Source organism: Mycobacterium sp. IDUB_21, from assembly GCF_055419425.1.
The window spans coordinates 489,430-546,467 of the sequence record NZ_JBVAXQ010000001.1 but is presented as its reverse complement, the minus strand read 5'-3'; the positions used below and the strand labels follow the sequence as shown (position 1 = coordinate 546,467).

Sequence of the window (57,038 nt, the reverse complement as noted above, 5' to 3'; positions counted from 1 at the left end):
AGTGAACACTTCCCCACCGACAACCGTCAAGCCGGGCCGTCCGGCGGCGCATCAAGAGCCCCGCAAGTCACATCTGCACCGCGCCTGAAGGCGCCGGGAAGGGCCCCGGCTGTCGCTCAAAGGTGGTCAACAGCGACATCGACTTGTGCCTGTGGCACCTGAGGCGGATGTGTCCACAGCGCGCTAAGCGACGGGTGTGTCTACTCCCACTCGATGGTGCCGGGCGGTTTGCTGGTGACGTCCAGCACGACGCGGTTGACCTCGGGCACCTCGTTGGTGATCCGGGTGGAGATGCGCTCCAGCACCTCGTAGGGCACCCGGGTCCAGTCGGCGGTCATGGCGTCCTCACTGGAGACCGGCCGCAGCACGATCGGATGCCCGTAAGTGCGGCCGTCGCCCTGCACCCCGACCGAGCGGATGTCGGCCAACAGCACCACCGGACACTGCCAGATCTGGTGGTCCAGGCTGGCGGCGGTCAACTCCTCGCGGGCTATCGCATCGGCCAGGCGCAGCGTGTCCAGCCGCTCCGAAGTGACCTCGCCGACGATCCGGATTCCCAATCCCGGGCCCGGGAAGGGTTGGCGCGCAACGATCTCCTCCGGCAGCCCCAATTCACGCCCGACCGCGCGCACCTCGTCTTTGAACAGTAGCCGCAGCGGCTCGACGAGGGTGAACTTCAGATCATCGGGCAGTCCGCCGACGTTGTGGTGGCTCTTGATGTTCGCGGTCCCGGCACCGCCGCCGGATTCCACCACGTCCGGATACAGCGTGCCCTGCACTAGAAAATCGATCTGCTCATCACCGACCAGATCACGCACCGCACCCTCGAAGGCGCGAATGAACTGCCGCCCGATGATCTTTCGCTTGCCCTCGGGATCGGACACCCCCGCCAGCGCGTCGAGGAACACATCGGCGGCGTCCACCGTGACCAGCTTCGCGCCGGTGGCGGCGACGAAGTCGGTCTGAACCTGCTCGCGCTCCCCGGCACGCAACAGCCCGTGGTCGACGAACACACACGTCAGCCGATCCCCGATGGCACGCTGCACCAGCGCCGCGGCCACCGCGGAATCCACCCCGCCGGACAGTCCGCAGATGGCGTGCCCGTCACCGATCTGCTCGCGCACCTGGCCGATCAGCGCGTCGGCGATGTTGGCCGGCGTCCAGACCGCGTCGATGCCGGCGAACTCGTGCAGGAACCGGCTGAGCACCCGCTGCCCGTACGGGGTGTGGAGCACCTCCGGGTGGTACTGCACCCCGGCCAGCCGGCGGGCCCGGTTCTCGAACGCGGCCACCGGGGCACCCGCGGTGGCGGCCACCACCGCGAACCCGTCCGGCGCGTCGGTCACCGCGTCGCCGTGGCTCATCCACACCGGCTGGGAAGTCGGAAGCCCCGAATGGAGTTCACCGCCAGTAACTTTCAGCTCGGTGCGGCCGTACTCACTGGTTCCGGTGCGCGCGACGGTGCCGCCGAGTGCGGCCGCCATGGCCTGGAAGCCGTAGCAGATGCCGAATACCGGAACGCCGAGGTCGAACAGCGCCGGATCGAGCCGGGGGGCGCCCTCGGCGTAGACGCTGGCCGGCCCGCCGGACAGCACGATCGCCCGCGGGTTGCGCGCGGCGATCTCCTGCACGGTGGCGGTGTGCGGGACGACCTCGGAGAACACCCGCGCCTCCCGGACCCGGCGGGCGATCAATTGGGCGTACTGCGCGCCGAAGTCGATGACCAACACGGGACGAGACGATGGTGATGACACGGCACAGAGCTTAGTGGCGGCAAAACGCGGCCGATCCGACGGTGGTCATGGTGAAGTGGACACCAGCTGAGAGCCGGAAGGGGGCCGTCCATGGTGCTGGGCCTACCCGAAACGGTGCGCGCCTGCCTGTTCGACCTCGACGGCGTGCTCACCGACACCGCCAGCGTGCATACCCGGGCCTGGCAGGCCATGTTCGACGCCTATCTGGCCCAGCGGGCAGCGCAGACCGGCGAGGCGTTCGTGCCGTTCGACCCGGTGGATGACTACCTGCGCTTCGTCGACGGCCGGAAACGCGACGACGGGGTGCGCACCTTTCTGGCCAGCCGCGACATCGTGCTGCCCGACGGCGCCGACGACGACCCGCCCGACGCCCAAACCGTGTACGGCCTGGGCAACCGCAAGAACGCGGCGTTCCACGCGACGCTGCAGACCGACGGGGTGGACGTGTTCGAGGGGTCGCGGCGCTATCTGGCGGCGGTCACCGCGGCGGGCCTGGCCACCGCGGTGGTGTCGGCCAGCGCCAACGCCGGCGAGGTGCTGGCGATCACCGGCCTGGAGAAGTTCATCGGCCAGCGCGTCGACGGCGTGACCCTGCGCACCGAACACATCGCGGGCAAGCCCGCCCCGGACTCGTTCCTGCGGGCGGCGCAGCTGCTCGGTGTCGCCCCCGCCGCGGCCGCGGTGTTCGAGGACGCGCTGTCGGGGGTGGCGGCCGGGCGGGCCGGCGGGTTCGGTTTTGTGGTGGGCGTCGATCGGGTAGGTCAGGCCGAAGACCTGCTGGCCCACGGCGCCGACGTCGTCGTCACCGATCTGGAGGAACTTTTGTGAAGGCAGGCCGATGATCCCCGCGGACTATTTTCCGATCGAACCGTGGCAGCTCCGCGAGACCCGACTCGACCTGGATCTGCTCGGGCAGAGCGAAGCCCTGTTCGCGCTGTCCAACGGGCACATCGGCTTGCGCGGCAACCTCGACGAGGGCGAGCCGTACAGCCTGCCCGGCACCTACCTGAACTCGTTCTACGAGGTCCGGCCGCTGCCCTACGCCGAAGCCGGGTACGGCTATCCGCAGGCCGGGCAGACCATCGTCAACGTGACCAACGGCAAGATCATCCGGCTGATGGTCGACGACGAGCCGTTCGACGTCCGCTACGGCGAGCTGATCGACCACGAGCGCATCCTCGACCTGCGGGCGGGCACCCTGACCCGCCGCGTGCACTGGCACTCCCCGGCCGGCAAACAGGTCAAGGTGCACTCGACCCGACTGGTGTCGCTGGCCCAGCGCAACGTCGCCGCCATCGAATACATCGTCGAAGCGGTCGACGAATTCGTCCGGGTGACAGTGCAATCCGAACTGGTCGCCAACGAGGATCATCCGCCGACCTCCGGCGACCCGCGGGTCGCGGCGATCTTGGAGAACCCGTTGGAGGCGGTCGAGCAGGAGTACAACGAACGGGGCGCGGTGCTGGTGCACCGGACCCGGGCCAGCGACCTGATGATGGCCGCCGGTATGAACCACGAGATCGAAGTGCCCGGACGGGTTCAGGTCAGCACCATGGCGATACCCGACGTGGCGGGGACCACCGTGGTGTGCGGGCTGCGTCCGGGGCAGAAGCTGCGGATCGTCAAGTACCTGGCCTATGGCTGGTCCAGTGAGCGGTCCCGGCCCGCGTTGCGCGACCAGGCGATCGCGGGACTGACCGGTGCCCGCTACAGCGGCTGGCAGGGGCTGTGCGACGCCCAGCGGGCCTACCTCGACGAGTTCTGGGACGGCGCGGACGTCGAGGTCGACGGCGACCCGGACTGCCAGCAGGCGATCCGGTTCGCGCTGTTCCACCTCCTGCAGGCCAGCGCGCGCGCTGAACGCCGGGCGATCCCGAGCAAAGGGCTCACCGGCAACGGCTACGACGGCCATACCTTCTGGGACAGTGAGAGTTTCGTTCTCCCGGTGCTCACCTACACCGCACCGGACGCGGCGGCCGACGCGCTGCGCTGGCGGTCGACGACACTGGATCTGGCCCGCAACCGGGCCACCGAACTGGGACTGGCCGGGGCGGCGTTCCCGTGGCGGACGATCCGGGGCCAGGAATGCTCGGGATACTGGCCGGCGGGCACGGCCGCCTGGCACATCAACGCCGACATCGCCGCGGCTTTCGAGCAGTACCGCGTCGTCACCGGCGACGGCTCCCTGGAGGCCGAGTGCGGGCTTGCGGTGCTGATCGAGACCGCCCGGCTCTGGCGGTCGCTGGGTCACCACGACCGGCACGGCGTGTGGCACCTGTCCGGGGTGACCGGCCCCGACGAGTACACCGCGATCGTGCGGGACAACGTGTTCACCAATCTGATGGCCGCCCACAATCTGCGCACCGCCGCCGACGCCTGCGCCCGCCAGCCCGATGCCGCCCACGAGTTCGGGGTCACCACCGAGGAGATGGCCGGCTGGCGGGATGCCGCCGACGCGGCCCACATCCCCTACGACGAGGAACTCGGCGTGCATCCGCAGTGCGACGGCTTCACCTCCGCCGCGGAGTGGGACTTCGACACCCGGAACACTTACCCGTTGCTGCTCAACGAACCCTATGTGCGGCTGTACCCGGCCCAGGTGGTCAAGCAGGCCGATGTCCTGCTGGCCATGCATTGGCGCAGCCACGCGTTCACCCCCGAGCAGAAGGCCCGCAACGTCGACTACTACGAGCGGCGCACGGTGCGAGACTCCTCGCTGTCGGCCTGCACCCAGGCGGTGATGTGCGCCGAGGTCGGACACCTGGAGCTGGCCCATGACTACACCTACGAAACGGCGTTCGTCGATCTGCGCGATCTGCACGACAACACCCGCGAGGGCCTGCACCTGGCGGCAATGGGCGGGACCTGGCTCTCGCTGGTGGCCGGGTTCGGCGGCCTGCGTGACGACGCGGGCGTGCTGGCCCTGAATCCCGCACTGCCGGAGGGGATCTCACGTCTTCAATTCGGGTTGCGCTGGAGGGGTTTCCGGGTGACGGTCAGCGCCACCGACAACGAGGTCAGCTACACCCTGCGCGACGGCCCCGACGGCCGGCTGACGATCCACCATGCCGGTGAGGAACTCGAACTGAAAACCCAATCCCCCACCACGGTGCCGGCCCGCCGGCGCGAACAGCTGTTGCCGCCACCGACGCAGCCGCCCGGCCGCGCGCCGAGCCATCGTCATCAGGTCGCGCGGTAGAGCCTCAGGCCCAGCGCAGCGCACCGAAGGCGCTGTCGGGTACTGCCGGGTTCTTCGGTGCGATCGGCTCCAGCCGCCGGTAGGGCTCGTTCTGGGCCGGCCGCTGGTCGGCCTCGCCCTTGTTCGGCCACAGTGACGCGGCCCGCTCGGCCTGGGCGGTGATCGACAGCGACGGGTTGACGCCGAGGTTGGCCGAGACCGCCGCGCCGTCCATCACCGCCAACGTCGGGTAGCCGTACACCCGCTGGTAGGCGTCGATGACACCGTGCTCGGGGCTGTCCCCGATCGCCGCCCCGCCCAAAAAGTGCGCGGTGAGCGGGATGTTGAACAGCTCCCCCCAGGTGCCGCCGGCCACCCCGTCGATCTTGGCGGCGATGCGACGGGTGACCTCGTTGCCGACCGGGATCCAGCTCGGGTTGGGTTCGCCGTGCCCCTGCTTGCTGGAGTACCGGCGGATGCCCAGTTTGCCGCGTTTTGTGAAGGTGGTGATCGAGTTGTCCAGGTGCTGCATGACCAGCGCGATCACGGTGCGCTCGCTCCACTGCTTGGGGTTCAGCAGCCGCAGGATGTGTGCGGGGTCTTCGCGGGCCTGGTCCAACAACTGCCGCCAGCGCGGGACATCGGTTCCTGCCGGGCCCGCCCCGTCGGTCATCAGCGTCTGCAGCAAGCCCATCGCGTTGGAGCCCTTGCCGTAGCGGACCGGTTCGACGTGGGTGTCGGCGGTGGGGTGGATCGAGGAGGTGATCGCCACGCCGTGGGTCAGGTCCAGGTCCGGTTTGACGCGCAACCTGGCCGCCCCGACGATCGATTCGGAGTTGGTGCGGGTCAGCACGCCCAGTTGCGAGGACAACTTGCTCAATTTTCCGCTGTCCCGCATCTTGAACAGCAGCCGCTGGGTGTTGTAGGTGCCGGCGGCCAGAATCAGATACCGGGCGGTGAAGGTCTTACGGTGCCGGCGCGCCCGCAGGCCGGTGCGCACCGTACGCACCTGCCACAGCCCGTCGCCGCCCTGCTCGAAGGCGGTCACGGTGGTCATCGGGTGCACCCGGGCGCCGGCCGACTCCGCCAGATACAGGTAGTTCTTCACCAGGGTGTTCTTGGCACCCCAGCGGCAGCCCGTCATGCACTCGCCGCACTCCAGGCAGCCGGTGCGCTGCGGGCCGGCGCCGCCGAAGTACGGGTCGGCCACCGTCTTGCCGGGGGTTTTTTCGCCGTTCTCGCCGAAGAACACCCCGACCGGGGTGGGCACGAAGGTGTCGCCGACCCCCATGTCGTCGGCGACCTGCTTGACGATGCGGTCGGCGTCGGTGAACGTCGGGTTCTTGACCACCCCGAGCATCCGCTGCGCCTGGTCGTAGTGCGGCATGAGTTCGGCACGCCAGTCGGTGATGTGTGCCCACTGCTTGTCGGCGAAGAACGGCTCCGGCGGCACGTAGAGGGTGTTGGCGTAGTTCAGCGAGCCGCCACCCACCCCTGCGCCGGCCAGCACCATCACGTTGTTGAGCAGGTGGATGCGCTGGATGCCGTAGCAACCGAGCTTGGGCGCCCACAGGAACTCGCGCAGATGCCAGGAGTTCTTGGCGAAGTCCGCGTCGGCATACCGGCGACCCGCCTCCAAAACACCTACCCGATAGCCCTTCTCGGTCAGTCGCAGCGCGCTGACGCTGCCACCGAAACCCGAGCCGATGATGAGAACGTCATAGTCAGGTTGGTAGTCCGGCTCCATAGCCAGCAAGTATGACCGTACTCACCGGTAACTGCTAGATAGGCCGCCCTTACCTGGCGTCAGGACCCGACGGTCAGCCCGACCTTCTGGAATTCCTTGAGGTCGCAGTAGCCCGCCTTGGCCATCGACCGGCGCAGCCCGCCGACCAGGTTCAGTGAGCCGAACGGGTCATCGGAGGGACCGTCGAGCACCTGCGCCAAACCGGGGCGCTCCCCATAGGCGACCTGCATCAGGGCACCGCGCGGCAAGGACGGGTGAGCGGCCGCCGACGGCCAGTACCAGCCGCCGCCCAGCGCCTCGGCCGCCGCCGCCAGCGGCGTGCCCAGCACCACCGCGTCGGCACCGCAGGCGATCGCCTTGGCCAGATCTCCGGAGGTGTGGATGTCGCCGTCGGCCAGCACATGCACGTAGCGCCCGCCGGTCTCGTCGAGGTATTCGCGGCGGGCGGCGGCGGCGTCGGCGATCGCGGTGGCCATCGGCACCGAGATGCCCAGCACCTCATCGGAGGTGGTCACCCCCGCGGTGGAGCCGTAGCCGACGATCACCCCGGCCGCGCCGGTGCGCATCAGGTGCAGCGCGGTGCGGTGGTCGATCACCCCACCGGCCACCACCGGGATGTCGAGCTCGGAGATGAATGTCTTCAAATTGAGTGGCTCCCCGGCCCCATCCCGATCCAAGGCCACCCGCTCGGCGGAGATGATGGTGCCCTGAATGACCAGCAGGTCCACCCCGGCCGCCACCAGGGCCGGCGTCAGCGCCGCGGCGTTCTGCGGGCTCACCCGCACCGCGGTGGTCACCCCGGCCTCGCTGATGCGTGCGACCGCGGCGCCGAGCAGGTCGGGGTCCAGCGGCGCGGCGTGCAGTTGCTGCAGCAGCCGGATCGCCGCCTCCGGCTCCGGCTCCTTGGCGGCAACCTCGACGACCTGGAGCACCTTGGCATCGATGTCGGCGTGCCGGCCGATCAGCCCCTCACCGTTGAGCACCCCCAGACCACCGAGCCGGCCCAGCTCGATCGCGAACTCCGGGGACACCAGGGCGTCGGTGGGGTGCGCCAACACCGGGATCTCGAACCGGTAGGCGTCGAGCTGCCAGGCCGTCGACACGTCCTGGGAGGAGCGGGTGCGCCGCGACGGCACGATGTTGATGTCGTCGAGCTCATAGGTGCGACGGGCGGTGCGGCCCATGCCGATCTCAACCATGTCACGCATGCGGGGTCAACCTTTTCTCTCCGCGAAACCGACGTTATGCAGCACAAGTGCGAGAAGCGACCTGCAGAACGTCGGTTTCGGCGCTTAACGGACGCTAACGGACGTAGTAGTTCGGCGCTTCGACGGTCATGGCGATGTCGTGCGGGTGGCTTTCCTTCAGGCCGGCGGCGGTGATCCGGACGAACTGCGCCTGCTGCAACTGCTCGATGGTCGACGAACCGGTGTAGCCCATCGCCGCCCGCAGCCCGCCGGTGAGCTGGTGGATGACGGTGCCCAGCGGGCCCCGGAACGGCACCCGGCCCTCGATGCCCTCGGGCACCAGCTTGTCCTCGGAGAGCACGTCGTCCTGGAAGTAGCGGTCCTTGGAGTAGGACTTACCGCCGCCCCGGCCCTGCATGGCGCCGAGCGAGCCCATGCCGCGGTAGCTCTTGAACTGCTTGCCGTTGACGAAGATCAGCTCACCGGGCGACTCGGCGGTGCCGGCCAACAGCGAGCCGAGCATGGCCGTCGAGGCGCCGGCGGCCAGCGCCTTGGCGATGTCACCGGAGTACTGCAGCCCGCCGTCGGCGATCACCGGCACCCCGGCCGGCGCACACACCGCCACGGCTTCCATGATGGCGGTGATCTGCGGTGCGCCCACCCCGGCAACCACCCGGGTGGTGCAGATGGAGCCGGGCCCGACCCCGACCTTCACCGCGTCGGCGCCGGCCTCGACCAGCGCGGCGGCCCCGCTGCGGGTGGCCACGTTGCCGCCGACCACGTCGACCCGCTCCCCCACTTCGGCCTTGAGCTTGCCGACCATGTCCAGCACACCCCGGTTGTGGGCGTGCGCGGTGTCCACGATCAGCACGTCGACCCCGGCGTCGGCCAGCGTCATCGCCCGCACCCACGCGTCGTTGCCGACGCCGACCGCCGCCCCGACCAGCAACCGGCCGTCGCTGTCCTTGGTGGCCAGCGGGTGCTGCTCGGTCTTGACGAAGTCCTTGACGGTGATCAGTCCGGTCAGCTTGCCGTGGCCGTCGACGATCGGCAGCTTTTCAATCTTGTGCCGGCGCAGCAGTCCCAGCGCGGCATCGGCGGAGACGCCCTCCTGCGCGGTGATCAGCGGCGTCTTGGTCATCACCTCGGCGACCGGCTTGTTGTAGTCGGCTTCGAAGCGCATGTCCCGGTTGGTGATGATCCCGACGAGCGAGCCCTTGGCGTCCACCACCGGCAGCCCGGAGATCCGGAACCGCGCGCACAGGGCGTCCACCTCGGCCAGGGTGTTCTCCGGCGTGCAGGTGACCGGGTCGGTGACCATGCCGGCCTCGGAGCGCTTCACGGTCTCGACCTGGCCGGCCTGCTCGGTGACCGGCAGGTTGCGGTGCAGCACGCCCATCCCGCCGGCGCGGGCCATCGCGATCGCCATCCGGGCCTCGGTGACGGTGTCCATGGCGGAGCTGACCAGCGGCACCTTGAGCCGGATCTTGCGGGTCAGCCGACTGGAGGTGTCGGCGGCGGCCGGCACCACGTCGGAGGCCGCAGGAAGCAGCAGGACGTCGTCGAAGGTCAGCCCCAGCATGGCGATCTTGCCGGGATCGTCGCCACCGGTGGGCGCAGGATCCTGCAGCGGGGCGCCCAGGGACACGTCGGTTATCGGGGCGCTGGCGTCACCAACGGACATCGGGAGCCTCCACTACACAGCCGGGGTGAGAAGCCCATCCTAAACGCGCGGCGCGGCGGCCTCCGTTCCCCACCACCCTTGACGGTTGCGCGGGCCGCCGAATCGGCCGCTGGCGTTCTGTCGTGGCGTTTGCGTACCCTGATGGGCGTGCGTGACCACCTGCCACCCGGTTTACCGCCCGACCCGTTCGCCGACGATCCCCACGATCCGTCGGCTGCGCTGGATGCCGTCGAACCGGGCCAGCCGCTGGACCCGCAGGAGCGGACTGCGGTCGAAGCCGACCTCGCCGACCTGGCGGTCTACGAAGCGTTGTTGGCGCACAGGGGAATCCGCGGCCTGGTGGTGTGCTGCGACGATTGCCAGCAGGACCACTACCACGACTGGGACATGCTGCGCGCCAACCTGCTGCAGCTGCTCATCGACGGCACCGTCCGCCCGCACGAGCCGGCCTACGACCCGGAACCCGACACCTATGTGACCTGGGATTATTGCCGCGGTTACGCCGATGCGTCGCTCAACGGGGCGACCTCGGAGGCCGACGGCTACCGCTGAGCACGGATCAGCCGCCCTGCCACCTGCCGCCACGATGACGCACCAGCTCAGCGGCCTCGTCGCGTAGGCCGAGCAACTCTTCGACCGTCCCCTGCGCACCTGCTTCGTCCCTCAAGTCGATCAACATGCACGCCAGCGCCCAGCGCAGCGGAACCAGGCCCAGCCGGCCGGTGTCCTGCAGGGCGGCGTCGGCGACAGCGCGCGCCCTATCGAGGCTTCCGGCGCAGCACAGCGCGCCGGCCAGCACCACTTGGCTCTTCACCCGGTGGCGAGCCATGCCGTCCCGCGCCTCCGCGGCCAGCTCCAGGGCCTGCTCGGCGTGCCGCACCGCGGTGGCGCCGTCCCCGGTGACCATGGCCAATTCGGCCGTCACCCAGTTTCGGCGCACCGCCAGGCGGGCCGGCGCAACGGGCTCAGGCAGTCGCCCCACCCGGACCAGCAGTGCCGCGGAGGCCACGAAGCGCCCGACTCCCAGGGCGTCGGCGGCCAGCCCGACCAGGGCATCTGCGGTGGCCTCCGGGTCGTCACCCGCGAGCGCCAGCGCCCGGCCGTCGAGGCCGCGGGCGAGCGCGTGGCCACCGAGTTGGCGCAGGAACGAAGCCCGCGTGCTGTGGGCCAGAGAGGCCAACGGGCCGGTAGGTGTCTCGCGCAGCAACACCGCCAGGTCGGCGTCTGCGCCGGCGTAATGCCCCTGCCCGCCGGCAGCGACAGCACGCAGCCACCGCTGCCGTGGCGTGGTCGCGGCAGGCAGCGGCCAGCGGCCGGGTGCCGCGCCGAACGCGGCAGCCTCCAGCGCCGCATCTGGGTCCTCGGTCATCGTTGCGCGACGTTACGCGGCCGGGTCACCGTCCTGCCGTCCGCCCGGACAAGCACCACTCTCAGGGAATGTCCACCGTCTTAGGCCAGCCTTTCTTAACCGTTACGTAGGCGTTAGTTCAGATGCTTTGGTTACGGTCCCCACGGCGCCGGATGCAGCCGGCGCTGTTTTACGCGCGTACCGCCCAACACCTCAACGGCCGCCACCGACCCGGCCGACCAGCGTTTTGAGAGGGGTTCCCATGCCACAGCTTGAGCAGCTGCCCGGCCGCAATGCGGACGTGTGGGATTGGCAACTCCGAGGGGCGTGCCGGGGGCTGGACTCGTCGGTGTTCTTCCCGCCCGACGGAGAACGCGGCCGCGCCCGGGCGCAGCGGGAGCAGAACGCCAAACAGTGGTGCCGCAACTGCCCGGTGATGGAGCAATGTCGTCAGCATGCGCTCGCCGTCGGTGAGCCCTACGGCATCTGGGGCGGCATGTCGGAATCCGAGCGGCACGCCGCGATCCGCTGCAACCTGCGGCCCAGCGGCTGACCTCGCCAGACCACCCCGACGGGTCGGCGGCGTCACATCCGCGGCCCGCGGGGGGACAGGACGGCCCCCGATCACTCGGGGGCTGTTCGCTGCGCTGAGATCGCGCTGTTATCCGACATCGCCGACCGGGCCGCCGTTACGCTTCCCAACGGTGCAAAAACGTCGCGAGTGAGGGGAACAACGTGCGCAAACAGCTTCTGTTCGGAACCATCGCGGCGGGACTGGCCATGGGCTTGATCGGCGCGCCAACGGCCAGCGCCGATGAAGAGGGGTTCCTCAACGAACTGCGGGCCAATGGATTCCCGGGTTTGACGGTCGGGGACGCCCAGATGCCCGACGGTGTGGTCGTGGCCAACGGGTGGATGGCGTGCAACAGGCTGCATCTGGGCGAGAAGCCCGAACAGACGCTGGCGCAGTTGAACCCCAACGATGCCGGCAAGGGCCGCATGCTGCTGAATGCCGCACAGCACCAGCTGTGCCCCGACACCCTCTGAGGACGCCGGAGCGTCCCGCCGGGCCGCACCGGCCAGATTGATTTGACGCGTCGGCAACCCTAAAAAACCCCTGTCCGAATATCGGAATGTGGTAAGCCAATGCAATGCGTAACAGGGGGTACCACCACGCAATCGCCCGCATTGCCGTCACCGGCATGGTCGTTGCCACCGGCGGTGTGGCCGCCGGCCAAACCGTCCATGCCGCGGCGACGCTGCTGTCGTCTACCGGTCCGCTGGCGGGCAGCGTAACGGCGCTCATCCTCGGCGGCACCACCGAACCGACGCCGTCACCGGAGTTCGCGCGTTCCGCCGAGAACCTGTATCTGAACCCACTGGGTTTCAATGACGGCTCAACCGACTCGACGGTCTGTTACATGGACGGCACCGACCCGTGCAGCGCCCCGCTGCAGGTGCTGACGACGCCCGAACTGATCCAGCAGGGCCCGAGCAGTCTCACGGCCGCATCGGCCATCGTGCTGGCCGTCCAGAACCAATTCGACGCCAACCCCGGCGCGTTCGACGCCGATCACCCGCTGACCATCTTCGGGTACTCCCAGAGCGCCGCCGCCGAGTCGATCGCCATGACCCGACTCGACGAATTGGGCATCCCGCACGATGCGCTGCACTTCGTGTTCATCGGCGATCCGTCCATGCCGGTTACCGGTGTGTGGTCCAACATCGAATCGGCCATGGATGCGACGCTCGGTACAGATCTGACCGTCTTTCTGCTCAAGACCTTCGGCATGACCGAGGTGCTCGGCAACGTCACCCCCGACGACCTGTACGCGGCGACGATCTACAGCCTGCCGGGCGATCCGGTGCCCAACTTCTCCGACGTCTTCGAAGAAAAGGGTCTGTTCGGCGCGCTGCTGGATATCCTCTGGCCGCACGTGTGGTACCTGGGGTTGACACCGGATCAGGTCGCCGACGCGACCACCACGGTGGACGGCGCCCTGACCTACATCAACATCGACGACAGCGACATCAACGGCTTCGGCGCCTGGATCGACGCGGTTTTCGCCGGGGGTGCGGCCAACAGCGGGATCTTTGAGAGCCTGTGGGATTCACTGCAACTGCTTTTCAACGACTTCTTCTGACCACGCTCACCCCGGCCGCGGCCTCCAATACCTTGACGATGCAGGTGAAATCGGAGTCGGCGCCCTGCTCACGCAACGTCGCCTCCCACATGCCGGCCACCGCGTCGGCCACCTGCACCGGCAGGCCCAGTGCCTTCGCCTCATCGAGGTAGAGACGTACATCCTTGACCATCAGGCCGGTCGCGAACCCGTAGTCGAAGGTGCGCGGCAGCACCGCTTTGGGGAACTTGTCGCGGCTGGCATGGGTTCCACCCGAACCGGCGTTGAGCACCTCGAGCATCACCTGCGGGTCAAGGCCGGCCTTGACCCCCATCACCATGACTTCGGCGGTCGCAGCCAGCGTCGTGGCCGCCATCAGGTTGTTGACCAGTTTCATCGTCTGGGCGGCGCCGGGCTTCTCATCGACGAAGAACGGTCGGCCGAGCTCGTCCAACAGCGCCTTGGCGGTGTCGAACGCAGCGCGCGGCCCCGACACCATGATGGCCAGGCTGCCCTGCTGGGCCCCGCCCACACCGCCGCTCACCGGTGCGTCCAGCGCCGCGATCCCGCCGGCGGCCAGCGTGTCATGATTGCGCTGCGCCACATCGCTTCCCACCGTCGACAAGTCGACGAACAGCGTGACCTTGGTGCCGTCGGCCACACTCTCGGCCACCGCCGAGGATGCCTGCAACGACGGCAGACTGGCCAACACGATCTCCGCCCGGTCCGCCACTTCCCGCGGTGACGATGCAGCGTGCGCGCCGAACGTCGTTGCGCGATCGATCACTTCGCTGCGGGTGTCGAAGACCACCAGTTCGCGGCCCGCGGCTGCCAGCCGGTTTGCCATGGGAAATCCCATGTTGCCCAAGCCGATGAAACCGATCATTGCGCGTTCTCGTATTCGGTGAACGCCTCGCGGGCGATCCGGAAGCTGTCCACCGCCGCGGGAACGCCGGCGTAGACCGCCACCTGCATGAAGACCTCCCGGATCTCCTCGCGGGTGAGGCCATTGCTGAGCGCCCCCTTGACGTGGGTGCGCAGTTCGTTGGGCCGGTTGAGCACCGCGATCATCGCCAGGTTGAGCATGCTGCGGGTCTTGCGCGACAAGCCGTCGCGCCCCCACACCGCACCCCAGCAGTATTCGGTGACCAACTCCTGGAACGGCTTTGCGAAGTCGTCGCCATCGCCGGCCGCAGCCACATACGCTTCGCCGAGCACGGCCGTGCGGATCTCGCGGCCCCTGTCATAGGTCTGTTGGTCCATACCGAGAACCCTAGACTCACAGATGAGAATGTGATATTCACATGTGATGCACAGCGGGGGGGACGCCACGATTCCGGTCGCGCGTCACGGGAGCGCACGTAACGCAGTCGCCGGGCTTGCCGCCGTCGGCATGATCGTCGCAGCGTCCGGCGCGGCTATCAGTCAACCCGTCGGCTCCCTGCTGTCCGAGGCCGCCCTGCTGGCTACTTCCGGTCCGCTGGCGGGCAGCGAGATGGCGCTCATCCTCGGCGGAACCGGTCAGCCGACGCCGTCACCGGAATACGCGCGGTCCGCCGAGAACCTCTACCTGAACCCGCTGGGTTTCAATGGCGGGTCAACCGACTCGACGGTCTGTTACATGGACGGCACCGATCCGTGCAGCGCCCCACTGCAGGTGCTGACGACACCCGAACTACTCCAGCAGGGCCCGAGCAGCCTCACCGGTGCATCCCTGATCACGCTCGCCGTCCAGAACGCATTCAACGCGAACCCCGGCGCGTTCGACGCCGACCACCCGCTGACCATCTTCGGGTACTCGCAAAGCGCCACGGCCGCGTCGATCGCCATGACCCGGCTCGACGAACTGGGCATCCCGCACGACTCGTTGCACTTCGTGTTCATCGGCGACCCCTCCGCCCCGGACGGCATCTGGCAATACCTGGAATCCGCGATGGACGCGACACTCGGCCCCAGCCTGACGAACTGGCTGCTCGACCTGCTCGGCATGAACGAAGTCCTCGGCAACCTGACGCCCAATGACCTGTACGAGGCCACCATCTACGGTCTGCCCGACGATCCGGTTTCCAACTTCGCAGACGCCTACGCCGACAACGGCTTATGGGGCGCGCTGCTGGGTATCTTCGGACCGCACGTGGAGTACCTCGGGTTGACCCCGGATCAGATCGCCGACGCCACCACGACGGTCGACGGCGCCCTGACCTACATCGAGATCGACAACAGCGGCATCAACGCCTTCGACGCCTGGCTCAGTGCGTTAGTCGAGCACGGAGTGGCCAACAGTGATCCGTTCCAGGCCGTGTTCGACTCGATGAATCTGCTGTTCAGCAACTTCTTCTAAAGCCCAGCCCGTTCCAGCCGGCGCGAACTACCTTGCTATCCAGCAGAATTCCGAGCACGCCACCGCCCTCAGCCGTGCGGGGCCTCGGAGATCTTGCTGTCCGGCTTTCCCAGCGTCTTGCAGTAGGTCGACACTGACAGGCGAGTCGCAGAGATCTCCAGACTGCTGGGGTCTGCACCGCTCTTGTCCTTGAGCATCTTGCTGATCTCGTCGTCCTGCTTCTTCTCATCCTGGTCGACGAAGTCTTTGCACCTCGTGTCACCGCCGGTATTGATCACCTTCGATGCCGAGCACCCGCTGGACAGCAGCACGCCGACGGCCATCGCCGCAACCGCAACATATTTCATCATCATTCCCGCCCTTACGCTTCGCGGCCGAAAAGGCGCAGCACCCAGAGCAGGATGATCGCACCCAGGGTTGCAGTGAACAAGGTGAACCACCATCCGCCGCTCGCCGTGTCGACGACGAAGCTGAGCAGGAAACCACCGATCAGAGCGCCGACAACGCCCACCACGATGTCGGTGAGCAGGCCGTACTTGGACTTCATGGCGATGCCCGCCAGCCAGCCTGCGATGGCGCCGATAATGATGTAACCGATCCACCCGACACTGGTCAACGTGGTAGAGCGGGCCAGGAATTCGGTGGCCGCCACTGGGTTCATGATGATCTCCTTTAGAGAGCCTTCAACGCGTCGCCGTCCTCGACGACGTGGTGGATCAATACCCGTTCTCCGCGGTTACAAACGCGGTTACAAACGGACACGCCGCGTCGAGGCAGTGTTGTGAGCCCGTTGCGTCAGCTCGCACCCGCCGCGATCACCTCATTCACCTCTGTGGCCCGGTCGGCCATCTCGGCGTGCGCCTTGTCCAGCGACTCAGCCTGATCCTCGTCGGCCTTCATCAAGGCCTCGATGTCGAAGCCCGCCATGTCGAGCACACCCATGTCCCGGAAGGCGTTCTGCACCTTCTCGCCCCACAACCCGATATCCTTGACGATCGGCACGATGCGGCTGAACAGATGTGAGCGGAACTGGGTCATCAGCGGCGACGTGTCGACCCACTCCGCGCACGCTTTCACGTCCATGCCGAGGGTTTCGAAGACCTCCTCGCCACGGAATCGGTCGCGCATCAGGTAGCAGGCGTCCACGACGAACTCTTCGCGCTCGCCCCGCTCGGTCTCGGTGAGCGCGGAGTAGTAGTCCTTCAGGGAGATTCGGCCGAAGGCGACGTGCCTGGCCTCGTCCTGCATGACGTAGGCCAGCACCTGCTTGGCCAGCGAACCCGGCGCCGACATGTCACGCAGCACCCCGAAAGCGGCGAGGGCGAGCCCCTCGATGAGGACCTGCATGCCGAGATAGGGCATGTCCCAACGGGAGTCGCTCAGGGTGTCGTCCAGCAGTGCGGTCAGGTGTTTATTGATCGGGTAGACCATGTCGACCTTCTCCTGCAGGAACCGCGAGAACGCCTCGACGTGGCGGGCCTCGTCCATGGTCTGGGTGGCCGCGTAGAACTTCGCGTCCAGGTCCGGAACGACCTCGACGATCTTTGCCGCGCATACCATCGCGCCCTGCTCCCCATGCAGGAACTGCGAGAGCTGCCAGGCCTGGGAATGCTGACGCATCTCGGCGCGACGTGCGTCGTCCGCGGCCTCCCACATCGGGCTGCCGAACAGCGGATGGAACTCGTCGGGCAGCCCGATCGGGTTCAGCGGGTCGACGTCTTGCGCCCAGTCGATACGCGACTGGGCATCCCACTGCTTGTCCTTCCCTTTTTGGTACAGGGAAAGAAGCCGGGCTCGCCCGTCGTCGTACTCCCAGGTGAAGCGCGCGTCGCCGGCGCTGGGGACCTCCCACGCATACGGTGCGGGCACCTCGGTGTACTTGTCCCTTGTAGTCATGAGCTGCCGCCTTCCTGCCTGGTGTGACCAGTGGTCGCATGACCTGTCTCACACTGCGCCGCGCGCGAACGCGCGTCAAGCATGGCGGGCGGAACCGGCGGCTACCCGTCAGATTGCTTCCGGGCGCGGTCGGCTGTCTCGATCGCCTGGACGACCGTGGCGGCAGCCTCGCCCAACTGCTGGAGTCGCACCGGACCCAAGGGCCCAACGACCAGGTCCCGCACCAGCTGCGCGTGACCGGGAGCTGCGTCACGGAGCTTCCGTTCGCCGGCGGCGGTGAGCAGGACGGTACTGGCCCTTCGATCGTTCTCGCAGGGCCGCTTGATGACCCACCCTCGCTTCTGCAATCGGGAAATCAGGTGCGACAACCGCGATAACGAGGAGCTCGACTGGTAGGCGAGATCGCTCATCCGCAATGTTCGGTCAGCGGTTTCCGACAGGGCCGCGAGGACGTGGTATTCGTACGACGACAGCCCGGCGTTTCGTTGCAGATCGCTGTCGAGCGCGGCGGGCAGCATCATGAACAGTCCCACGACGTGGCGCCAAGCCCGTTGTTGATCGTCGTCGAGCCACGGCTCGGGCCGTGCGGCGGGGTTCGTGTTCACAGTCCTCAGCGTAAGCCGATTTAGTTGACGCTTCAAGTTCCTTGTCCTAAAGTCATTGATTGAACCTTCAACTATTTAGAGGAGAGCACCCATGAAGTTCGGAATGATCGGGGCCGGGACACTTTCTCGCGCCATCGCAGGTCAGGCGATCAAGGCCGGCCACGACGTCGTCTTCAGCAACAGTCGCGGTCCCGAGACCCTCGGTGAGCTCGTGGACGCCTTCGGCCCGCAAGCCTCGGCCGGCACCGTGGCCGAAGCCGGTGCCGCGGATTTCGTCGTACTGGCCGTCACCTGGAACCAGGTCCGCGCAGCGGTGCGCGATCTTCCCCACCGCGGGGGACGAATCCTCATCGACGCCACCAACCAGTGGGCAGCGCCGCCGCCCGATTTCGTCGTCGACCACCTCGAAGTCGGGGGCAGCGAACTCGTCGCCTCACTGGTCCCCGGAGCACACGTCATCAAGGCGTTCGACAACATGTACGCCCCCAAGATCGCTGCCGACCCGGTCACCGACACCGGCCGCCGAATCCTGTTCTACGCCGGCGATGACCAAGGCAGCAAAGAGCTGTTCCGCTCCGTCGTCGACGGTTTCGGGTTCGCGCCCGTCGACCTCGGCCCCCTTCGAATGGGCCACTTGATGCAGGTAGACGGTCCCCTGACCGGGCTGCACGCCATCCGGGAGCCCGTCGCTCACCCGGTGCCGAAAAAGACGGACAACGTCGCCGTCTCCGAAGTACCGGCCGGGGTCTGGACCATCGACCCGGCTCATTCGTCGATCAACTTCTCCGTGCGCCATCTGATGGTCAGCCGGGTACACGGCACCCTGGGCACCTTCAGCGGCGAGATCACCGTCTCTGATGACGGCATACCGTCGGTGTCCGCGCAGATCGCCGTCGATTCGGTCAGCACCGGCAACGATGACCGTGACGCCCACCTGAAGTCGGCAACGTTCTTCGACGTCGAGCAGTACCCGACCGCCACCTTCACTTCCACCGGCGTGTCACCCGACGGCGCGGGCGGCTATGTCCTCAAAGGCGATTTCACGCTCAAAGGCGTCACCAAACCGATCAGCCTCGCCCTGGCGTTCAACGGGATGTCCCCGGGTATGGGCCCCGGGCCGGTAGCGGGCTTCTCGGCATCGGTCACGCTGAACCGCAAGGACTTCGGGATCGACATCAACATGCCATTGGAAACAGGCGGGGTCGTGTTGGGTGACAAGGTCACCGTCACGCTGGACATCGAAGCGCTGAAGAAGGCTTAGCCACAACCGAACTGGCGAAACGAAGCACCCCCGGCCCTTCGAGATCGGGCCGGGGGTGGCTTCGTTGGAACTAGCTAGTGCGCGTGCCCGTGGTGTCCGTGCCCGGCGTGGTCATCGGCGTCGACGGGCTTTTCGACCACCGCGGTCTCGGTGGTCAGCACCATCCGCGCCACCGAGGCCGCGTTGAGCACCGCCGAACGGGTCACCTTGACCGGGTCGACGATTCCAGCGGCGGCCAGGTCCCCGTAGGTCAGCGTGGCGGCGTTGAAGCCCTGCCCGGCCGGCAGCTCGGCGACCTTGCTGGTCACCACCGCACCGTCCACGCCGGCGTTGGTGGCGATCCAGTACAGCGGTGCGCTCAGCGCGGCGGCGAACACCTCCACACCCAGCTTCTCGTCGCCGGTCAGCGAGGACTTCAACTCCGAAAGCGCGGCGCGGGCCTGCAGCAGTGCAGTGCCGCCACCGCTGACGATGCCCTCCTCGACCGCGGCCTTGGCCGCCGACACCGCGTCCTCGACCCGGTGCTTGCGTTCCTTGAGCGCGGTCTCGGTTGCCGCGCCGACCTTGATCACCGCCACACCGCCGGCCAGCTTGGCGAGGCGCTCCTCGAGCTTTTCGCGGTCCCAGTCGGAGTCGGTCGCCTCGATCTCGGCGCGCAGCTGCTTGACGCGACCGGCGACCAGGTCGTCCCCGCCACCTCCGTCAATGATGACGGTGTCGTCCTTGGACACCACGACTCGGCGTGCGGTGCCGAGCACGTCCAGGCCGGCCTCACGCAGCGTCAAGCCGACGTCCGGGTTGACCACCTGGGCGCCGGTGACGATCGCGAGGTCCTCCAGGAACGCCTTGCGCCGGTCGCCGAAGTACGGCGCCTTGACCGCGACGGCCTTGAGGGTCTTGCGGATGGCGTTGACCACCAGCGTCGACAGCGGCTCGCCCTCGACGTCCTCGGCGATGATCACCAGCGGCTTACCCGCTTCGACGACCTTCTCCAGCAGCGGCAGCAGGTCCGGCAGCGAGCTGATCTTGTCCTGGTGCACCAGGATCAGCGCGTCCTCCAGGACGGCCTCCTGCGAGTCGAAATCGGTGACGAAGTAGGCCGACAGGAAACCCTTGTCGAAGCCGACACCGTCGGTGATCTCCAGCTCGGTGGAAAGGGTCGAAGACTCCTCCACGCTGACCACGCCGTCACTGCCGACCTTGGTCATCGCCTCGCCGACCAGCTCACCGATCTGCTCGTCGCGCGAGGACACACTGGCGACCTGCGCGATCGACTCCTTGCCCGTGACCGGGGTCGCAGCGGCCAGCAGCGCCGCCGACGTCGCGTCGGCTGCCTTGGCGATACCGGCGCCCATGGCGATCGGGTTGGCGCCGGCCGCAACGTTGCGCAGCCCACCGGAGATGATGGCCTGGGCCAGCACGGTGGCGGTGGTGGTGCCGTCGCCGGCCACATCGTTGGTCTTGGTAGCCACCGACTTCACCAGCTGGGCGCCGAGGTTCTCGAACGGGTCTTCCAGGTCGACCTCACGGGCGACGGTGACGCCGTCCATGGTCACCGTCGGGCCGCCGAACGACTTGGCCAGCACCACGGTGCGGCCGCGCGGACCCAGGGTGACGCGGACCGCGTTGGCGAGTTTGTCGACGCCGGCTTCCAGTGCCCGGCGAGCGGCCTCGTTGAATTCAATCTGCTTGCTCATAGCTCTTCTTTCCCTTCACGCGTGCCGCCCCGGACATCACCCGTATTACGGGGATCTCCGGGGCGGGCACGGTGTCTGCTTGTGGCTACTTGCCGACTTACTTACCTACGATGGCCAGCACGTCGCGCGCGGACAGGATCAGGTACTCCTCGCCGTTGTACTTGATCTCGGTGCCGCCGTACTTGCTGTAGATGACGACATCGCCTTCGGAGACGTCCAGCGGAATCCGCTTGTCGCCGTCCTCGTCCCACCGGCCGGGGCCGACAGCGATGACGGTGCCTTCCTGCGGCTTCTCCTTGGCGGTGTCGGGAATGACCAGACCGGAAGCGGTCGTGGTCTCGGCCTCGTTGGCCTGAACGAGGATCTTGTCCTCGAGTGGCTTGATGTTCACGCTCGCCACGATTGGAGCCCTCCACATTTGTCTGGATGCGACCCGGCACAGCCGGGCCCATCGGGGATCTACTTACTTAAGGTGTTCGGCATTCGTGCGAGCCCTCGCGTCGTCGTCGCGGGTGCCGAGCAAGGAATCGTCCGACTGCCACCTAGCACTCTATACACGAGAGTGCTAGCACTCAAGGGGGGGTTGCTGCGACTCGAAACTTCGGCGCGACCACCCCCACCGGTCGCGACGAGCAGATCCCGATGGCCACCTTCACCCAGGCCTGGGCGACCGACCTGCTGATCGTCACCCGCTGAAGCGGCATTCCCCCGCCCGCGAGCGTGGTGACGACGGATTCAGCCGACCCGGCCCTGCACCACCGGCAAACCCGGGTTGGTGGCCACGTCCAGCGGCGACGGCGCCGCTCCGGCGGCGATCAGATGCGCCGCGAACGACGCGATCATTGCCGCGTTGTCGGTGCACAACCGCAGCGGCGGGATGCGCAGGGTCAAACCTGCTGCCGCACAGCGTTGTTCGGCCAGCTCACGCAGCCGGGAGTTGGCGGCCACCCCACCGGCAATCAGCAGCGTGCCGACGCCGAGGTCGGTGGCCGCACGCACCGCCTTGGCGGTCAGCACGTCGGCGACAGATTCCTGAAACCCGGCCGCCACGTCAGCGGGGACGAAGTCGGGGTTGGCCTCCACATAACGGGCCACCGCGGTCTTCAGCCCCGAGAAGCTGAACACGTACGGGGCGTCGCGCGGACCGGTCATCCCGCGCGGGAACACCACCGCGCTGCGGTCGCCGGTGCGGGCCAGCTCGTCGAGCGCCCGCCCGCCGGGGTAGCCCAGCCCGAGTAGCCGGGCCACCTTGTCGTAGGCCTCCCCCGCGGCGTCGTCGACGGTGCTGCCCAACTCGACGATCGGCTCCCCCAGTGCGGTCACATGCAGCAGGTGGGTGTGGCCGCCGGAGACCAGCAGGCCCACGCACTCCGGCAGCGGGCCATGGGCGTAGACGTCGGCGGCCAGGTGCCCACCCAGGTGGTTGACCGCGTAGAACGGCACCCCCCAGGCCGCCGCATAGGCCTTGGCCGCGGCCACCCCCACCAGCAGCGCCCCCGCCAGGCCCGGCCCGATGGTGGCCGCCACTACGTCGGGACGTCGCACCCCGGCCGTCGCCAGCGCCCGCCGCATGGTGGGCCCCAACGCCTCCAGGTGTGCCCGCGACGCGATCTCGGGCACCACCCCGCCGAAGCGGGTGTGCTCCTCCACGCTGGAGGCCACCTCGTCGGCCAGCAGGGTCAGCGTGCCGTCGGCGTCCAGCCGGGTGATACCGACACCTGTTTCGTCGCAGGAGGATTCAATCGCAAGTACTACTGTCAAGATTGGGCCTCCCGCTTCATCGTGTAGGCATCGGCGCCGTTGCGGTAGTAGCGCTTACGCAATCGGGTCTCGACGAAGCCGACGTCGCGGTAGAGCGCGATCGCCGCGGCGTTATCGGTGCGGACCTCCAGGTGCACGACGCCGCCGTCGGCGTAGTCCAGCAGGTCGGCCAGCAGCCGGCGGCCGATGCCGCGCCCCTGGTGGGCCGGGTCCACCCCGATGGTGTGCACCTCGAACTCGAACGGCGGGGTGCGCCCGAGCCGCGCGATCCCGCCGTAGCCGACCACGGTGTCGCCGACCCGGGCCGCGACATAGCGGTTGTCGCGCGCGCCGATCGCGCGATGGAACGCCGCGGCCGGCCACGGGTCGTCGCCGCCGAACAGCTGCGCCTCCAGTTCGGCGCAGCGCTCCGCATCGGTCTCCACCAGCGCGCCGATGGACACCGGCGGCCTTACTGAACCCGACGGTTTTGCATCGGGGCGGCGCAGGTACAGCGGCACCAGCGGCGCCGGCTCGACACCCCAATCCCGCACCGCTGCAACCAGCCCCGCGGGAGTCGGATAGGACACGCCGATCGTGGGGAGGTCGAACAACGCGGCGTGCGCGGGTGACCCGGCCACCGCGACGGCGTCGCCGGGGTGGACGTCTGCCGGGGCACTGACGGCCGGGCCGGCCACCCGGACACCGTCGCGGTAGCGCGCCCAGTAGACCTCGCGGCGCCGGGCGTCGGTGACCACCAGGGTCGCTCCGGGGGCGCACACCCCGATGGCATCCAGGCTGCACACCCCGTGCACGCCGATGCCCAGCGCATGCCCGTAGGCGGCGGCACTGGCCATCCCGACCCGCAGCCCGGTGAACGGACCCGGCCCACAACCCACCACCACCGCGGCCAGGTCGGTCATGCTCAGCCCGGCGTCGGCCAGTGCGGCAAGCACATTGGGGGTGAGCCGCTCGGCGTGCGCACGGGCATCCAGCGTGACCCGCTCAGCCAGCACCGTGCGCCGGTCCGCGGCCACCACGCCAGCGGTGACCGCAGGCGTGGCGGTGTCGATGGTCAGAATGGCCCCCGTCACGGCGTGTGCCACCGCCAGGTTGCGGTGCGCTTCTCGGACTCGGCGCCGCGGTCCAGCCGAATATCCAAGTGCCGCTCCGAAAGCCGCTCGGCTAGTCCCTCGCCCCACTCCACCACCACGACGGCGTCGTCGAGTTCGGTGTCCAGATCCAGTGAGTCCAACTCGGCCAGCAAGTCCAGGCCCGACTCGTCGAGCAGCCGGTACAGGTCGACGTGGACCATCGCCGGGGTGCCCGGCCGGCGGGGACGATGTTCCCGGGCCAGCACGAACGTCGGCGAGGTTACCGGGCCCTCGACCTCGAGTGCCGCGGCGATCCCCTTGGCCAGCACAGTCTTTCCGGCACCGAGCGGCCCGGAGAGCACTACCACGTCGCCGGCTCGCAGTTGGGCGCCGAGGCGTGCTCCCAACTCAATGGTGTCTTCGGCTGTCGCCAGGCTCTGCGTCTCAGCCACTGCGCCCGGCCTTCCGGCGCAGCCGACGAGTGAGCACGACGCGGCGCGGAGTGGCCCGCTCCACCAACCGAACCAGCGCGTCGTCGATGACGTCGGGCTCCTCCAGTTGCACCAGATGCCCGGCCCCGGGCACGATCACCAGCTCGCAGTCCCACAGGGTGGCCGCCATCGCCCGGGAATAGCCGTCCGGGGTGAGCAGGTCGCGGTCGCCGCAGGCCACCAGGGTCGGGATCTTGGCCAGCGTCGTCAGAGCGGCGCTCTCGTCGTGAACCTCCAGCGCATGCAGAAAACCCACCATGGTGGCGACCGGGGTGGTGTGCATCATCTCCTCGGAGAAGGCCACCACGCTCGGGCTGATCTGGTCGGTGCCGTAAGAGGCGGCGCGCAGGATCGGTGAGATCACCCGGCGGGCCGCACCGCGGCCGCGGTGCACGAGTCCCGGGATGTAACGCACTGTGAACTGGACCGCCTCCAGAGCCGGGTTGCGCAGGATCTCCCCCAGCGGCGATCGGGAAACCCCTTTGGCCGCCGTGGAAATCAGTGCCACGCCGACGATCCGGCTGCCGTAGCGCCGGGGAAACTGCCGGGCGTGCGACAGCACGGTCATGCCGCCCATCGAGTGCCCTACCAGCACCACCGGTCCGCGCGGCACCGCCGCGGCCAGCACCGCCTCCAGGTCCTGGCCGAGCCGCGGCACGGTGTAGGTCTCCGGCGAGCCGCCGGTGGAGTCGCCGTGGCCACGCTGGTCATAGAAGACCATCCGGACCTGCCGGCCCCATTCGGCGGTGAGCCGCGCCCGCTGAAAGTGGAATGACTCCATCCGCAAACAGAATCCATGTGCGAACACCACGGTCAGCGGCGCGTTGCGGGGGCCGGTGTCGCGCACCGCCAGTTCGACGCCGTCGTCGGTGACCACTACCGAACTGTGGTCGTGCGTCAGAATTTCGAAATCCTCGGCCGCGTAAGGGTCTTCGGAGGTGGTGCGCCGCGTCACCGAACGCGCGACCGTGGACCCGGCGATAGTGCCGACGGCGGCCAGCCCGGCCGCCCCGGCCAGCCAGCCCCCGGCCCGCAGGTTGGTGCGCCACCGCTTACCGGCCATCTGCGCCGGCCCCCCGATACGTCCTGGCGACCCTCCCGCGCGGACTGTTCACCACCTCGTAGTGGATCGTGCCGAGCGCGTCGGCCCAGTCCTGGGCGATTGGCTCGCCGCCCGCGCCGGAGCCGAACAGGATGACTTCGTCGCCCTCGGTGACGTCGACCGGCCCGGGGCCGAGGTCGACGACGAACTGGTCCATGCACACCCGCCCGACGCTGCGCCGGCGCCGGCCGTTGATCAGCACCTCGAACCGTCCGCTCAGCGGGCGGAACACTCCGTCGGCGTAGCCCATCGGCACCAGCGCCACGGTGGTGTCGGCGTCGGCGATCCAGGTGTGCCCGTAGGAGATACCCTCACCTGCTGCGATCGAACGCACGAAGACCACAATGGATTTCAGCGTCATGGCGGGGACCAGCCCCATGTCGCCGCGCTCGGGGATCGGGCTCAGTCCGTACACGGCGATTCCGGGCCGCACCATGTCGAAGGCCAGATCTGGCCGGGTCATCACCGCGGCCGAATTGGCCAAGTGCGCCACCTCGAACTTCAGGCCCTCATCGCTGGCCAGGGTCAACATGTCGGAGAACCGTTGCGCCTGGAGGTTATTGGCCGGGCTGGCCGCGTTGTCGGCGCAGGCCAGGTGCGACATCAGGCCGCGCACCCGGATCGCGTCGTCGGCGACGGCGCGGCGCAGCGCGGCCAGCAGCGCCGGGTAGCCGGCGGCGCCGACGCCGTTGCGGTTCATCCCGGTGTCGGCCTTGACCGTCACCGTCGCGGTCTGGCCGGTGCGCCCCACGGCCTCGAGCAACTCGTTCAGCTGCCGCACCGAGGAGACCGCGATCTGCACGTCGGCGGCCAGCGCGGGTGCGAAGTCGGTGTCGGGCCCGTGCAGCCACGCCAGCACCGGGGCGGTGATGCCGGCCGCCCGCAACGCCAGCGCCTCGTCGACGGTGGCGACCCCGAGTTCGGCCGCACCGGCGGCCAACGCCGCGCGGGCCACCTGGGCCGCACCGTGGCCGTAGCCGTCGGCCTTGACCACGGCCATCACCTGCGCGGCGCCGGCCCGTTCGGACAGCACCCGCACGTTGTGGGCGATGGCGTCCAGGTCCACCAGCGCTTCGCCGAGCAGGCCGGCCGTTCGGGATGTGGCAGTCATGTCACCGCCAATTGTCCCAGAACCGGCCGGATGCCCCCGTCCCCCCGCCGAGTGAGCGGTTTGGTCGCCGAATCGGCCGTTTTTCGAACCGGAACGCACAGTCGGCGTCGTCCTGTGCATGAGCGTCGACACCGACGCGGTGACGAGTGCCACCCTCGGGCATGCGACCACCGCAAGGGCCGTTCGTGGCATCCGAGGAGCTGGCCCGCGGCACAGTCACCCGCGCCCAGCTGCGCCGCGACTACGTCGGCCTCTATCCGGGGGTTTGGGTACCGCGAAAGATGGAGCTGACAGCGAAGCAGCGGGCCCGCGCCGCATGGCTCTGGTCACGCGGACACGGTGTGCTCGCCGGCCTTTCGGCGGCCGCGATACTCGGCGCGAAGTGGATCGACCCGAACACGCCCGCCGAGCTCATCCACACCAATCGACGGGCGTCTCCGCTGCTAACGGTGCACACCGACACGCTGTTGCCCGGCGAGGCGCGGACGAGTCGCGACCTCCCCGTAACGACGGCCGCCCGAACCGCCTTCGACCTGGGAAGACGCCGGGGCCTCACCGACGGTGTGCAGCGTATCGATGCGCTCATGAACGCTACCGACCTCAAGGTGGTGGATGTCGCGGCGGTGGCGTCCGAGCACCGCGGCGCGCGGGGGCTGCGGCAGCTGGAACGGACATTGCAACTCGTCGACGGCGGGGCGGAGTCGCCCTATGAGTCGCTCACCCGACTGCTCCTTGTGCAGGCCGGTTTCCCGCGACCACAGACCCAGATCCCGATATACGACGACTACCGCAACATCGTCGCCCGCATCGACATGGGTTGGGAGGAGTACCGCGTCGGCGCTGATTTCGAGGGCGCCCACCATTGGCTTGACCCAAAGCAACGGGAACGTGACGCCGAGCGCTACAACATCATCGCCGAGGCGGGCTGGATCGACACCCGGTTGACGTCTCGCACGCTGCACCTGCGCCCGAGAGCGTTCCTGGAGCGCGTCGGAGCGGCGCTGATCGGCCGTGGCTGCCCGAAAACCTGGTGAGCGGCGCATCGAGTGTGCAGTTTGGTAGCGAAAACGACCGATTCCAGTGCCAAACCGCTCACTCGGCGATGACAAATCAGTGGGAGAAATGCTGCTGATCGTCGTAATGCCCCTCGGGCTTGACCCGGTCGAGGGCGGTCACCGATTTCATGATGTCGTCGAAGAGCGCCCGGGCGAGATCCGCCGAGAGCCCCTCGCGGACCACGACGCGCAGCACCGCGACGTCCTCGGCGCCCTCCGGCATGGTGTAGGCCGGCACCTGCCAGCCGAATGTGCGCAGCTCATGGGAGACGTCGAACTCGGTGTAGCCGCGGTCACCGGCCAGCCGGCAGCTGATCACCGGGATCGCCGAACCGTCCGAGATCACCTCGAAATGCTGAGAAGCGGCCAGCTGGTGGGAGAGCCAGCGGGCGGTGTCGGACAGGGTCCGCATCACCTCGGTGTAGCCGCTGCGGCCGAGGCGCAGGAAGTTGTAGTACTGGCCGACGACCTGGTTGCCCGGCCGGGAGAAGTTCAGCGTGAACGTGGGCATGTCCCCGCCCAGGTAGTTGACCCGGAACACCAGCTCCTCGGGCAGGTAGTCGGCGCCACGCCACACCACGAAGCCGATGCCCGGGTAGGTCAGCCCGTACTTGTGGCCGCTGACGTTGATCGACACCACCCGCGGCAGCCGGAAGTCCCACTTGAGGCCCGGGTGCAGGAACGGCACCACGAACCCGCCGCTGGCCGCGTCCACATGCACCGGCACGTCCGGCCCACCGCCGGCGGCGAGGGCCTCGAGAGCCGCGCAGATCTGCTCGACGGGTTCCAGCTCGCCGGTGTAGGTGGTCCCCAGGATCGCCACCACCCCGATGGTGTTCTCGTCGACGGCGTCGACGACCTGCTCGGGGGTGATCACGTAGCGGCCTTCGGCCATCGGCAGGTAGCGGGGTTCGACATCGAAGTAGCGGCAGAACTTCTCCCACACCACCTGGACGTTGGAGCCCATCACCAGGTTCGGGGTGCGCCCCTTCCAGGCATCCCCGAGCTGCTGTCGCCAGCGCCACTTCATCGCCAATCCGCCCAACATCACCGCCTCACTGGAGCCGACGGTCGACACCCCGATGGCGCTGGCGGGGTCGTCGTCGCGCAGGTTCTCGGCGTGAAACAAGTCGGCGACCATCGACACGCAGCGCTGCTCGATGGCCGCGGTGGCCGGGTATTCGTCCTTGTCGATCATGTTCTTGTCGAACGACTCCGCCATCAGCGCCGACGCCTCGGGGTCCATCCAGGTGGTGACGAAGGTGGCCAGGTTCAGCCGGGAACTGCCGTCGAGCATCAGCTCGTCGTGGATGAAGCGATAGGCGGCCTGCGGGTCCATCGGGTCGTCGGGCATCCGCAACGCCGGAACCGGCGAGGTGAACATCCGGCCGGTGTAGGCCGGGGCGATGGTGTGCGCGGGGACAGACGGGTGGGAATGGGTCACAACGACTCCTCTGCTTATAGCGCGGCGATAGCGGTGCGGATGTGGGCCAGGATGCGCGACGCCGACGTCGGGGTGTCGCCGGGTCCGGGGTCGGCGGCCGAGGCCGCGGCGGCGCGGGTGTGCACGAACGCGGCAGCAGCGGCGGCTTGGGCGGCGGGCAGCCCCGATGCCAGCAGCGCGCCGATCATCCCGGACAGCACGTCGCCGGAACCGGCGGTGGCCGCCCAGGATCCGCCCGCCGGGTTGAGGTAGACCGGGCCGGCTGGGTCGGCTGGGTCGGCGATGACGGTGACGTTGCCCTTCAACAGCACGGTGGCTCCGAACCGCTCGGCGAGGGCGCGGGCCGCACCGACCCGGTCGGGCCCGGGCGGGTGGCCGGCCAGCCGGGCGAACTCACCGGCATGCGGGGTCAGGACGGTCGGGGCGGCCCGATCCGCGACCAGGGCGGGGTGGGCGGCCAGAATGGTCAGCGCGTCGGCGTCGACGATCACCGGCAGGTCGGTGCCGAGCGCGAACCACAGTGCGGCGGCGCCCGATTCGTCGGTGCCCAGGCCCGGCCCGACAACCCAGGCCTGTACCCGCCCGGCGGCCGCCGGGCTGGGAGCCGCTACCACTTCGGGCCAGTGCGAGACCACCTGGGCTGCAGCACTTCCGGCGTAGCGCACCATGCCCGAGGTGGCGGCGACCGCCGCGCCTGCACACAGGATCGCGGCGCCCGGGTAGGTCGCCGAGCCGGCCAGGATTCCGGTGACGCCCTGGGTGTACTTGTCATCGCGCGGGCCGGGCGCCGGCCAGCACGCCTCAACGTCGGCCGCCTGCAACTCATGAGTGTCGGTGGCCGGCAGATCCAGGCCGATGTCGACCAGCTCGACGCGCCCGCAGTCCCCCAGTGCGTGCACCGGTTTGAGGCCGCCGAAGGTGACGGTGAGCGCGGCGTTCACCGCGGGGCCGTCCGCTGCGCCGGTCTGCGGGTCCAGGCCGCTGGGGATGTCGACGGCCACCACCGGGATGCGCGCCGTCTCGACCGCGGCGAAGACCTCGGCGGCGTTGGGCCGCAGCGCTCCCCGCCCGGAGATTCCGACCACCCCGTCGATCACCAGATCCGTTGCGGGCGGCACGGCGTCGACGATCCGACCGCCGGCCTGCATGAAAGCCGCCAGCCCCTTGGCGTGGGCGCGCTCCGGGTTGAGCAGGACCGCGCTGCCCGCCACGCCGCGCCGGCGCAGCAGGGTGGCGGCCCACAGTGCGTCGCCGCCGTTGTCTCCGGAACCCACCACGGCACACACACTCCGGCCGGCCACCCCGCCGGTGCGGGAAGTCAGTTCGCGGGCGATCGCGGTGGCCAGGCCGAACGCGGCACGGCGCATCAGCGCGCCGTCGGGCAGGCTCGCCAACAGTGGCGCCTCGGCGGCGCGGATCGCCTCGACGGTGTAGTAGTGCCGCATCAGTGTCAGGCTACGTTCCGGGCGTGCCGGTGGGCGTCGACTTGGGTCAGCGGATAACAGCACAATCCGATGAGCAGGGCGGCGGCGTGGCCGATTGCGGTGAAGTCCGGGTTGATCACCAGCGGCACCGTGAAGATGACGAGCAGCGCGGCCAAATACCCCCAGCGCCAGGGCCGGCGGATCCGGTAGGTCAACACCGCCATCACCCCTACCAGGAAGTAGCTGACCCCGATGTCGCGGGCGTAGGTCAGCCGCTCCGATTCGCGATGCAGGTGGATCAACACGTACAGCGCCCCCTCGCTGACATAGGTGGCGCCGACATGTGAGATCAACCCGACCATCAGCCAGCGCAGATGCCCCAGCCAGTGCTCGGCGGTCGCCAGGAACAGCGTGAACAGCACCAGATACGGCGTCCAGTCCTTGCCGTCGATCCACAACAGGCTCGAGACCAGCACCTCCAGCGGGTCGGTGGCCAGGTGGTGCAGGTTGGTGGATTGCTCGACGAGCATGCTGTGCAGCCGCCGGCCGACCAGATGCTGGATGACGGTGGTGACCCCCAGCACCGCCAGCCACAGGTAGGTCAGCGGGGCGGAGTGCACGAAATGCCACGCCGCAGCCAGGCGGGTCCGCACGTCTGCCACGGCCTACAGCCTTGCACAGCTGGCGATCCTTGATCGGCCACGATGGCTGGCGTATCGTCCGAACCAATTTCGCAACTCACCGTAGCGGATCGACTGAAAGGGCTGAGTTGGTGCGCAACCGCTACGCCGGGGAACCGTTCACCACGTCGACTGCCGACATCGCCGCCACCCTGGAGCAGGTCAGCATCCCCACCCTGCTGTTGTCATGCGTGCACATCACCGGCGACCCCCGCTTCATCCGGGAGTTCAAGCAGAACGGGATCTTCCTCAATGAGATCCAGGGCTTCATGTCCGAGGAGGACAAGGCCCGCGCCCGCACCGAAGCGCTTCAGGTGATCGTCGAGCACCGGGACCGGGGCTGCCCGCAACCCGCACCACTGCCCGCCGAGCTGATCAAAGAGATGATGGACTGGGCGGCCTGCGAGACGGTGCCGGATGACTACCTGGGCCTGCTCGCCGAGGAACTCGACCTCTCCGGCGCGGATCCGCGCCGGCCGGCACCACTGGATCCCGACCGCGCCGCGGAGCTGCCGACGGTGGTGATCGGCTGCGGCGAGTCGGGCGTGTTGGCCGGAATCCGGCTGGCGCAGGCCGGAATTCCCTTCACCATCGTCGAGAAGAACGCCGGGCCCGGCGGGACCTGGTGGGAGAACGACTATCCGGGCGCCCGGGTGGACGTCGCCAACCACTTCTACTGCTTCAGCTTCGAGCCCAACAACAACTGGGGGCACTACTTCGCCGAACAGCCCGAGCTGCAAGCGTATTTCACCGATCTGATTTCCAAACACGACTTGGACGAGCACATTCGGTGGGGCACCGAGGTCATCGAGGCGGCCTGGGACGACGACACCGGGACCTGGGCGCTGACCGTGCGTACCGGCGACGGCGTGCTGTCGGAACTGCGGGCACGTGCGGTGATCAGTGCGGTCGGTCAACTCAACCGGCCGCACCTGCCGGACCTCGACGGCGCGGAGGACTTCGCCGGGCCCTCGTTTCACTCCGCGGCCTGGGATCACAGCGTCGACCTGACCGGCAAGCGGGTGGCGCTGATCGGTGCCGGTGCCAGCGGATTTCAGATCGCGCCGGCGATCGCGGGAAAAGTGGAGCACCTCACGGTGTTTCAGCGCACCGCGCAGTGGATGTTCCCCAACCCGATGTATCACGATGCGGTCGACGACGGGGTGCGCTGGGCGCTGGAGCACCTGCCGTTCTACGGCCGCTGGTACCGGTTCCTGCTGCTGTGGCCCGGCGCCGACAAGGGCCTGGAGGCCGCCCGGGTCGACCCGGACTACCCCGATCAGGACTATGCCGTCAGCGAGATCAACGCCATGGCCCGGATGATGTTCACCGGCTGGATCACCGATCAACTCGGCGATGACCAGGAGTTGCTGGCCAAGGTGCTTCCGGACTATCCGGCCACCGGCAAGCGCACCCTGCAGGACAACGGGACCTGGCTCAAGACGCTGCAGCGCGACAACGTCGACCTCAACCGAACGCCGATCCGCATGCTCACGCCGCACGGGGTGCAGACCGAAGACGGTGTCCACCATGAGGTCGATGTGATCGTGTACGCGACCGGGTTTCGGCACACCGACGTGCTGTGGCCGATGCGCATCACCGGCCGCGACGGCGCCGATCTGCACGAGCTGTGGGGCAGCCGACCGTACGCGTACCTGGGCATCACTGTGCCCGGCTTTCCGAACTTCTTTCTGCTGTACGGCCCCGGTGCTCATCTGGCGCACGGCGGCAGCCTGATCTTCAACTCGGAGTTGGAGATGCGCTATATCGACGCCTGCCTGGCCAAGCTCGCCACGGAGCGGCTGAAATCGATCGAGCCGACCACGCAGGTGGCCGCCGAATGGCATCGCCGAACCCAGGAAGAGATCACCAAGATGGTATGGGCGCACCCGGCGGTCAAGCACTCCTACTTCAAGAACGCCGACGGTGAGATCCACACCGTGAGCCCGTGGCGGCTCGACGAGTACTGGTCGGCGGTGCGCGAACCGGACTGGTCGGCGTTCGCCATCAACAAGGGAGCGATCACGTGAGCGGAATCGTCATCACCGGTGCGGCGTCCGGGATCGGCCGGGCGTGCGCGCAGGCGCTGGTTGCCGACGGGCGCCGGGTTGCGTTGTGGGACATCGCCCCCGGGGTTCAGCAGGTGGCAGACGGTCTGGGAATGCCCGGCGCGATAGTCGATGTCTGCGACGACGCCGCACTGCCTGATGCGGTCGCGGCCGCGGCCGGTGCACTCGACGGCATCGACGGGCTGGTGCACGCGGCCGGGCGGGTGCTGCCCGAACCGGTCGGCGCCTATACCGGCGAATCCTGGGACGCGGTCATGGATGTCAACCTGCGTGCCCAGGCGATGCTGGTGCAACTGATGCTGCCGCATCTGGAGGCGGTCGCCCGGGCCGGCGGTGGCCCGGCGGTGGTCGGCATCTCCAGCATCGAGGGGCTGACCGCCAACCCGTTCATCCCGGCCTACTGCGCCTCCAAGGCCGGGCTGCTCGGGCTGACCCGGTCCATGGCGGCCCAGCTGGGCCCGGCCGGGATCCGGGTCAACGCGGTCTGCCCGGGTTTCATCGAAACCCCGATGCTGCAGATCGCCCTGGACGTCGAGGAGGTCGCGGCCGGCTTCGTGGCCGCGGCGCCGCTGGGGCGCATCGGGCAGCCCGCGGAGGTGGCCGAAGTGGTGGCGTTCCTGATGTCACCGCGGGCGTCGTTCGTCACCGGCACCCAGATCGTCGTCGACGGTGGGGTCACCGCCCGACATCCGTGACGGCTCAGAAGACTTGGCTCTGCGGTGCCGCGATGACGAAACCGTGGGCGACCACCGGGCCGGTGATCACATCGCCGGGTACCTGAGGTTCCTTGAGCACACATACCAGTTCGGTGGACGGCGGAACCCCGCAGACCATGGACTGGGTGGGTGAGAAGTCCCAGAACACGATCTTGTGGCCTACCGGAAGCTTTGCGGCCGGCGGGCTGTCGGCGACCAGAGTGTCCGGCGGGGCGGCCACGAAACGCGCCGGCGCACTCCCCTTCCCGTAGATCCCGGGAAGCTGCACGGAACCGGCGTCCGGCGGCGCCCCCGGAATGTCGCCCGTGCAGTTGACGTCATGAGTGATCTTCCCGTGCCACAACCTGCAGACCAGCCCCGAATCGGTGGCGAAGGCCAGATCGGGAGCCTTCTGCAGATCACTGACAGAACCGGGCAATGGTCCACTGTCGTCGATCAGGGAGTCCACATCGGGGAGCGCCGGTGCTGCAATGGCATTCGGCACCGGCATCAGCAGAGCTGCCGACGTGACCGCCACTGCCAGTATCCGCCGCGCCACCAGAAGCCTCCTCATCAACCGTCGATCCTTCAACCTACGAGCGGCACGCTCGCGGGTCAACGTCGCGCAACGACGACTTCGGCCCATCGGACGCGCACGCCTCAAACCGGCTCGGGTTTCAGATCGCGCCACCAGCAGTAGATGTACAGCAGCATCGACATCACCAGCGCGACGATCACCCACAGTGTGATCGTGACGTCGATCCAGGATCCGATCGGCGGAGCGTCAGGCAGCGCGTTTCGCAGCGGTACCACCGCGAAAAGCATTGCGGCATACCATGTCGTCATCGGCGGCTGGAATCTGCGCCAGCCCAGAAAAGTCAGGTTCGCGACAATGACAGCCACCGCGGCCAGGGCGATCAAGACGCCTACGATCACGGAGCCAAACGCCATCGTGCTCGGCGACCGGTGCAGTGTGATCCGGTACGGACCGCCGTCCTCGCGGTCGCTGACAATCTCATTCTTCCAACCGGCGATATGGTCGACAAACGTCACCGACATCCGTTCCGGCATTGTGGCATCCCCGCGGACCACATCGACGGTGATCGGCCCGGTCTGGTAGTGGTCGAACGGCCACTTCGCCGAATTGCCGGAGATGGTCAAGGGGACCGGGAACTCACCGGGCATCATGCCCTTCGTCCAGGTGCGCTTCGTCGGCGTGACCGCAGAGTGCACCGCGATGCCGAGATCCTGCGTGAGCCCGCGCCTGACCGGATCGAGCAGTGCGGGCCCCGGGTTGATACTGACCTTGCCGGTCAGTGTGCCCTTCACCGTCTGAAGATCCTCGATGTCGATGGTCACGGTCGTTCCATCGGCTGACGCCAGACCTTCGGTGAGGTGAAGCGGGCATCCACACCCCGCGCGCTCATACAGTACGACGGTGACGAGGTAGGACGCGACGAAGAAGACCGTCATGCCGAGCAGCAGAAGGACCCGGGGCCGCTTGAAGTGAACAGCAGGGCCACCGTTGGACAAGGCTGCGCTCCCTCACTCGGCCAGATTGATCGTCGACAACACCCGCTGCATCGTCTCATCGCCGCCGCGATTGCCGCTGAGTTTTCGACCCACGAGCGACACAATCGAGCCACTGCAATCAGATTGCGGCGCTGCCGAGAATCTGTGCCCCGTTAGAAGACTTGGCTCTGCGGTGCCGAGATGACGAATCCGTGGGTCACCGCCGGTCCGCCGCTCTTGGCGCCGTTCTCGTGCACGGCCTTGAGCACACAGGCCACCTCGGTACCCGGCGGAGCGCCGCAGACCAGCGACTCGGTGGGCGAGAAATCCCAGAACACGATCTTGTGGCCGGGCGCCAGCATGATCGACGGAACCCTCGCGGGATCGCCGAGCAGACCGGCCGGCGCGGTGGGCAGAAACTGTGCCAGTCCGTTGCCCTGCGCGTAGACGGTGCCGAGGCTCACGCTGCGGGTACCCGCCGGCGCCCCGGGGAAATTTCCCACACACGCCACACTGTGTGTCACTTTGCCGCGGCTCTTCCGGCAGGCCACCCCCGTCGGGGTGGTGAACGCCAGGTCCGGGATGCCGGTGAGGTCGGCTACCGCGCCGGGCAGCGGCCCGCTGTCGTCGAGGAGTGGATCGAGGTCGGGAACCTCATTGCCCGCAACGGCATTCGGCACCGACGAGAGCATTGCCAGCGCAGCGCAGACCACCGCAAACATTCGTCGCACAGAAAGCTCCCGCTACTCGACAGTGACCGACTTGGCCAGGTTGCGCGGCTTGTCGACGTCGTAGCCGCGGGCCTGCGCCACCCCGGCGGCGAACACCTGCAACGGGATCGTCGACAACAGCGGCTGGTAAAGCGTTGGCACGGCCGGGATTTCGATCAAATGATCGGCGTAGGGCCGCACCGTCTCGTCGCCCTCCTCGGCGATCACGATGGTGATCGCGCCGCGGGCCTGGATCTCGCGGATGTTGGAGAGCAGCTTGGAGTGCAGTATCGCCGCGTTCTTGGGCGAGGGCATCACCACGATCACCGGTAGGTCGTCCTCGATCAGCGCGATCGGGCCGTGCTTGAGCTCACCGGCGGCGAACCCCTCGGCGTGCATGTAAGCCAGCTCTTTGAGCTTCAAGGCGCCTTCCAGCGCCACCGGGTAGCCGACATGGCGGCCAAGAAAGAGCACAGCACTCGATTTCGCGAACCGCCGCGCCAGCTCGGCAACCGAGTCGATGCCGTCCAGCACGCGAGCCACCAGTTCGGGCATCGCCTCCAGTTGCCGGTACTCGCGCTCGACCTCGTCGGGGTACTTGGTGCCCCGGGCCTGTGCCAGCGCCAGACCGACCAGATAGTTCGCGGTGATCTGGGCCAGGAACGTCTTCGTCGACGCCACACCGATCTCCGGTCCGGCCCGGGTGTAGAGCACCGCGTCGCACTCGCGCGGGATCTGCGAGCCGTTGGTGTTGCAGACCGCCAGCACCTTGGCCTTCTGCTCCTTGGCGTGCCGGACGGCCTCCAGGGTGTCGGCGGTCTCGCCGGATTGGCTGATGGCCACCACCAGGGTGCTGCGGTCCAGTACCGGGTCGCGGTAGCGGAATTCGCTGGCCAGCTCGACCTCCACCGGCAGCCGCGTCCAGTGCTCGATCGCATACTTGGCCAGCAGGCCGGAGTGATAGGCGGTGCCGCAGGCCACCACGAACACCTTGTCGATCTCGCGTAGCTCCTGGTCGCTCAATCGCTGCTCGTCGAGCATGATGCGGCCGTCCTCGAAGTGCCCGAGCAGAGTCTCGGCCACCGCGGTGGGCTGCTCGGCGATCTCCTTGAGCATGAAGTACTCGTAGCCGCCTTTTTCGGCGGCGGACAGGTCCCAGTCGATGTGAAACCGGCGGGCCGTGCCGGTCATATCCTGCCCGGCGAAGTCGGTGATGCGGTAGCTGTCCGGGGTGATCACCACCGCCTGGTCCTGGCCCAGTTCGACAGCTTCGCGGGTGTAGGGGATGAACGCCGCGACATCCGAGCCGAGGAACATCTCGCCCTCACCGATGCCGACCACCAGCGGGGTGGACCGGCGCGCCGCCACGATGGTGCCGGGCTCGTCGGCGTGGGCGAACACCACCGTGAAGTGACCCTCCAACCGGCGCAGCACCGCCAACACCGAGGCCACAAAGTCCCCGGCGGTGTCGCCGTGGCGGTACTGGCGGGCCAACAGGTGGACGGTCACCTCGGTGTCGGTCTCGCTGGTGAACTCCGTCCCCTCGCGCTCCAGCTCGTCGCGCAGCGCAGCGAAGTTCTCGATGATGCCGTTGTGCACCACGGCGAACTTGGAGGCCGCGTCGCGGTGCGGGTGAGCGTTGCGGTCGGTGGGCCGGCCGTGGGTGGCCCAGCGGGTGTGGCCCAGCCCGGTGCCGCCGACCAAAAGGGCCGGATCGGTGTCTGCCAGTTCGGCTTCCAGGTTGGCCAGCCGGCCCGCGCGGCGGCGGATGGTGAGCTGGCCGACACCGTCGACGATCGCGATCCCGGCGGAGTCGTAGCCGCGGTATTCCATGCGCCGCAGTGCCTCGACGACGACCTCGCGCGCGGGCCGCTGCCCGACGTAGCCGACGATTCCGCACATAGCTGTTCAGGGTAGTGCAACGGCAGACGGCCCTGAGCAATCGCGCAGGTCAGCCAAGCCTTGATCGTCGCCGGCCGCAGTGCGTTAACGTCATCGGGTGGCCAGCATCAAGCGTCTCTACACCGCATTGACCCGACCCGGCCCGCACCGCGTCCTGCGGGGCGATCTGGCTTATGCGGGGCTGGCCGGTGTGGTGTACACCCCGGCGTCGGGGTACCGGCTTCCCGCGGTGGCGTTCGGCCACGACTGGCTGACCGGAGCCGACCGCTATGCAGGGTTGCTGGAGCATCTGGCGTCGTGGGGCATTGTGGCCGCGGCCCCCGATACCGGGCGCGGTCTGGCGCCGTCGGTGCTGGACTCTGCCGCCGACCTGGGCCGTGCCCTGGAGATCGCCACCGAGGTCCGGTTGGGCCCCGGCCGTATCAGCGTCGACCGCGACCGGCTCGCGGTGGCCGGCCACGGATTCGGCGGTTCGGCGGCGGTGTTCGCCGCCGCCGGGTTGTCGGTGAAACCGAAGGCGGTGGCGTCGATCTTCCCGACGGTCACCGCCCCGCCCGCCGAGCAGGCGGCGGCGACGCTGGATGTGCCCGGCGTGGTGTTCAGCAGCCCCGGCGACCCGAAAGCCCTGCGCTCCAACGCCATCGAGCTGGCGCATGCCTGGAGTTCGGCGACGCTGCGGGTGATCGACAAGACCTCGCCGGCCGGGCTGCCGCAGGGCCGCCGGCTGACCGGGTTTTTCGGGCTACCGACCTCGGATCGACGCACCCAGCGGCGGGTGCGGGCGCTTTTGACCGGATACCTGCTGGCACAGCTCGTCGGCGACAAGACCTATCGGGAGTTCGCCGACCCGCGGGTGCGCCTGCCGCGCACCGTAGCGCTCGACGCGCTGCCGGAGCCGGTGCGCCCGGAGGAGAAGATCGCCGCGCTGCTGAAATAACCGGTCACCGCGATTGGTCGCGCCCGGTGCTGATGGCCGGCCGCGGTTACTCATCGAAGTAGCCCCCCGAAACGACCGCGGTCGCCGAGTCCGAGTGGACCCGGCGACCGTGGTCGCTTTCTGCTGTCGGCTAGGCGCCTGGCAGGCCGTCGGTGCCCGGGGAGCCGGGGGCGCCGTTGGTGGCGCCGCCGGTCCCAGTGCCGCCCGCTCCGGCCGCCCCACCGGCACCGCCGGAACCACCGGGGCTGCTGCCGGCACCGGCACCGCCGTTACCGCCGTCCGCACCGTCACCGCCGTCACCGCCGGTGTTGCCACTGCCCTGGGCGCCACCGCCCTTACCGCCGGCACCACCAGCACCGCCGGAACCGCCTGCCTGGTCGGCGCCATTACTGCCGGCGGTGCCGCTGGTGCTGGTACCGCCCGCCGCGCCGAGGCCGCCGTTGCCGCCGTTGCCGCCGACGCCGCCGTTGCCTCCGTCGAAACCGTCGCCGGTGGCGTTGGTGCCGCCGGTACCGCCGGCGCCGCCGGTGCCACCCGTACCGGCAAGACCGCCGGCGCCGCCGGCGCCGCCGGTGCCGCCCGCCGAGGTGCCCCCGGCTCCGCCCTTGCCGCCGTTGCCGCCGTCGCCGGCCGCACTGCCGTTACCACCGGCCGCGTTCGGGTTGTTGGCGCCGGCCGCCCCGCTACCGCCGGACCCGCCGTTACCGCCGGCCCCGCCACTACCGCCGCTGCCGTCGGCCCCGACGGTTCCGGCGGGTCCGCTGGTGCTCGTACCAGCTGCGCCGCCGATTCCGGCCTTGCCGCCGATCCCGCCGTTACCGGCGTTGCCGCCGTCCATGCCCGTGCCGCCGGCCCCGCCGTTTCCGCCGTTTCCGGCGGCCCCGCCGGTGCCGCCGACTCCGCCGCTCCCGGCGGTTCCGGTGCCCGAGGTGCCGCCGGCCCCGCCGTTGCCGGCGCTGCCGCCGTTGCCGCCGTCAGTGCCGTTGCCGCCGGCGGCGGTCGTCGAGTCGGCGCCGTCGGTGCCGTTGGTTCCGGCTCCGCCGTTGCCGCCTGCACCACCCGTGCCGCCGTCACCGTCGAGTCCGATGGTTCCGGCGGCGCCTGCGGTGCCGCTGGTGCTCGCGCCGCCCGCGCCGGCTGCCCCGCCGTCGCCACCGGCGGCGCCTGCACCGCCGTTACCGCCGGCCAGGCCGTTGCCAGTTGCGTCGGTGCCGCCGTTGCCGCCGGCCCCACCTGCTCCACCGGTGCCGCCGACTCCGCCGTTACCGCCCTGGCCGCCATCACCGGTGGTCGCGGTACCACCGGCACCGCCCTTGCCTCCCGCACTGCCGGCCGAGCCGTCGGCGCCGTTACCACCGGCCGCTCCGGCGAGGCTGGTGCCGGCCTTTCCGGCCGCTCCGGCCGTGCCGGCGCCACCGTTGCCACCGTTACCGCCGTCGGCCGTTCCGGTAGCGGCGCCGCCGTTACCGCCCTGGCCGCCACCGGCACCACCGTCACCGCCGTTACCGGCGTGACCGTCACCGGCCGCAATACCGAGCGGGTTGCCGGCCGCCGCGACGGCGCCACTGCTCGCGCCGCCGTCGCCACCGGTACCGGCAGTGCCGCCCGGCTCACCAGCATTGCCGCCCGTACCGCCGTTACCGCCGATGACCGTGCCGCTGCCGCCGGCACCGCCGTTACCGCCGCTACCGCCGTCCGTCGTGCCGCCGGTGAGTCCGGCTCCGCCGGCACCGGCCAAGCCGCCGGCACCGCCGTTACCGCCCACGCTGACACCGGTGGCCGCGCCGTTACCGCCGGCACCGCCGGCACCGCCGTTACCACCGTTAGTACCCAGGAGGCCGGACCCGCCGCCGCCGTAGCCACCGGCACCGCCGTTGCCGCCCTGGCTGTAGACACCGGTGCCGTTGTTCCAGCCGGTGGCGTTGCCGCCGGCACCACCGTTACCGCCGTCGGCGGCCGTGTACTGCCCGGCACCACCGCGGCCGCCGTCGCCGCCGGCGAAGGTACCGGTACCCCCGGCACCACCGATACCGCCCATGCCGCCGGGGCCCTTGCTTCCGAACCCGCCGCCACCGCCGTAGCCGCCCGCTCCACCGGTGGTCTGCACAGTGGCATCGTTGGTGGCACCCGCACCGCCGGCACCACCGGCACCACCGTTGCCGGCTGCCCCGGAGCCGTTCCCGCCACCGCCTTGACCGCCCTGACCGCCGGCCCCGCCGGTGCCCGGACCAGTCGCGGAACCGGTGGCGGCACCACCGGCACCGCCGGCACCGCCGTTACCCCCGGTGTCAGTCCCGAAGCCGGCACCGCCGCTACCGCCGCCACCGCCGGCGCCGCCGTTGATGCCCGCACCGCCGATAGCACCGGCACCGCCGTCGGCTCCAGCGCCGGCCTTCGCCCCGTAGGTCTGGCCACCGCCTTGACCGCCGGCACCGCCCCTGCCGCCGTCGCCGAGGAAGGCCCCGCTGCCGTCCTTGGCCGCGTCGCCGCCGGCGCCACCGGCACCGCCGGCCGAACTGGCACCGAGCTGGCCGGCCCCGCCGAGGGAGCCGGTGAACTTCTCACCGCCGAAACCGCCCGCGGCGCCGGCGCCACCGGAGCCGCCGATCCCGCCGTCGACGTGGGTGGCGTCACCGGCCGCGGCCGCGCCGCCGTTGCCGGCAGTGCCTGCCGCGCCGCCGTTGCCGCCGGCACCGAAGGTGTACCCGCTGCGGCCGCCGTCACCGCCCGCACCGGCCGCGCCGCCCCCGGCGCCATTGCCGCTGCCGGCATTGGCGAAGGTGCCGGCCGCGCCATTAGCGCCGTCGCCGCCGACACCGCCATTACCGCCGGTGCCGAAGAACCAGGCCACCGCGGCACCGCCGTCACCACCGGCACCGCCGGCGAAGCCGGCCGTGATCGCGTTGCCGCCCGCGCCGCCGTCACCGCCGAGGCCCATGAACCAGCCACCCGCGCCGCCGTCACCGCCGGCCGCGCCGGCGCCGCCGACACCGCCGTCACCGCCGTTACCGATCCAGCCGAGGGCGCTGCCGCCGTCACCGCCGCCGACACCGGCCGCATCGCTGCTCCAGCCGGCGCCGCCGTCGCCGAACCACAAGCCGCCATCGCCGCCGTCGGGATCAAGCGCCGTTCCATCGGCGCCGTCACCGATCAGATACAGCCCGGAGAAGTCGTTGATGGCGCCGTTGACCATCTCACCCAACGGGTTGTTGATCCACAATTCGAGCATCGAGTGGATCGGGGCGTAGAAGAAGTTGTTGATCAGGTCGGTGCCGAAGTCCGCCGCAGACCCGGGGTCCATGCTGAAATCCGCCGGCAGGGCGTCCGGCTGTTGGAACATGTCGGAGAACCAATCGAAGCTGAACAGATCTTCGACGTCGGCCTGCGCCGAGGGCGCGGTTGCCAACGGGGCCATGCCGAACGCCAGGAACGCGGCGACCGCGCTGCCGGCGCCAGCCGCCCGGTTACGGCGCCGTGCGCCGGTCCCGGGCTGAGTGCCACGCTGGCTGCTGGTGTGACGACGATTCATTTTCGAACACCTCTCCTGTGAACAGTCCTGTCGAGCGGTTGTGACTTCTCAGTTCGGGTCATGCGACGTTCGGGTCGTGCAACGTTCGGGTGATGCGACGTTCTGGCTGTGCTTGGCTTAAAGGTCCAGGCCCAAGGCGTCCGCGATGGACGACCAATCGAACAAGCTGCCCGCTTCCGCCACTCCGCTGCCGCCGCCGTCATCGAGGAAGTCGGTGGGGATGATGGGGAAGGAGAACCCGGCCAGCGGCGGTTCCACCCCTGGCGGGGGGCCGGCGCTCTTGCCGTCCCAGTTCCAGGCTTGGCCGCCCATCAAACCGGCCATGGCCTGCTCCCAGCCCATGAAGGCGCCGATCGGGCCGACCCCGTGGCTGTCAACGGTCAGCGTGAGCGGCACCCCCAGAAAACCCGACGCGTCGACAGAAAGGCCGACACTGTTGAAGATCGAACCGCCCACCGCCGGGATTTCGGAAACCACGTTTCCGGAGGAGTCGTAGACCGTGTACGCGGCATTGGACACCACGCCGGGGGTGAGCAGCCCGCCCAGTGCGAAATCCAGATGCGAGATGGTGCCCGGCGGCACCACACCGTCGAGCATCGGTAGCACGAAGTCGAGGTTGAGGGTGGCGCCGTTGAAGAAGGCGCCGCTCATGTTGGCCAGAATCTCGTTCAGGCCGTCGCCGTCGTTGATGCTGTTCATCATCGCGACCAGGGGGCTCAGCCCCGGCCCGAGCATCCCCATGATCATGCCGCTCATCGGCGACGAGATGAAGTTGATGAGTGGCAATATCGCGTCGGCATCGGTACCGGCAGGCAAGAAGGCCGGCAACAGTTGGGGCAGGATGGTGAACATCAGGGCGTGGCCGACGTTGAAGGTGGTGAGATCGACACCACCACTGAGAGTGTGCAGGACTGACGTCACCGTGGTGGGGTCGTCCGCGGCGACATTGAGCAGGGAGTAGCCATCCGTCACCGCGCGCAGCTGCTCCTGCATCTCGTTGACCACATCGGGGATCTTCGACGGGTCGGTGAGGATCTCCTGGATCCAGGCCTGGGAATTCGCAATGAGCTGCTGCAACGCCACGCTGGGAGCGACGTAGAAGTTGTTGGCGAGCACCGTGGCGTTCTCGGCCGCGATGTTGTACTGGTCGATCCACGGCGCCATCGCATCGCCCAGGGTGCTGGTGAGCGCGATGTCGCGCCCGACATGGACATCGGGCATCGGCGCGATTGCCGGGGTGGCGGCAATCAGGCCGCTGCCGACGATCGCAATGCCGGCGGTGACGTAGGGGCGAAGGGTTTGCTGCACAACCATCTCCTTTTGTAAGGTGCCGCCCTCGGCAAGCGCTTTAAGGGGCTGCGACGCTGCCGTGTTGTTCCTGAAATCACGCTTACTTACTGATGTGATTCAAAACACTAGCCGTGAGAAAGCTAAGACACAAGCATCTTCGTCAAATATTTCTCCGACATCGGCAGAGGTCACCGCGCGACGAGCGTCGTTACTTGAATAGCAACCCTATATGCAACATAAGATTCCGACGGAAACCTGTACACCTGAGCGGACCAAAAGCACACCTATACCGAAATTTTCAATCGATATGAATCAGCTGATGACGCGCTGCGCCAAGCAGCATTCGAGGGCCCCGCCGGTGTTGGCGGGGCCCGAATTCGGTGCCGGGTGTGTCGGCCCGGATCTCCGCACGACCCCGGAAACGACGCGGTCGCCGGGTCCCTGTCGGGGACCCGGCGACCGTGTCGAGAAGGTGTAACTAGCTGCCGGGGGTGCCGGCGGTGCCGTCGGCGCCCGCGGTGCCGGAGGCGCCGTCGGGGGTGCCGGTACCGCCTGCGCCGAGCGCGCCGCCGGTGCCGAGCGCGCCACCGGCGCCGCCGTTGCCCGGGGTGCCGGTGCCGGCCGGGTTGCCGCCGTCGCCACCGTCACCGCCGTTACCGCCGCCACCGCCGTTGGCCCCGGCGCCACCATGCCCCTGGGAGCCACTGGTGCTCGAACCGCCGCTACCACCGGTGCCCGCACTGCCGCCGGTGCCACCGGCACCACCGTCGCCGCCGTCCAGACCGTTGCCGTTCGGAGCGGAACCGGCGCTGCCGTCACCACCGTCACCGCCGTTCCCGGCGTGGCCGCCGGCTCCGGCCGCGCCGCCTGCGCCACCGGTGTTGGCGTTGGAGCCGCCGCCGGCCCCGCCGTTGCCACCGTGACCGCCGGCCCCGCCGGTGCCACCGTCGGCGCCCGGGTTCGTGGGCACGCTGGCACCGTCGGTGCCGTTGCCGCCCGTTCCGCCCGCGCCGCCCGCACCACCCGCACCACCGAGAAGGTCGGTGCCGGTAGTGCCGTCGGTGCCGCTGGTGCTGGCACCACCCGCGCCGCCGGTGCCGCTGTGCCCGCCGGCGCCGCCGTTACCGCCATTACCGCCGGCCAGGCCGTTGCCGCCTGTGTCGACGCCGCCGTTACCGCCGGCACCGCCGCTGCCGGCCTTGCCACCGAAGCCGCCGGTACCACCAGCGCCACCGTTGCCGGTGCCCGAGGTGCCGCCGGTGCCGCCGTTGCCGCCCTGACCGGCGGCGCCGCCGTCGGCGCCGTTGCCGCCGGCCGCAGTGGTCGAGCTGGCGCCCGCGGCGCCATTGCCGCCGGCGCCGCCCTGACCACCGGTGCCGCCGCCGCCGCCGTCGCCGTCAGTGGCGGCGGTACCGTCGCCGGCCCCGCCGTGCCCGGCCGAGCCGGCAGCGCCGCCGGCCCCGCCGATCCCGCCGTTACCGCCCAGGCCGCCGGCCAGACCGGCACCGGTGGTGGGGTCGACGCCGCCGTCGCCACCCGCTCCGCCCGTACCGCCGCCGCCGCCGCGCCCGCCGGCGCCGGCGTTGCCGCCGGTCCCGTTCTCCGAGGTGCCGCCGTTGCCACCCACGCCGCCGGTGGCGCCGTTGGTGCCGGTGCCGCCGGCGCCGCCCGGCGTGGTGCCGATAGCGCCGAGCGGAGTGTTGGTGGTCGCGCCTTCAGCGCCGACCGCGCCCGCGCCGCCGATACCACCGGTGCCGCCGTTACCGCCGTTGATGTCGCCGGCAGCGTTGCCGCCGTTGCCGCCGTTTCCACCGACGGCGCTGTTACCGCTGCTGACGCCGCCACGCCCGCCGCCGCCGCCGTTACCGGCGTGGCTGGGCCCGAAGTTGGCGGGATTGCCGACGGTGGTTTGCACACCGCCGCTGTCGCCACCGTTGCCTCCGGTCCCGCCGACGCCGGCGGCCCCCTGCTCGCCATTGCCGCCGTTGCCGCCGGTTCCGCCGTTGCCGCCGGAGGCGGTGCCGTCACCGCCGTCGCCGGCCGCGCCGCCGGTGCCGGCGGCCTGGTCGCCGTAACCGGCTCCGCCGACACCCCCGTTGCCGCCGTTGCCGCCGACGCTGACCACGCCGGCCCCGGTGGCACCCGCGCCGCCGTCACCGCCGGCCCCACCGTTGCCGCCGACCCCGGACACGCCGACCAGCAAGCCCGAGACCGAACCGCCGCTTCCGCCGGCACCGCCGTTGCCGCCCTGGCTGTAGATGGTGCCGTCGCCGGCTTCCCAGCCGGTGCTGGTGCCGCCGAGGGCACCGTTGCCGCCGTTCCCGCCGACACCGCCCGTGATGGTGCTGCCGCCGGAACCGCCGTAGCCGCCGACACCGCCACGGAAGGTGCCGGTGCCGCCGACGGTGCCGTCGCCACCGTTACCACCGGTCATGCCGTCGCCACCGGCACCGCCGGAACCGCCGCTACCGCCGAAGGTCTGGATGGTGGCGTCGTCGGTGGCGCCGTTGCCGGCCGCGCCGGCGTTGCCGCCGTTGCCGCCGGTGCCGGTCTCGCTGGAGCCGCCCTTGCCGCCGCCGCCGCCGGCACCGCCGGCACCGACCGCGCCGACCGCGCCGGTGGCGTCACCACCGGCACCGGCGTTCCCGCCGGTGCCGCCGGTGTTGGCGCCGAGCGAAGCACCGCCGAAGCCGCCCTGGCCACCGGCGCCGCCGTTGATGCCTTCGGCGCCGTTACCGCCGTTGCCGCCGTTGCCGCCGACGTTGCCGTTGCCGCCGGCACCGCCGACGCCGCCCCTGCCGCCGTTACCGAGGAAGTTGCCGGCGGTGTCCTTGAAGGCCTCACCGCCGTTGCCGCCGGAACCGCCGTCGCCGCCGTCACCAGCCTGGCCGGCCTGCCCGTTGAGCGCGGAGTTGTAGAAGTTGGAGCCGCGGGCACCGGCCGCGCCACCCGCACCGCCCTTGGCCGCGCTGGTCCCGCCGGAGCCGCCGTTGCCGCCGTCGTGGTGGTCGGCGGTGCCGGCCGCGCCGTCGCCGCTGCCGCCGGCGGTCCCGCCGGCACCGCCACTGCCGCCGTTGCCGAACAGGTAGCCGGACACTCCGCCCGCGCCGCCGGCCCCACCGGAGCCACCGACCCCACCGTTGCCGTTGCCGTTATTCGCGAAGGTACCGGCCGCGCCGTCGGAACCCTGGCCGCCGGCGCCGCCGGCGCCGCCGTTGCCGAACATCCAGGCCATCGCCGCGCCACCGTCACCACCGGCGCCGCCGATCAGTCCGGCGCCGTTGGCCGCGAGACCGGTGGCGTCGCCACCGGCACCGCCGTCGCCGCCGTTGCCCATCCAGACACCACCGATACCGCCGTCACCACCGGCCGCGCCCGCGCCACCGGCACCGCCGTCGCCGCCGTCACCGAAGCCGATCGCGTTGCCGCCGTTACCGCCGATCACCCCGGCCACATCACTGGACCAGCCGTCGCCGCCGTCGCCGAACCACAGCCCGCCGTTGCCGCCGTTAACGTCGGCCGCCGTACCGTCGGCGCCGTCGCCGATCAGGTATTGCCCGGCCATGGTGTTGATGGCGCCGTTGACCATCTCGCCGAACGGGTTGTTGATCCACGCCTCGGACAGCATGTGCAGCGGGCTGTAGAACAGCTGGTCGAACAGCGTGACCATGTTGAAGTCGCCGAACACAGCAGACATGTCACCGAGGTCAAAGCCCTCGGCCGGCCCGGAGACGTCGACGTCGGCGGTCGGGGCCAGCCAATCGAAACTGAAAAGGTCCTCGAAGTCGGCGTGAGCGGCCGGGGCCGGCGCCAGCGGGGTCATGCCGAACGCCAGAAACGCCGCGACGGCGCTGCCGGTGCCGATCATCCGGTTACGCGATGTGGCCTTACCTTGACTCATGTGCGAATACCTCTCGTGTGAAAGTCGGGTTGGGATAGCAGTTTTCGGGGTGATCTACGTCTTCCGGGGCCTACAGGTCCAGCCCGCCCAGCAGATCGGCGAACCAGTCCGTGGCCACGCCTGCGCCAACCCCGCCGTCATCGAGGTCGGTGATCAACGGCAGATCAGTGCCGGCCAGTGGCGGGGTGACAGGCACCGCCCCCTTGCCGTCCCAGCCCGAACCCAGCAGCGCACCGACGGTCTGCCCCCAAGCCTCCATCGCCCCCATCGGGCCGATCGGGTTGCTGGCGATGCTGATGGTTCCCAGAATCGGAACTCCGGTGAGGTCGATGCCGACGCTGTTGAGGATCGACCCGCCCACCGCGGGCGTGTCGGCCACGACGTCACCGTTGGCGCCGAGCACCTGGTACGGGTCGATGGCCACATGCCCGGCGCTGAGCAACCCGCCGAACGCGATGTCCAGGTGGTTGATCCCCAGGCCGGCCGGCAGCAGACCACCGGCGACCTCGTTGATCATCGGCAGCAGGGGGTCCAGGTTGAGGGTGGCGCCGTTGAGAGAGGCCCCGAACATATTGGCCAGCGTGTCGCCGAAGCTGTCGTGGTCGGTGATGCTGTTGAGCAGCGCGACCATCGGGGCGATCATCGGCCCCACCGAGCCCATGATCATCCCGCTCAGCGGTGAGGCCAGGAAATGGATGATCGGGATGAGATCCGCCGGAAACAACCCGGCTGCGATCGACGCCAGCGGGCCGGCGAACAGGTCGTACCAGCCGAACGTGCCGTTGGCCAAATCGCCGGCGGCCAGGGTGTGGCTGAGCACGGTGTTGAGGGTTTCCTCGGTGGGGTTGCTCAGCGTGAACCCGGTCAGCAGCCCGTCGAGGTTGTGGCGGATCTGCTCGGTGACGGCAGTGATGTTCGTCGGGTCATCCATCAACTGCTGGGCGTAATCGTTCTGATTGGCGATGAACTGCTGGAACGCGATGCCCGGCGCCAGGTAGTAGTTGTTGAGCATCTGGGTCATGTTCTGCTGCGCGGTGTTGAACACCTCGTCCCACGCACTTGTTGCAGTCAGCGCCACATCACGCACGGTGCTGATGCCGGGCGCCGGCGTGGCCACCGGGATGGCGGCGATCAGGCTTGCGCCCACGATCGCGACACCGGCGGTGACGTAGGGACGAAGGATTTGCTGCACAGTCATCTCCTTTTGTGGGGGTACCGCCGGTCAGCGCCGCGAGGGGCCGCGACACCGCCGTATTGCGTCTGGGTTCACATTTGTTCACTGACGTGAAACACGACACTACCGATGAGTAACCTAAGTATCAAGCAAGACTGACCACTTTTTTTTCGGCATTTTCGGAGCACACGCTCATGTAATGCTCCATTCTCCCAAGCCGGACATAGTTAAACACTGAGATCGACTGGGAGTCTTGTTTCCGGTATGGTGCACTACCCTGAGCGTCCTGGTATGCCTAAGGGATGCGAATCGGTGTACAGCTGGCGTATTCAGGTGGCTTCAAGGAGGCGGCCGAACAGGTCGTCGAGCTGGAACGGGCCGGCATCGATGTGGTCGCCGTCGCCGAGGCGTACTCATTCGACGCCGTCAGCCAGCTGGGCTATCTGGCGGCCAAGACGTCGCGCGTGGAACTCGTCTCCGGGGTCGTGCCGATCTACACCCGCACCCCTGCCCTGCTGGCGATGACGGCCGCCGGCCTGGACTTCGTCTCCGACGGCCGGTTCCGGTTGGGCATCGGCACCTCCGGGCCGCAGGTGGTGGAGGGTTTCCACGGCGTGCCGTTCGACGCTCCGCTGGGGCGCACCCGCGAGGTGGTGGAGATCTGCCGGGCGGTGTGGCGCCGCGAACGGGTGAGCTATGACGGCAAGCATTATCAGCTGCCGTTGCCGGGTGGCACCGGGCTGGGAAAGCCGCTGCAGTTGATCAATCACCCTGTGCGCGAACGGATTCCGATCTCCATTGCCGCGCTGGGCCCGAAGAACGTCGAACTGACCGCCGAGATCGCCGACGGCTGGCAGCCGGTGTTCTACTACCCGGAACACGCCGCAGAGGTGTGGGGTGAAGCGCTGAAAGCCGGTGCGGCCAAACGTGATCCGGCGCTGGGACCGCTTGACGTCATGGCGGGCGCGTCGCTGGCCATCGGCGATGATGTCGAGGACCGGCTGGCCTGGGCGAAACCGCAACTGGCGCTGTACATCGGTGGCATGGGCGCCAAGGGCCGTAACTTCTACCACAACCTGGCCACCCGGTACGGCTTCGGCGAGGTGGCCGACCGCATCCAAGAGCTTTATCTGTCCGGACGCAAAGCCGAGGCGATCGACGCCGTCCCCGATGAGTTGGTGCGGCACACCTCGTTGATCGGGCCGCGCGGATTCGTCGCCGAACGGATCGCCGCGCTCGCCGAGGCGGGCGTGACGACTCTGCTGGCCGGTCCGCTGACGGGCGACCCGGGCGAGGCGCTGCGCTACATCGAGGAACTGCGCGGGTTGACGCCGGCCTGACCGGCGGTAGGGGCCGAGTGTGGTCCAGGACACCCCTCGGGCCAAGATGGTGCCATGGATTTCACGCCCACAGTGACGACACCCATCGCAGAAACCCTGGTCGACCTGCTGCGACGGCAGGCCGAGCGGCTCGGCGACAAGGTGGCGTTCAGCTTCTCCTACAACGGCGACGACGAGGGTCGCAGTGAGCTGAGCTTCCGCGAGTTGGACCGCCGCGCCCGGGCGATCGCGGCGAACCTGCAGCGCCACGACGTCGCCGGGGAGCGGGTGCTGGTGCTGGTGCGCCCGGGTCTGGACTTCATCGCCGGGTTCTTCGGCTGCCTCTACGCCGGCGCCGTAGCGGTGCCGGTCCACCAGAAGTTGGCCCCGCGACTGGGGGTGGTCGTCCCCGACGCGCAGGCCCGCTTCGCGCTCACCGCCTCCGAGACCCAACAGGCCACCCGGACCGCGGTCGCCGGGATCCCCGGGGAACCCGAGCATTGGTTCTTCACCAACGCCGGCGACGACCCCGACGCCTGGGTGACCCCCGACATCGACACCAACTCCCCGGCCGCCATCCAGTACACCTCGGGCTCGACCCGCTCCCCCAAGGGAGTGCTGCTGAGCCACGGCAACGTGCTGCACAACTGCGACGCCATCCGTCAGGCGTGGAACGGCGACGAGAACTCCAAGGGCGTCTTCTGGCTGCCACCGCACCATGACTTGGGCCTTATCGGCGGGATCCTGTCCATGGTCTACATCGGGGCCAGCACGGCGCTAATGTCACCGACGGCCTTCATCAAACGCCCGATGCGCTGGCTGGAATTGGTGTCCCGGCATCGCGGTGTCATCACCGCCGCACCGAACTTCGCCTACGACCGGTGCGTGGAAACCAGTACGCCGGAAGAGCGTGCGGCACTGGATCTTTCCTGCATGACCGTCGCCATGAACGGCGCCGAGGCGGTGCGCGCCACATCGTTGGCGGCGTTCGCCGATGCCTTCGCGCCGGCGGGCTTCCGGATTTCTTCGTGTTATCCGGTTTACGGGCTGGCCGAAGCCACCCTGTGTGTGTCGGCTGGCTGCGCCACCGGGATACCGGGGGTGCGCTATCTCGATCGTGTCGCGCTGGCGCAGGACCGCGTCGTCGACATCGCACCCGAAGATCCCGCCGCCGCGACGTTCGTGGGTTGCGGTCAGCCGCGCGAATCCGATGTCGCCATCGTCGATCCGGTGACCCACCAGCCCTGCGGGGCCGACGAGGTCGGCGAGATCTGGGTCGCCGGGCCCAATGTCGCCCTGGGCTATTGGCGACGTCCCGAAGAGACGGCGGCGACGTTCGGGGCGGTGCTGGCCGAGCCGGGCGACCCGAACCGCGGACCGTTCCTGCGGACAGGTGATTATGGATTCCTGTGCGCCGGCGAACTTTTCGTCACCGGACGCTGCAAAGACCTGGTCGTCGTCGACGGACACCGCTACTACCCCAACGACATCGAGTTCACCGTGCAGTGCTGCGACCCGGTGCTGGTCGCCGGCCGGGGCGCGGTGTTCGCCACCGACGCGCCACCGGGAGGCGTCGAACAGCTGGTCGTCGTTCACGAAGTGGACAGCGCCAAAGCCGGCGAGGCCGACCTGGACGACGTCATCGACAAGATCCGGACCGCGGTCGCAACGCACCACGGAATCGCGGCCGACGCCGTGGTTCTGGTGTACCACGTGTCGATGCCCACCACCTCCAGCGGCAAGATCCAGCGCGGCCAGACCAAGCAGCAGTTCATCGACGGCAAGCTGGCGGTGGTCGCCGAGTGGCGTACCCCGACCGAGGAGATGTCGCTGGAGCAGCTGGAGGCGGCGGCCCGGATCGTCTCGACGCTGCAGTCCTGGGGAACCCGGCAGGGATAAGGCGTGGTTGTCAGCCGAGGCTCAGCGGGTTGATCCAGCGCAGACCGGGGAAGCGCTGAAAGTCGGAGTCCGCGGATGCGAGCTCGACGCCGTGCTCCATCGCCAGGGCGGCCAGTTGGGCATCAGGCACGAGGTTGCCCGTGACATCGGCCTGCGCACAGATCCTGGCGTAAACCAGGGCGGTGGATTCGGTGGCCGGCGGGATCCACACCACCGGAACCGCCAACCAGTCCGCGACGTAGGTCCAAGCTTCTGACGCCGTCAATGGATTCTCGGTGGCCCTGGGGTGGGTGACGATCCGCAGGAACGCGCCGATCGTCTGCCACGGCAGTCCAACCCGATTGGCGCCGTTCAGACTTTCATCCAGCCACGCCGCAGCCGCGGAATTGTGCTTGCTGTCGGCATCGACCGCGTACAGCAGCAGGTTCGCGTCGACAATCATCGGTCGTCATCGAGGAGGTCGAGCACGTCGGCCACGTTGGAGACGTCGATTTTCAGGCCGATCCGTGCCGTGCGATGCCGGTATCGAGCCTCGGAGGCGCCAGCCTGTACGGCCATGCCGCGACGCGCGAGCAGATTCAGCGCCTCGCTGACACCCAAACCCTCCCGCCGAAGCCGCTCCACCTCGGCTGCGACATCACTGTCGATGACCACCGTCGTCCTCATATCCAGCAATCATACGCCTCGCGCATCATGATGCGAATATCTACGCATGCTCATGCTTCACTGACGATCACTGCCCGACCTGCGGTAATTCCTCGGCGGCGGTCTCACACGGGGTCTTGGGCACGACCTCGGCGGGCGACTCTGGAGCTTGTTCGGTTTCTTCGGTTGCCGCTGTTTCCTCGGCGAGCTCAGCGTCGGGTTCCGCCTCGTCCGCAGCTTCGGTCTCCCCGGCCACCGGTTCAGCCTCCGCAGGCTCCTCGGCTTCAGCTTCTTCCGCTGCGTCGTCCGCCGGCTCGGACTCCGGGTCGGGCTCGGATTCATCGGCGTCCGCCGAATCATGGTCGTCGATCGGATCGTCGAACGGGTCGCTGAGCGAGTCGCCCGGCCCGGGACCGCCGAAGGCGTCGGCCAGCCGCGGAATCAACCCGCCCAGCCCGCCGAGACCACCGCCACCACCGGTCGGCAGCCCACCCGATGGCAGACCCAGATCGCCGGGCAGGCCGAGCCCCGGCGGCAGGCCGAGATCAGCCGGCATGTCGTCGAGCGGCGCGGGCAGAGTCGGCGGCGAGGCGCCCGTCTCCTGAGGCGCATCCGCCGCTGCCGGCGCCGGCTCCGCTACGACGGGGGCCAACGCCGCCGGAACCACCGGCGCGACCGGCACCGGCTCGTCGGCGTACCCGACCGGCACGAGGTCACCCGGAATCGCGAACACCACTCCCGGCGACGGGTCGGCCGCCGCTGCGGCGGTTCGGTAGGCGGCCGCCACCCCGTCCCGCGCCGACCGCACGGACGACACCCACTCGCCCCGAACGTCGCTGTCCACATATGGAATCACCTGCTTTTCGATGACCTCGGCGGCGTTCTCGTCGTGGGAGCCGGCGTTCACCGCATGGGCGGCGGCCAGCCACACCGGTCGCATGCCGCCCACCCGGTCGTCGACGGCCAGCACTGCCGCCGCCTTGGTGTCGACCAGTCTCCACAGCTCGTCGCGCAGCACCTCGCATCCGGTGGCTGCCGCACGCAGCCGCGCCGACAGCTCCGCGCCGGTGTCACAGTGCCGGCGCAGGAAGTCCGTGGCGGCCTCGGCGGCCGGCCCCCGCCAGGCCGCGGCGAACTCGCCGAGTTGCCCGCGCTGCCGGCGCAGCGCGTCGTCGGCCGCGTCGGCCAGCGCCCGCAGCGCGGCGCAGTCAGCGTCGAGCAGCCCCAGATCCAGACCGGCCTCACTGTCATAGCGGTCGGCGAGCTGCCCGTCGTAGCCGGTGAGATCGGGGTGCCGGTAGCCCCGCCGATGACACGCTGACACGTAAGTCTGGTTGTGCGCCACCGCTTCTCGGCCCTCGGCCAGCCGCGCGGACGCGTCGTAGCGGTGCGCCACCTCAACCGACCCGATTGGCCGCGGACAACTCGGCCTGCCCGTAGCGCGCCAGCCCGGCTCGCAGTGCCGCGGCGATCTCGGTGCTGGCCCGCGACCAGCGCGTCAGCTCCGGCACCCAGGCGTCCAACGCACGCCGCAGGGTCTCCCCCGCGCCGACGTGATCACGTCCGGCGGTGCTGCCGTCGAACACCAAGCCGCCCAATCGGATCCGGGCCGCGTTGTCGACGGCTGCCGCAGCGGTGTCGAAGCAGTCCGCCACCGAGCGCACCACATCGGCATCGAGATAGACCTGTTGTCGTCCCATACCGGGTATGACGCCGGCGAAGCTCCGGCGGTTCCCCGCAATTGTTCCGGCGCGGAATCAGTGGGGCGCGCGTACCGTTTCGGCGACGCTGACCGCGATCTGGCGCGCGGTGTCCTCATCGGCGGCTTCCACCATCACCCGGACGAGCTGCTCGGTTCCCGACGGTCGCAACAGGATCCGCCCGGTGTCGCCGAGTTCTTCCTCGGCGCGCTGCACCGCGGTGCGCACCGCCAGGCGGCCCACCGCAGCGGCCTTGTCGGTGACCTCGACATTGATCAGCACCTGCGGCAGCGTGCGCATCGCCGAGGCCAGTGCGGCCAGCGGAGTACCGGTCTGCGCCATCCGTGCCATCAGCCGCAGGCCGGTGATGATGCCGTCGCCGGTGGTGGCCACCTGCGGCAGCACGATGTGACCGGACTGCTCACCGCCGAGGGTGAAGCCGCCGGCTCGCAACTGTTCGAGGACGTAGCGGTCACCGACATCGGTGGTGTGCACCTCGATGCCAGCCTCGCGCATGGCCAGATGCAGCCCGAGGTTGCTCATCACGGTCGCAACCAGGGTGTCGGCGGCCAATTCACCGGCGGCGTGCATAGCCAGGGCCAGCACCACCATGATGGCGTCGCCGTCGATCAAGTTGCCGGCGGCGTCGACGGCCAGGCAGCGGTCGGCATCGCCGTCGTGCGCCAGGCCCAGGTCCGCACCGTGGGCGAGCACCGCCGCCCGCAATGGCTCCAGGTGCGTCGAGCCGCAGCCGTCGTTGATGTTGAGCCCGTCGGGGTCGGCGTTGATCGCGATCACGGTGGCGCCGGCGGCCCGGTAGGCGCGCGGCGCCGCATCCGAGGCCGCGCCGTGGGCGCAGTCCACCACCACGGTCAGGCCGTCCAGTCGGGTGCGGTGGGACTCGCCGAGGTGCCGCAGGTAGCAGTCCAGGGCGTCCTTGGCGTCCACCACCCGGCCCAGCCCCGCACCGACCGGTCGCAACCCGGGCCCGGCGGCTACCAGATCCTCGATCTGGTCCTCGGTGGCGTCGTCGAGTTTGTGGCCGCCCGGGCCGAAGAACTTGATGCCGTTGTCGGGCATCGGGTTGTGCGACGCGGAGATCATCACCCCGAAGTCGGCTTCATAAGCACTGGTCAGATAGGCCACCGCCGGAGTCGGCAGCACACCGGCCCGCAGCACGTCGACGCCTTGGCTGGTCAGCCCGGCGATGACCGCGGCTTCCAGCATCTCGCCGCTGGCCCGCGGATCACGGCCGACGACCGCCACCCGGCGCTCGGTGCCGGTGGACAGCCGCTGCGCCGCAGCGCTGCCCAGTGCAACGGCCAGTTCCGCGGTCAATTCGCGGTTGGCGACCCCGCGGACGCCGTCGGTGCCGAAAAGTCGACCCATAACTATCCTTTATCGCCGCGAGCGTGCGTGTTCCCGGTCCGACACGCCGGTGTGGGGCCGGAAACACGCACCCTCAAAAGCAAGCCGGGGGCACCTTCCGCGTGCGGAAGGCACCCCCAACTCGCTGCCAGAATGCAATCGCAGATCAGCGCTTGCTGTACTGCGGAGCCTTGCGGGCCTTCTTCAAGCCGTACTTCTTGCGCTCGGTGGCTCGCGGGTCACGGGTCAAGAAGCCCGCCTTCTTCAGCGCCGGGCGGTCCTCCGGCTGCACGATGATCAGCGCACGCGAGATGGCCAGCCGCAATGCACCGGCCTGCCCGGAGGGGCCGCCGCCGTCGAGGTGGGCGTAGACGTCGAAGTTGTCCACCCGGTCGACGGTCACCAGCGGAGCCTTGATCAGCTGCTGGTGCACCTTGTTGGGGAAGTAGGCCTCCAGGGTGCGCCCGTCCAGGTCGAACTTGCCGGTGCCGGGCACCAGGCGCACCCGCACCACGGCCTCCTTGCGGCGGCCGACGGTCTGGATGGGACGGCCCAAGTCGTGGGGCTCGTAGCTCGGGGCGGCCTCGGCCTGAACCTCTACGGTCTCGGCGACCTCAACCGTCTCGGTGACCTCTGAAGCCTCGGTGGGCTCAGGAGCCTCGGTGGCCTCAGGAGCCTCGGTGGGCTCGGCGGTCTCGGTACCTTCGATTGCCGTCTCGGTCATTGCGCCACCTGCTTGATTTCGTACGGGACCGGCTGCTGGGCGGTGTGCGGATGCTGCGGGCCGGCGTAGACGTGCAGCTTGCGCTGGATCTGACGGCCGAGCTTGTTCTTCGGCAGCATGCCGAGGATCGCCTTCTCCACGACACGGTCGGGGCGGGTCTCCATCATCTCGCCCAGGCTGCGCCTGCGCAGTCCGCCCGGGTAGCCCGAGTGGCGGTAAGCCATCTTCTTCTGCAGTTTGTCGCCGCTGATGGCGATCTTGTCGGCGTTGATGACGATGACGAAGTCACCACCGTCGACATTCGGCGTGAATGTCGGCTTGTGCTTGCCGCGCAGCAGAGTTGCTGCTGCAACGGCGAGCCGGCCGAGCACCACGTCGGTGGCGTCGATGACATGCCACGACCTCGTGGTGTCACCCGCCTTCGGCGTATAGGTGGGCACAGCGCTTACCTCTCTCGATTCGGGTTGCTACCCGTTCTGCGGATCCCGGTGCGAATCCGGGCGCCGGTCCGGCGTGGAATGCGGAGTGGTGCTCGGCGACCGACAGTGACCCGAGTACCCGCTGTGCCAGGAAGGCACCGCACGCCAATCGAGCAGCTTACCGGCGGGGATCCGACCAGGTCAAAACGCGGGTGGGGCGAAGACCGGTGCTGGGTTCCTTGGGCCGTGAGCCGGTGTGGCCCCGTCGGCTCTCCATCCGACG

General features: G+C 69.1%; 50 protein-coding genes and 2 pseudogenes. 15 read left to right on the top strand and 37 right to left on the bottom strand.

Annotation, left to right across the window (positions count from 1 at the left end):
* Window positions 1-200: 200 nt before the first annotated feature.
* Window positions 201-1,754 (bottom strand): glutamine-hydrolyzing GMP synthase, encoded by a 1,554-nt coding sequence (gene guaA, locus ACZYY4_RS02670; RefSeq protein WP_463807860.1) that lies wholly within the window; start codon window positions 1,752-1,754, stop codon window positions 201-203.
* Between the two features lie 90 nt (window positions 1,755-1,844).
* On the opposite strand from guaA, the gene ACZYY4_RS02665 reads away from it, so the two are divergent.
* Together ACZYY4_RS02665 and ACZYY4_RS02660 are read left to right on the top strand one after the other, a co-directional pair.
* The gene (locus ACZYY4_RS02665; RefSeq protein WP_463807859.1) at window positions 1,845-2,582 is read left to right on the top strand and encodes a beta-phosphoglucomutase family hydrolase; all 738 of its coding nucleotides are present in this window, start codon (window positions 1,845-1,847) and stop codon (window positions 2,580-2,582) included.
* Between the two features lie 10 nt (window positions 2,583-2,592).
* On the top strand, window positions 2,593-4,953 hold the full coding sequence (locus ACZYY4_RS02660) for a glycoside hydrolase family 65 protein (RefSeq protein ID WP_463807858.1): 2,361 nt from the start codon (window positions 2,593-2,595) through the stop codon (window positions 4,951-4,953).
* 4 nt (window positions 4,954-4,957) lie between these two features.
* On the opposite strand, the gene ACZYY4_RS02655 is transcribed toward ACZYY4_RS02660, so the two are convergent.
* The 3 genes from ACZYY4_RS02655 to guaB all read right to left on the bottom strand — a co-directional run bounded on the left by ACZYY4_RS02655 (window position 4,958) and on the right by guaB (window position 9,550).
* Complete coding sequence (locus tag ACZYY4_RS02655) at window positions 4,958-6,679, bottom strand: GMC oxidoreductase (RefSeq protein WP_463807857.1); 1,722 nt, start codon at window positions 6,677-6,679, stop codon at window positions 4,958-4,960.
* Window positions 6,680-6,738: 59 nt separating this feature from the next.
* The gene (locus tag ACZYY4_RS02650) at window positions 6,739-7,878 is read right to left on the bottom strand and encodes a GuaB3 family IMP dehydrogenase-related protein (protein ID WP_463807968.1); all 1,140 of its coding nucleotides are present in this window, start codon (window positions 7,876-7,878) and stop codon (window positions 6,739-6,741) included.
* A gap of 103 nt (window positions 7,879-7,981) precedes the next feature.
* Entirely contained in the window at window positions 7,982-9,550 is a 1,569-nt protein-coding gene (gene guaB / locus ACZYY4_RS02645; protein WP_463807856.1) for an IMP dehydrogenase, read from the bottom strand.
* 147 nt (window positions 9,551-9,697) lie between these two features.
* On the opposite strand from guaB, the gene ACZYY4_RS02640 reads away from it, so the two are divergent.
* Window positions 9,698-10,102, top strand: a complete 405-nt coding sequence (locus ACZYY4_RS02640; protein ID WP_463807855.1) for a DUF5319 domain-containing protein — start codon at window positions 9,698-9,700, stop codon at window positions 10,100-10,102.
* A gap of 7 nt (window positions 10,103-10,109) precedes the next feature.
* Here ACZYY4_RS02640 and ACZYY4_RS02635 read toward each other — a convergent pair whose 3' ends face one another.
* Window positions 10,110-10,919: a hypothetical protein gene (locus tag ACZYY4_RS02635; protein ID WP_463807854.1), complete on the bottom strand. Its 810-nt coding sequence runs from the start codon at window positions 10,917-10,919 to the stop codon at window positions 10,110-10,112.
* 241 nt (window positions 10,920-11,160) lie between these two features.
* Here ACZYY4_RS02635 and ACZYY4_RS02630 point away from each other — a divergent pair, with 241 nt between their 5' ends.
* The 3 genes from ACZYY4_RS02630 to ACZYY4_RS02620 all read left to right on the top strand — a co-directional run bounded on the left by ACZYY4_RS02630 (window position 11,161) and on the right by ACZYY4_RS02620 (window position 13,042).
* On the top strand, window positions 11,161-11,451 hold the full coding sequence (locus tag ACZYY4_RS02630) for a WhiB family transcriptional regulator (RefSeq protein WP_463807853.1): 291 nt from the start codon (window positions 11,161-11,163) through the stop codon (window positions 11,449-11,451).
* 182 nt (window positions 11,452-11,633) lie between these two features.
* A complete protein-coding gene (locus ACZYY4_RS02625; protein ID WP_463807852.1) occupies window positions 11,634-11,945 on the top strand; it encodes a DUF732 domain-containing protein in 312 nt (103 codons plus the stop codon).
* Between the two features lie 104 nt (window positions 11,946-12,049).
* On the top strand, window positions 12,050-13,042 hold the full coding sequence (locus ACZYY4_RS02620) for a PE-PPE domain-containing protein (protein ID WP_463807851.1): 993 nt from the start codon (window positions 12,050-12,052) through the stop codon (window positions 13,040-13,042).
* On the opposite strand, the gene ACZYY4_RS02615 is transcribed toward ACZYY4_RS02620, so the two are convergent.
* Together ACZYY4_RS02615 and ACZYY4_RS02610 are read right to left on the bottom strand one after the other, a co-directional pair.
* Window positions 13,026-13,907, bottom strand: a complete 882-nt coding sequence (locus ACZYY4_RS02615) for an NAD(P)-dependent oxidoreductase (protein WP_463807850.1) — start codon at window positions 13,905-13,907, stop codon at window positions 13,026-13,028. The genes ACZYY4_RS02620 and ACZYY4_RS02615 overlap by 17 nt on opposite strands.
* Window positions 13,904-14,284 (bottom strand): carboxymuconolactone decarboxylase family protein, encoded by a 381-nt coding sequence (locus tag ACZYY4_RS02610; protein WP_463807849.1) that lies wholly within the window; start codon window positions 14,282-14,284, stop codon window positions 13,904-13,906. The genes ACZYY4_RS02615 and ACZYY4_RS02610 overlap by 4 nt, the downstream gene beginning before the upstream one ends.
* 46 nt (window positions 14,285-14,330) lie before the next feature.
* Between ACZYY4_RS02610 and ACZYY4_RS02605 the strand changes: the two genes are divergently transcribed.
* Entirely contained in the window at window positions 14,331-15,362 is a 1,032-nt protein-coding gene (locus ACZYY4_RS02605) for a PE-PPE domain-containing protein (protein ID WP_463807848.1), read from the top strand.
* 68 nt (window positions 15,363-15,430) lie between these two features.
* Here ACZYY4_RS02605 and ACZYY4_RS02600 read toward each other — a convergent pair whose 3' ends face one another.
* From ACZYY4_RS02600 to ACZYY4_RS02585, 4 genes are all read right to left on the bottom strand, one after another.
* Window positions 15,431-15,712 carry a hypothetical protein gene (locus ACZYY4_RS02600; protein WP_463807847.1) on the bottom strand — a complete coding sequence of 94 codons (282 nt, stop codon included), beginning with the start codon at window positions 15,710-15,712 and terminating at the stop codon, window positions 15,431-15,433.
* An 11-nt stretch (window positions 15,713-15,723) separates the two neighbouring features.
* Window positions 15,724-16,023, bottom strand: a complete 300-nt coding sequence (locus ACZYY4_RS02595) for a GlsB/YeaQ/YmgE family stress response membrane protein (protein ID WP_463807846.1) — start codon at window positions 16,021-16,023, stop codon at window positions 15,724-15,726.
* A 134-nt stretch (window positions 16,024-16,157) separates the two neighbouring features.
* Window positions 16,158-17,258 (bottom strand): ferritin-like domain-containing protein, encoded by a 1,101-nt coding sequence (locus ACZYY4_RS02590; protein ID WP_463807845.1) that lies wholly within the window; start codon window positions 17,256-17,258, stop codon window positions 16,158-16,160.
* A gap of 101 nt (window positions 17,259-17,359) precedes the next feature.
* Window positions 17,360-17,863 (bottom strand): MarR family winged helix-turn-helix transcriptional regulator, encoded by a 504-nt coding sequence (locus ACZYY4_RS02585; protein WP_463807844.1) that lies wholly within the window; start codon window positions 17,861-17,863, stop codon window positions 17,360-17,362.
* 91 nt (window positions 17,864-17,954) lie between these two features.
* Here ACZYY4_RS02585 and ACZYY4_RS02580 point away from each other — a divergent pair.
* Together ACZYY4_RS02580 and ACZYY4_RS02575 are read left to right on the top strand one after the other, a co-directional pair.
* Window positions 17,955-18,215, top strand: a pseudogene (locus tag ACZYY4_RS02580) (NAD(P)-binding domain-containing protein); the annotation flags it as partial.
* Between the two features lie 345 nt (window positions 18,216-18,560).
* Window positions 18,561-19,124, top strand: a complete 564-nt coding sequence (locus tag ACZYY4_RS02575; protein WP_463807967.1) for a YceI family protein — start codon at window positions 18,561-18,563, stop codon at window positions 19,122-19,124.
* 74 nt (window positions 19,125-19,198) lie between these two features.
* On the opposite strand, the gene groL is transcribed toward ACZYY4_RS02575, so the two are convergent.
* The 8 genes and pseudogenes from groL to alr all read right to left on the bottom strand — a co-directional run bounded on the left by groL (window position 19,199) and on the right by alr (window position 26,359).
* Window positions 19,199-20,821, bottom strand: a complete 1,623-nt coding sequence (gene groL / locus ACZYY4_RS02570) for a chaperonin GroEL (RefSeq protein WP_463807843.1) — start codon at window positions 20,819-20,821, stop codon at window positions 19,199-19,201.
* A gap of 97 nt (window positions 20,822-20,918) precedes the next feature.
* The gene (gene groES / locus ACZYY4_RS02565) at window positions 20,919-21,221 is read right to left on the bottom strand and encodes a co-chaperone GroES (protein WP_463807842.1); all 303 of its coding nucleotides are present in this window, start codon (window positions 21,219-21,221) and stop codon (window positions 20,919-20,921) included.
* 335 nt (window positions 21,222-21,556) lie between these two features.
* On the bottom strand, window positions 21,557-22,582 hold the full coding sequence (gene tsaD / locus ACZYY4_RS02560) for a tRNA (adenosine(37)-N6)-threonylcarbamoyltransferase complex transferase subunit TsaD (protein WP_463807841.1): 1,026 nt from the start codon (window positions 22,580-22,582) through the stop codon (window positions 21,557-21,559).
* Window positions 22,579-23,070: a ribosomal protein S18-alanine N-acetyltransferase gene (gene rimI / locus ACZYY4_RS02555; protein ID WP_463807966.1), complete on the bottom strand. Its 492-nt coding sequence runs from the start codon at window positions 23,068-23,070 to the stop codon at window positions 22,579-22,581. The genes tsaD and rimI overlap by 4 nt, the downstream gene beginning before the upstream one ends.
* Window positions 23,047-23,667, bottom strand: a pseudogene (tsaB, locus tag ACZYY4_RS02550) (tRNA (adenosine(37)-N6)-threonylcarbamoyltransferase complex dimerization subunit type 1 TsaB); the annotation flags it as partial. The gene rimI and the pseudogene tsaB, both read right to left, overlap by 24 nt.
* Window positions 23,652-24,107 (bottom strand): tRNA (adenosine(37)-N6)-threonylcarbamoyltransferase complex ATPase subunit type 1 TsaE, encoded by a 456-nt coding sequence (gene tsaE, locus ACZYY4_RS02545; protein ID WP_463807840.1) that lies wholly within the window; start codon window positions 24,105-24,107, stop codon window positions 23,652-23,654. The gene tsaE and the pseudogene tsaB, both read right to left, overlap by 16 nt.
* Window positions 24,100-25,209 (bottom strand): alpha/beta fold hydrolase, encoded by a 1,110-nt coding sequence (locus ACZYY4_RS02540; protein ID WP_463807839.1) that lies wholly within the window; start codon window positions 25,207-25,209, stop codon window positions 24,100-24,102. Before ACZYY4_RS02540 ends, tsaE begins: the two co-directional genes overlap by 8 nt.
* Window positions 25,199-26,359 (bottom strand): alanine racemase, encoded by a 1,161-nt coding sequence (alr, locus tag ACZYY4_RS02535; protein ID WP_463807838.1) that lies wholly within the window; start codon window positions 26,357-26,359, stop codon window positions 25,199-25,201. Before alr ends, ACZYY4_RS02540 begins: the two co-directional genes overlap by 11 nt.
* Before the next feature lie 161 nt (window positions 26,360-26,520).
* Here alr and ACZYY4_RS02530 point away from each other — a divergent pair, with 161 nt between their 5' ends.
* Window positions 26,521-27,393, top strand: coding sequence for a hypothetical protein (locus tag ACZYY4_RS02530; RefSeq protein ID WP_463807837.1), 873 nt, complete (start codon window positions 26,521-26,523; stop codon window positions 27,391-27,393).
* Window positions 27,394-27,469: 76 nt separating this feature from the next.
* Here ACZYY4_RS02530 and ACZYY4_RS02525 read toward each other — a convergent pair whose 3' ends face one another.
* The 3 genes from ACZYY4_RS02525 to ACZYY4_RS02515 are packed head-to-tail and all read right to left on the bottom strand — an operon-like array spanning window position 27,470 to window position 30,935.
* Entirely contained in the window at window positions 27,470-28,858 is a 1,389-nt protein-coding gene (locus ACZYY4_RS02525; protein WP_463807836.1) for a glutamate decarboxylase, read from the bottom strand.
* Between the two features lie 14 nt (window positions 28,859-28,872).
* Window positions 28,873-30,303 (bottom strand): NAD(P)H-hydrate dehydratase, encoded by a 1,431-nt coding sequence (locus ACZYY4_RS02520; protein WP_463807835.1) that lies wholly within the window; start codon window positions 30,301-30,303, stop codon window positions 28,873-28,875.
* Between the two features lie 5 nt (window positions 30,304-30,308).
* The gene (locus ACZYY4_RS02515) at window positions 30,309-30,935 is read right to left on the bottom strand and encodes a rhomboid-like protein (protein WP_463807965.1); all 627 of its coding nucleotides are present in this window, start codon (window positions 30,933-30,935) and stop codon (window positions 30,309-30,311) included.
* A gap of 119 nt (window positions 30,936-31,054) precedes the next feature.
* Between ACZYY4_RS02515 and ACZYY4_RS02510 the strand changes: the two genes are divergently transcribed.
* On the top strand, window positions 31,055-32,992 hold the full coding sequence (locus tag ACZYY4_RS02510) for a flavin-containing monooxygenase (RefSeq protein WP_463807834.1): 1,938 nt from the start codon (window positions 31,055-31,057) through the stop codon (window positions 32,990-32,992).
* Complete coding sequence (locus ACZYY4_RS02505; RefSeq protein WP_463807833.1) at window positions 32,989-33,726, top strand: SDR family NAD(P)-dependent oxidoreductase; 738 nt, start codon at window positions 32,989-32,991, stop codon at window positions 33,724-33,726. Before ACZYY4_RS02510 ends, ACZYY4_RS02505 begins: the two co-directional genes overlap by 4 nt.
* A gap of 4 nt (window positions 33,727-33,730) precedes the next feature.
* On the opposite strand, the gene ACZYY4_RS02500 is transcribed toward ACZYY4_RS02505, so the two are convergent.
* The 4 genes from ACZYY4_RS02500 to glmS all read right to left on the bottom strand — a co-directional run bounded on the left by ACZYY4_RS02500 (window position 33,731) and on the right by glmS (window position 37,850).
* Window positions 33,731-34,300, bottom strand: a complete 570-nt coding sequence (locus ACZYY4_RS02500) for a hypothetical protein (RefSeq protein ID WP_463807832.1) — start codon at window positions 34,298-34,300, stop codon at window positions 33,731-33,733.
* A gap of 86 nt (window positions 34,301-34,386) precedes the next feature.
* A complete protein-coding gene (locus ACZYY4_RS02495; RefSeq protein ID WP_463807831.1) occupies window positions 34,387-35,199 on the bottom strand; it encodes a DUF4436 domain-containing protein in 813 nt (270 codons plus the stop codon).
* 212 nt (window positions 35,200-35,411) lie between these two features.
* Window positions 35,412-35,969, bottom strand: a complete 558-nt coding sequence (locus ACZYY4_RS02490; RefSeq protein ID WP_463807830.1) for a hypothetical protein — start codon at window positions 35,967-35,969, stop codon at window positions 35,412-35,414.
* Window positions 35,970-35,981: 12 nt separating this feature from the next.
* Complete coding sequence (glmS, locus tag ACZYY4_RS02485) at window positions 35,982-37,850, bottom strand: glutamine--fructose-6-phosphate transaminase (isomerizing) (RefSeq protein WP_463807829.1); 1,869 nt, start codon at window positions 37,848-37,850, stop codon at window positions 35,982-35,984.
* Between the two features lie 97 nt (window positions 37,851-37,947).
* Here glmS and ACZYY4_RS02480 point away from each other — a divergent pair, with 97 nt between their 5' ends.
* A complete protein-coding gene (locus tag ACZYY4_RS02480; RefSeq protein WP_463807828.1) occupies window positions 37,948-38,787 on the top strand; it encodes a dienelactone hydrolase family protein in 840 nt (279 codons plus the stop codon).
* A 130-nt stretch (window positions 38,788-38,917) separates the two neighbouring features.
* On the opposite strand, the gene ACZYY4_RS02475 is transcribed toward ACZYY4_RS02480, so the two are convergent.
* The 4 genes from ACZYY4_RS02475 to gjpA (ACZYY4_RS02460) form a co-directional block, all read right to left on the bottom strand.
* Entirely contained in the window at window positions 38,918-42,316 is a 3,399-nt protein-coding gene (locus ACZYY4_RS02475) for a PGRS repeat-containing protein (RefSeq protein ID WP_463807827.1), read from the bottom strand.
* A 117-nt stretch (window positions 42,317-42,433) separates the two neighbouring features.
* On the bottom strand, window positions 42,434-43,630 hold the full coding sequence (gene gjpA, locus ACZYY4_RS02470; RefSeq protein ID WP_463807826.1) for an outer membrane porin GjpA: 1,197 nt from the start codon (window positions 43,628-43,630) through the stop codon (window positions 42,434-42,436).
* A 454-nt stretch (window positions 43,631-44,084) separates the two neighbouring features.
* The gene (locus ACZYY4_RS02465; protein ID WP_463807824.1) at window positions 44,085-47,507 is read right to left on the bottom strand and encodes a PGRS repeat-containing protein; all 3,423 of its coding nucleotides are present in this window, start codon (window positions 47,505-47,507) and stop codon (window positions 44,085-44,087) included.
* Window positions 47,508-47,577: 70 nt separating this feature from the next.
* Window positions 47,578-48,705 (bottom strand): outer membrane porin GjpA, encoded by a 1,128-nt coding sequence (gene gjpA / locus ACZYY4_RS02460; RefSeq protein WP_463807823.1) that lies wholly within the window; start codon window positions 48,703-48,705, stop codon window positions 47,578-47,580.
* A gap of 278 nt (window positions 48,706-48,983) precedes the next feature.
* Here gjpA (ACZYY4_RS02460) and ACZYY4_RS02455 point away from each other — a divergent pair, with 278 nt between their 5' ends.
* Together ACZYY4_RS02455 and ACZYY4_RS02450 are read left to right on the top strand one after the other, a co-directional pair.
* Complete coding sequence (locus tag ACZYY4_RS02455; RefSeq protein WP_463807822.1) at window positions 48,984-50,021, top strand: LLM class F420-dependent oxidoreductase; 1,038 nt, start codon at window positions 48,984-48,986, stop codon at window positions 50,019-50,021.
* 54 nt (window positions 50,022-50,075) lie between these two features.
* A complete protein-coding gene (locus ACZYY4_RS02450; RefSeq protein ID WP_463807821.1) occupies window positions 50,076-51,899 on the top strand; it encodes a fatty acyl-AMP ligase in 1,824 nt (607 codons plus the stop codon).
* 10 nt (window positions 51,900-51,909) lie between these two features.
* Here ACZYY4_RS02450 and ACZYY4_RS02445 read toward each other — a convergent pair whose 3' ends face one another.
* The 7 genes from ACZYY4_RS02445 to rplM all read right to left on the bottom strand — a co-directional run bounded on the left by ACZYY4_RS02445 (window position 51,910) and on the right by rplM (window position 56,776).
* Window positions 51,910-52,341, bottom strand: coding sequence for a TA system VapC family ribonuclease toxin (locus ACZYY4_RS02445; RefSeq protein WP_463807820.1), 432 nt, complete (start codon window positions 52,339-52,341; stop codon window positions 51,910-51,912).
* Complete coding sequence (locus tag ACZYY4_RS02440) at window positions 52,338-52,565, bottom strand: CopG family transcriptional regulator (protein WP_463807819.1); 228 nt, start codon at window positions 52,563-52,565, stop codon at window positions 52,338-52,340. The genes ACZYY4_RS02445 and ACZYY4_RS02440 overlap by 4 nt, the downstream gene beginning before the upstream one ends.
* Before the next feature lie 67 nt (window positions 52,566-52,632).
* Window positions 52,633-53,940 carry a hypothetical protein gene (locus ACZYY4_RS02435; RefSeq protein ID WP_463807818.1) on the bottom strand — a complete coding sequence of 436 codons (1,308 nt, stop codon included), beginning with the start codon at window positions 53,938-53,940 and terminating at the stop codon, window positions 52,633-52,635.
* 1 nt (window position 53,941) lies between these two features.
* Window positions 53,942-54,244 carry a type VII secretion target gene (locus ACZYY4_RS02430; RefSeq protein ID WP_463807817.1) on the bottom strand — a complete coding sequence of 101 codons (303 nt, stop codon included), beginning with the start codon at window positions 54,242-54,244 and terminating at the stop codon, window positions 53,942-53,944.
* 57 nt (window positions 54,245-54,301) lie between these two features.
* Window positions 54,302-55,633: a phosphoglucosamine mutase gene (gene glmM / locus ACZYY4_RS02425; protein ID WP_463807816.1), complete on the bottom strand. Its 1,332-nt coding sequence runs from the start codon at window positions 55,631-55,633 to the stop codon at window positions 54,302-54,304.
* Window positions 55,634-55,778: 145 nt separating this feature from the next.
* Window positions 55,779-56,336, bottom strand: a complete 558-nt coding sequence (rpsI, locus tag ACZYY4_RS02420) for a 30S ribosomal protein S9 (protein WP_463807815.1) — start codon at window positions 56,334-56,336, stop codon at window positions 55,779-55,781.
* Window positions 56,333-56,776: a 50S ribosomal protein L13 gene (rplM, locus tag ACZYY4_RS02415; protein WP_463807814.1), complete on the bottom strand. Its 444-nt coding sequence runs from the start codon at window positions 56,774-56,776 to the stop codon at window positions 56,333-56,335. The genes rpsI and rplM overlap by 4 nt, the downstream gene beginning before the upstream one ends.
* Window positions 56,777-57,038 lie beyond the last annotated feature (262 nt).

Coding starts and splice junctions, on each gene's coding strand:
- ACZYY4_RS02665 (WP_463807859.1), top strand. CDS start 1,845: ATGGTGCTGGGCCTACCCGAAACGGTGCGCGCCTGCCTGTTCGACCTC.
- ACZYY4_RS02660 (WP_463807858.1), top strand. CDS start 2,593: ATGATCCCCGCGGACTATTTTCCGATCGAACCGTGGCAGCTCCGCGAG.
- ACZYY4_RS02655 (WP_463807857.1), bottom strand. CDS start 6,679: ATGGAGCCGGACTACCAACCTGACTATGACGTTCTCATCATCGGCTCG.
- ACZYY4_RS02650 (WP_463807968.1), bottom strand. CDS start 7,878: ATGGTTGAGATCGGCATGGGCCGCACCGCCCGTCGCACCTATGAGCTC.
- guaB (WP_463807856.1), bottom strand. CDS start 9,550: ATGTCCGTTGGTGACGCCAGCGCCCCGATAACCGACGTGTCCCTGGGC.
- ACZYY4_RS02635 (WP_463807854.1), bottom strand. CDS start 10,919: ATGACCGAGGACCCAGATGCGGCGCTGGAGGCTGCCGCGTTCGGCGCG.
- ACZYY4_RS02630 (WP_463807853.1), top strand. CDS start 11,161: ATGCCACAGCTTGAGCAGCTGCCCGGCCGCAATGCGGACGTGTGGGAT.
- ACZYY4_RS02620 (WP_463807851.1), top strand. CDS start 12,050: ATGCGTAACAGGGGGTACCACCACGCAATCGCCCGCATTGCCGTCACC.
- ACZYY4_RS02615 (WP_463807850.1), bottom strand. CDS start 13,907: ATGATCGGTTTCATCGGCTTGGGCAACATGGGATTTCCCATGGCAAAC.
- ACZYY4_RS02610 (WP_463807849.1), bottom strand. CDS start 14,284: ATGGACCAACAGACCTATGACAGGGGCCGCGAGATCCGCACGGCCGTG.
- ACZYY4_RS02605 (WP_463807848.1), top strand. CDS start 14,331: ATGCACAGCGGGGGGGACGCCACGATTCCGGTCGCGCGTCACGGGAGC.
- ACZYY4_RS02600 (WP_463807847.1), bottom strand. CDS start 15,712: ATGATGAAATATGTTGCGGTTGCGGCGATGGCCGTCGGCGTGCTGCTG.
- ACZYY4_RS02595 (WP_463807846.1), bottom strand. CDS start 16,023: ATGAACCCAGTGGCGGCCACCGAATTCCTGGCCCGCTCTACCACGTTG.
- ACZYY4_RS02590 (WP_463807845.1), bottom strand. CDS start 17,258: ATGACTACAAGGGACAAGTACACCGAGGTGCCCGCACCGTATGCGTGG.
- groL (WP_463807843.1), bottom strand. CDS start 20,821: ATGAGCAAGCAGATTGAATTCAACGAGGCCGCTCGCCGGGCACTGGAA.
- ACZYY4_RS02540 (WP_463807839.1), bottom strand. CDS start 25,209: ATGGCCGGTAAGCGGTGGCGCACCAACCTGCGGGCCGGGGGCTGGCTG.
- alr (WP_463807838.1), bottom strand. CDS start 26,359: ATGACTGCCACATCCCGAACGGCCGGCCTGCTCGGCGAAGCGCTGGTG.
- ACZYY4_RS02530 (WP_463807837.1), top strand. CDS start 26,521: ATGCGACCACCGCAAGGGCCGTTCGTGGCATCCGAGGAGCTGGCCCGC.
- ACZYY4_RS02520 (WP_463807835.1), bottom strand. CDS start 30,303: ATGCGGCACTACTACACCGTCGAGGCGATCCGCGCCGCCGAGGCGCCA.
- ACZYY4_RS02500 (WP_463807832.1), bottom strand. CDS start 34,300: ATGAGGAGGCTTCTGGTGGCGCGGCGGATACTGGCAGTGGCGGTCACG.
- ACZYY4_RS02495 (WP_463807831.1), bottom strand. CDS start 35,199: ATGACGGTCTTCTTCGTCGCGTCCTACCTCGTCACCGTCGTACTGTAT.
- glmS (WP_463807829.1), bottom strand. CDS start 37,850: ATGTGCGGAATCGTCGGCTACGTCGGGCAGCGGCCCGCGCGCGAGGTC.
- ACZYY4_RS02475 (WP_463807827.1), bottom strand. CDS start 42,316: ATGAATCGTCGTCACACCAGCAGCCAGCGTGGCACTCAGCCCGGGACC.
- gjpA (WP_463807826.1), bottom strand. CDS start 43,630: ATGGTTGTGCAGCAAACCCTTCGCCCCTACGTCACCGCCGGCATTGCG.
- ACZYY4_RS02465 (WP_463807824.1), bottom strand. CDS start 47,507: ATGAGTCAAGGTAAGGCCACATCGCGTAACCGGATGATCGGCACCGGC.
- gjpA (WP_463807823.1), bottom strand. CDS start 48,705: ATGACTGTGCAGCAAATCCTTCGTCCCTACGTCACCGCCGGTGTCGCG.
- ACZYY4_RS02455 (WP_463807822.1), top strand. CDS start 48,984: ATGCGAATCGGTGTACAGCTGGCGTATTCAGGTGGCTTCAAGGAGGCG.
- ACZYY4_RS02450 (WP_463807821.1), top strand. CDS start 50,076: ATGGATTTCACGCCCACAGTGACGACACCCATCGCAGAAACCCTGGTC.
- ACZYY4_RS02445 (WP_463807820.1), bottom strand. CDS start 52,341: ATGATTGTCGACGCGAACCTGCTGCTGTACGCGGTCGATGCCGACAGC.
- ACZYY4_RS02440 (WP_463807819.1), bottom strand. CDS start 52,565: ATGAGGACGACGGTGGTCATCGACAGTGATGTCGCAGCCGAGGTGGAG.
- ACZYY4_RS02430 (WP_463807817.1), bottom strand. CDS start 54,244: ATGGGACGACAACAGGTCTATCTCGATGCCGATGTGGTGCGCTCGGTG.
- glmM (WP_463807816.1), bottom strand. CDS start 55,633: ATGGGTCGACTTTTCGGCACCGACGGCGTCCGCGGGGTCGCCAACCGC.
- rpsI (WP_463807815.1), bottom strand. CDS start 56,336: ATGACCGAGACGGCAATCGAAGGTACCGAGACCGCCGAGCCCACCGAG.